The organism is Psychrobacter sp. A3 (genome assembly GCF_028823565.1).
GTDB lineage: Bacteria > Pseudomonadota > Gammaproteobacteria > Pseudomonadales > Moraxellaceae > Psychrobacter > Psychrobacter celer.
Window position 1 is genome coordinate 1 of the sequence record NZ_JAPEHS010000008.1, and the last position, 57124, is coordinate 57124.

Sequence of the window (57124 nt, forward strand, 5' to 3'; positions counted from 1 at the left end):
CTGCGCAATCTACGTTTAAAAATAGCATCCCAGTAGTGCTATGACATTTTTAGAGTGTATCGACTATATCTGTTTTATTTAGAATCGACTATAGCATAAATATTAAATACAAGGCATGGAGTCAAGGGCAGGTCACGATATGAATGGGCAGCAGTTATTTTCTCTCATCATGACACGGGTCAAACAAGTCATCGGACTATATGCTTTTGTGCTGATGCCGATGTGGGGGATGTTTTTTTTAAATGAAACGGTCTTCTTTGGCATCTGGAATGTGTTTGGTATTGTACCGCGCGCCTTAGATGTGGGTAGCATGATAGGGGTAGTCGCTTCATGGACAATGCACGGCAACTTTTCTCACTTATTGGGCAATACCATCACGTTGTTGCAGATTTTATTTTTGTTTGGCTTGTTTGAAAAAAACGCCTATCGTACGGTGATTAAGCTGGTGATTGCCTCAGGGTTGGTCACTTGGGTCATCGGTTCGCCGTCTTCTATTCATATCGGCGCATCGGGGCTATGCTTTGCCATGATTGGGTATATGATCGGCGGCGCGGTATTTGCCAGACGTTGGGGCTACCTGCTCGCTTGTATTGTCATGGGTACAGGCTATTGGTTGATTATCAAGCAAGGTTTGATGCCGCAGCAAGGCATTTCATTTGCCGCGCATTTCGGCGGCTTGTGCGCCGGTCTGCTATTGGGTGCCAACTCCAAACATACCTATCAGGTAGGCTCTATACGCTAAACATGCCAGAGGCGTTATGAATTACTATCTGTGCAAACACGGATAAATAAAGAATCCGTTTTGGTCAATGGGTGCCATGTGCTGGTTTGCTGCACATGCTTATCAAGCGATAGGATGCTGCCTGCTTTTGGCAATATATAATCTGCACGCGCAGGCGCCGCGCAATCGATGACTTGCGGGATTTTTTGTACGCTTCTACGTCTTTCAAACAAATAAAGAGTGACTAAGTGCATATCGGCATTGTCTACTTGGACACGGGCATTTTTGATATCTGCGGCGATAAAACGCAGTATTTGCGGCTTGACATAAGACCAAGGCCGAAACCAAGTGCGACTCTCTGCTGTTTTGACCACCTCTACGCCCGCGGGTAACTTGCTGACTTGCTGAGAATACCAGTTGTATTCTTGGTGAATTTGGAAGGTAAAAATGCCAATCGCTGCAAAGAGTGGCACCAGCCACTTTGGCGCGCGTTTGCCCGCCAGTTTACTAAGGTGAGTTATGATCAGTGCCAGTCCAGCCATACCAAACGCTGCGGCCATGGTGGCAATAAACTCAAAAAGCATAAAATCTTCCTTCTTAACGGGTTAGGGCAGTTTGCGTTTTATTTAGGCAAAAACAAATCTGGCAACCATCCAAGACTTATTCTGCACCTAAAGGGATAAAAAAATCACTCACAAGCAGCGCCTGCCTGTGAGTGACACTTTACGTATGATATCTATAATCATTCCAAGAAAAAAAAGTGACGTTCAACATTTATCCTTTTAGCGTGGTTTGATTATAGAGCCCACATGGCTCGTACGCCTAGTGGTCGATGGCACCGCCAGCGCCGCGCGGAGAGCGAACACTTTCAACCAGCTCTTGGATGTGCAGCGGTGGCGCTTTTGTCGAATAAGAAACGATAAAGGCGACTGCAAAGTTAATCAGCGCACCAATGGCCCCAAACGACAGCGGTGAGATACCAAACAACCAGTACTCTGCGGTATCGGGGAAGTTGGCAGTACCACTGATAAAGAACCAGCCTTTAAAGACAAAGATATATACCAAGGTCGTGATAAGGCCGGCGAGCATCCCGCAGATAGCACCTAAGTTATTAATACGCTTAGAGAAAATACCCATCATCAGTGCTGGGAACAAGGAGGCGCCAGCGATACCAAAGGCCAAGGCCACCACCTGTGCGGCAAACCCTGGCGGATTTAGGCCAAGCCACGTTGCCACCACAATCGCAATCGCCATAGAGATTCGAGCAACTTGTAGCTCTCCTTTATCAGTGATGTTTGGGTTGAGGTTTCGTTTGATTAAGTCGTGACTAATGGCAGACGAGATGGCCAGCAACAATCCTGCCGCAGTCGATAGCGCAGCTGCCAAACCACCAGCAGCGATAAGACCGATCACCCAAGGTGGCAGCTGAGCAATCTCTGGATTGGCCAAGACTAAGATATCGTTATTGACATCCAGCTCATTACCCGCCCAACCTGCTTCAGCAAAGCGTCCATCAAGCTCTTGGTCGTGAGCGGCTTGCGCCTTGGCGACTTCTGCTGTAGCAGCGGTGACATCGCCACCTTCTGCTTCAGCGGTGTTAAGGGTTACTTGAGCGGCACCAAGTCCACTGTCGTTGTACATCTGGATACGACCATCATTGTTTAGATCGTTATACTTGATAAGCCCTGTGTCTTCCCATGTTGCCATCCAGTCTGGACGTTGATCATACTCTAAAGATGCTTCTGCAACCCCTTGTGGATAGACCGTATCAATGAGGTTTAGACGAGCCATCGCACCTACCGCTGGAGCAGTAAAGTACAATAGCGAGATGAATACTAGTGTCCAACCCGCTGTCCAGCGCGCATCAGCGACTTTTGGTACGGTAAAGAAGCGAATGATAACGTGTGGTAGGCCTGCTGTACCAATCATAAGTGATAGCGTAAACAGTACCATGTTAAGCTTGTTTGGCACATCAGCAGTATAAGCAGCAAAACCAAGATCAGTGACTACTTGATCAAGCTTGGTCAAAATAGGCACGCCGGACTCAGCATGCGTAGAAAACAGACCCAAACCTGGAATAGGGTTGCCGGTCAGCTCAAGCGAGATAAAGACAGCCGGAATGGTATAGGCAATCATCAAGACGATGTACTGAGCGACCTGTGTATAGGTAATGCCTTTCATACCGCCTAGTACTGCGTAGAAAAACACCACTACCGCGGCAATGAGAAGACCTGTGTCATTCTCCACTTCCAAAAAGCGAGAGAAAGCAACACCTGCACCAGTCATCTGTCCGATAACATAGGTGGTCGATGCCACAATCAGACAAACCACCGCAATCATCGCTGCTGTCTTGGAATAAAAGCGATCGGATATAAAGTCTGGAACCGTAAACTTACCGAATTTACGTAAGTATGGGGCAAGCAACATAGCGAGTAGTACATAACCGCCTGTCCAGCCCATCAAATAAGTTGAAGCACCATAACCACCAGCAGCAATCAAACCTGCCATGGAGATAAAGGACGCCGCACTCATCCAGTCAGCAGCGGTAGCCATACCGTTTACAACTGGATGTACGCCGCCGCCTGCCACATAGAATTCACTGGTGGTCCCAGCACGTGCCCAAATCGCAATGCCGAAATACAGCGCAAAGGATAGACCCACAAAAACAATGTTAATCACATATTGACTCATGATCTATTCCTCATCTACGCCATATTGTTTGTCCAACTTATTCATACGCCAAGCGTAGAAAAAAATTAAGACGATAAAAACCCCGATAGAACCTTGCTGGGCAAACCAAAAGCCCAAATCAGTGCCACCGATTTTTATACCTGCCAAAAGTGGACGTAAGAGAATAGCAAAGCCATAAGAGCATAATGCCCAAATGATAAGGCTGCCTAAAATGAGACGGACATTGGCACGCCAATAGCCGGATGGATCGTTGTGGTTTTCCATAGGACAACTCCTTTTGTCTTACCTAAAATATCATGATTGATCTCAGTCTCGTCAGTCTGATAAAGACATCTGACAAGCACGCACTGACGATCAGATAACGCGAGTGCTGATTTAGCATGATGACTATTTGCCAAGATCGCTGTATTTAAGAGCGCTATAACAAACAATATTTGAGGAAGAAAGGAGGGGGCAGACCATCCACTGTCTTTGATTACCGTCTCGTCTTCCTGACAAGCGTCTTAAAGTTTTTAGTATGCCAAACAATCATGACAATAAGTGAATATTCAATAAGTCACAATGCCTATAAAATTTAGTCTATCACTTTCAAGTCTGCGTCACTGCAAACAAATAGTCATAAACCAAAAATCCTGCATAACCATTAGTAATAAAGACCTGATAGGTGGATGACAGTATGTAAAAACCATCACCGCTGACTTACTTTATGCAGTAAATTGGTTACTTTTATCATTCTATAGGATAGGAGAAGCCTGTAGTATTTATTTTAAAAATAAATATAGTGAACCGATAAGTAAACGTGATGGTTGTGGCGCACCGAATCTCTATAAAATGCACAGCAGATTTGACGACTGAGCATGGTATGCTGGTTTTAATGGCGTTTATTTGATATAAAACGCAAAAAATAAGCAAGTTTTAAAAAATATTCACGAGGAGTTGATATGAGTGAAGGGGTAGTAGGGTGGTTTAACAGCCTCGTAAATTATGGTGTCAGTATTATCTGGGGGAATAATGATTGGTTGATTGCCAATAACCCTTGGTATGGTCTGCTGATGTTTGTACTGATTGGCGCAGGTCTGTATTTTACTGTCGTGACACGTTTTATTCAGTTTCGCCACTTTGGTCATATGTGGAAGCTACTGCGCGTCTCCAACCAAGGACGCAAAAATGGCGGTATCAGCTCATTTGAAGCATTGATGACGTCGCTGGCGGCGCGTGTGGGTACGGGTAACTTGGCAGGGGTTGCGATTGCGATTTATCTCGGTGGCCCAGGTGCCGTGTTTTGGATGTGGATGACCGCGCTGGTTGGTATGTCGACCAGCTTTATCGAGTCGACGCTCGCCCAAGCATACAAAGTCCCTCACAACGACAATGTTTACCGCGGTGGACCGGCCTACTATATCGAAAAAGGCTTGGGTAAACGCTGGCTTGCGATATTTTTCTCACTGTGTCTGCTCGTGGCCTTTGGTCTTGCTTTCAATGGCGTACAGTCCAACACCATCGCGCAAGCGACCAACGAAGCCTTTGGCGTGCCAACATGGATGACAGGCCTTATATTGGTGGCACTGGTTGCGCCTGTGGTGTTTGGAGGGTTGCGCTCGGTGGCTCGTATCGCGGGCAAAATCGTCCCTATCATGGCGATTTTGTATATTTTATTGGCACTGTTTATTATCATCACCAACCTTAGCCAATTCCCAGCTGCCATCGCCTTGATCGTAAAATCAGCTTTCGGATTTGAGCAAGCAGCGGGCGGGGTCATCGGTTATGGTATCGCTCAGGCGATGATCAACGGTATCAAACGCGGATTGTTTTCTAACGAAGCAGGCATGGGGTCGGCGCCCAATGCGGCAGCCACGGCAAAAAGTCATCCTGACCATCCCGCGGTGCAAGGGTTTATGCAAATGCTCGGCGTGTTTATGGATACGCTGGTGATCTGTACCGCAACGGCTGCTATCATCATTTTGTCAGGTGTGGTCGACCCCAATGTCGAGCAAGAAGGTATTCAGCTGACGCAGCTGGCGTTGTCGCAGTACGTGGGTGATTTGGGTATTATCTTTGTCGCCATTGCCATTTTCTTCTTTTCTTTTACTTCCATCATTGCCAACTACAGCTATGGCGAGTCGAACCTTGAGTTTATCTCAGGCGCCAAAAACGCCAAAGTAATGATCATGATATTTCGCTTTATGGTATTGGGAATGGTGTTTATCGGTGCCATCGCCAGCTTGCCTGCGATTTGGAACTTTGCGGATTTATCTATGGGTATGATGGCACTCGTCAACTTGGTGGCTATTTTGCTTTTGTCTCCTGTGGCGCTACGCATACTGCGTGACTACGAGCGTCAAATCAAAGAAGGCAAATCAGGTGCACAAATCAAATTTGACCCTGATGATTTTGTCAAATTAAAAGACGAAGCCAACCGTGACGCTTGGACAGATTAAGATGGGTTGTCGCGTCATTTAATTGAGACATTGAATGTATAAAAAACCCTGAGCAGAGGACTGCTCAAGGCTCTCCAACATCATTACATGTTTGGATAGTTGGGGCCACCGCCACCTTCTGGCGTGACCCAAGTGATGTTTTGTGATGGATCTTTGATATCACAAGTCTTACAGTGTACGCAGTTTTGCGCGTTGATGACGAATTTTGCGCCTTCGGCATCCTTGACCACTTCATAGACGCCCGCTGGGCAGTACAAACGTGCAGGCTCGGCATAGAGGGGCAGGTTAATCGACACTGGCACCGTTGGGTCAGTGAGCTTAAGATGTGTTGGCTGATCTTCTGCATGGTTGGTATTAGAGATAAATACTGATGACAGCTTATCAAATACCAGCTTACCATCTGGTTTTAGGTAGGTCGGCTGATAGGCATGGTTGGCACGCTCTAGCTGAGCATAGTCAGGGATGCTGTCATGCAGGGTCAGTGGCATTTTACCTTTTAATAGATTGTGCTCGATAAAGGTAAAGGCGCCGCCCATAAACAGACCCATGCGATGTATCGCAGGGGAGAAGTTGCGTGACTCATAGTTGTCTTGATATAGCCACGACTCTTTATACATAGTGGTATAAGCCACCACTTCGTCGTGCTGGCGGTCGGCTTGCAGCGCCTCAAAAATCGCCTCAGCCGCGAGCATGCCTGATTTCATCGAGGTGTGCGTGCCTTTGATTTTGGCTGGGTTTAAGAAACCAGCATCGTCACCGACCAACACGCCGCCTGGGAAGGTGAATTTTGGTAGAGAGTTTAGGCCACCTTTGGTCAGGGCACGGGCACCGTAGGAAATACGCTTGCCGCCTTCTAATACATTTTTGATAACAGGGTGCGTCTTTAAGCGCTGCATTTCATCAAATGGCGACATATATGGATTGTGATAAGACAAATCTGCCACCAGACCAAAGCTGACTTGGTTGTTTTCGTCGAAATACAACCACCAGCCACCCGTCGAGCCAGTTTCGGTCAATGGCCAGCCAAGACCGTGCATGACCACGCCTTGCTCATGTTTTTCAGGTGCCACTTCCCACAGCTCTTTTAGACCGATACCATAATGTTGAGGATCAGCGTCTTTATCGAGACTAAAGCGGCTGATTAAACGTTTGCCCAAGTGACCGCGGCTACCTTCAGCAAAGATGGTGTATTTGGCCAGTAGCTCATAGCCTGGCTCAAAGCTTGGCTTGGCCTCACCGTCAGCCGCCACACCCATATCGCCTGTCAAAATACCACGTACTGAGCCGTCATCATTATATAAGATATCGGCGGCAGGGAAACCTGGGAACATCATCACTTCTAGCTCTTCTGCCTGTACGGCAAGCCAGCGTACCACATTGCCTAGCGAGACGATATAGTTGCCATCGTTGTGCATCGGTGCTGGAATTAAGGGGTCAGGTACTTTGGTCGAGCGCGTGGCTGAATTGAGATAATAAAAACGATCTTCGGTCGCAGGTACGTTGAGCGGGGCACCTTTTTCTTTCCAGTCAGGGATGAGCTCATTGAGCGCGCGTGGCTCGATAACTGCGCCAGATAAGGTATGAGCGCCAAACTCAGAGCCTTTTTCGACCACACAAACCATAAACTCATCATTGCCCGCCTCAATGGCAAGCTGACGCAGACGGATAGCCGCAGACAAACCTGCAGGACCGCCGCCGACGATGATGACATCAAACTCCATAGACTCGCGTTCTATCTCAGGCTCTGCAGCCACGCTTTGTGCTTGCACGTCTTGCTCGACCGTATCTGTCGCTACAGTATCGCCATCAACGACTGGCTTTTGATTGTCTTGCTCTTGCATACCTACTCCTAAACTTATGGTGGCTTATCTCAGGGCATCATTAGCTTAACAATTAAATAATAGACTTGTGGCGCTAACGTCACTCGACATATGGCTGCCCGATAAAAACTGTCTGCGCCGTATCAATAACAATGAGCTGGGCTCTTTGCGACAAACCATTTATGCAAAGATATCAACACCTTAAAAAACGCCTCATTGATACAGCGATACAGCACCCACTTAACCATGTAAATAAAAACACGTAAATGAAAAATCGTTACTCATTATAAAAGAAAAGTCCTACAAACACGATACGCATTTGTGAGTATCGATGTTAAGGTAAAATTAAAATAATGAGCTAATTATGATGATTGATTGACGACAAAGATTCATCATACCTGAAACTAAAATTTATAGTCATCATAGATTTGCCAAACTTTGCATACTAGATAGGAAATCATAAGATGGATAGCCATAACAAGCAAGCCAATAAACACCAAAACGATACGCCACAAGCCCCAAACGACGTGCCATCAGACCTAAATAGTATGGACGCATTGAGCCAGTATCTAAAGACCACTGCTGGGGCGCGCGAGGGGCGAGCCATACCGCCCCTAGAGCGCTGGCATCCTGAGCAAGTGACGGATATGGATTTGGTGATCAAGGCAAATGGCGAGTGGTGGCACGAAGGCGGGAAAATGACCAGAGAGTCATTGGTGAGTCTGTTTGCCACGATTTTGTGGAAAGAAGAAAATCAACGCCTGTACAAAAAATTCGTATTCAAGTTGAAGATGCGCCGTTATTAATCAACGATGTGGGTATCGTTGAGGAAGCAGGCCTGCGCTGGTTGGAGTTTACCACGACCACAGGCGATGTCGTTCGCCTAGATGACGAGCACAAAATCGTCTTAAAGGCGTATAATCCTAATGTACCAGACAAGCATGCCGAGAGTCAGCCTCAGGCCAGCAGCGCTCAAGCCAATAATGCACAAAACGCCAAAGACCATCAGCGACAAGCAGCCGAGCAGCAAATACGTCCGTATATGCCTGTCAGACAGGGCTTGATGGCGCTGATCGGCCGCAATACGTTTTATCATTTGGCTGAGATTGGTGAGCTGACAGAGCAAAACGGCGAGACGATATTAACCTTACAAAGTGGTGGGCAATGCTATCAGTTATCGATGCCTTAAGATATCAATGTCTTAACGTACCAATCAAATTAGCAATAACTTAAGCTATCAAGGCCTTAAGCGATTGCTAATTTGTAGCATAAATAATAAATAGCAAAGCGTGACAAGATGTGTGTAGCAGCTTGATTGACTACCGACAAGTCACGCAATCAGTAGTATAAAGATACCGATATGACCAAAAAAACGACAGTACAGCCATGAAGGGTATGAGCAAAAATGACGCGCTAAACGTGGATAGGGCACATCCTGAGGCTGTGCTAGCCAAACACATGAAGACAGCGGCTATCTGGCAGGCTGCTGCTCATGAGGTGGCAGCTGAGGCAACGACTTATCATGCTGACCCAAACGCACCGATAGGCTTATTTGACTCGGGGGTAGGCGGTCTGTCTGTGTATCTGCATCTGGCCGAGCAGCTGCCTGCTGAGCGCTATGTCTATTATGCCGATACGCTACATGTCCCTTATGGTAATCGCGACAGCACCGATATTGAGAGGCTGACATTAAGAGCGATCGAGTGGCTGTATCAGCAAGGCTGCAAACTTATCGTTATCGCTTGCAACAGTGCTTCTGCCTATGCGCTAGAGACGGCTAGGCGTTGTTATCCGCAGCTGCCTATTGTGGGATTGGTGCCAGCATTAAAACCGGCGGTACTGGCCAGCAATACCCATCGCGTGGCGGTGCTGGCGACCAAGGCGACCTTAAATGGTGCGTTACTAAACAAGGTTATCGATGCGTTTGCCCTGCCCAATAATGTAGAAGTGACTAAGTACTTTGACCCTCTACTAGTGCCATGGGTGGAGGCGGGCATGCCAGAGGAGGACGAGACCGCGCGGCGTTTACGTCAGCAGCTCACGGTCTTTGCGCAAGCTGGTATCGATCAGTTGGTCCTTGGGTGCACGCATTATCCGTTTTTTAAGGGTTTTTTGTTGGAGGAAATTGCGCGCCAGCAGTTATCGATACAGGTATTGGACTCAGGACAGGCGATTGCAGAGCGGGTCAAGCAGCTGCTACTGAGCAATCAGCTATTGGCAAGTGCTAATATTAAAGGCAATGATGATGGCGAGAATGACAACAACGCTCACCGAGCGATAGCGACAAACAATCAAATATCGCCTATTGTTCGACTGCCGTTGACTTTTTATGCCAGCAAATATGACGAAACGTTGGGCGCTTTGATAAAACAATTGGTCGGACAAGAGACCGTTTTGCAATACGCTTCTAAATAAGTGCTATCATGGAGTTTCTGATCAGCGGTTTGAGTGTCAGGCGCGCCTATATGACGATGAAACTGCTATAGTCGAAATAAAATAATTCCATTTCTATAAGTTTATGCTAGTCTGTGCAAAACAAGATATTTGTGCTTTATTTTATCTGCTCGTTACTTATGTCATGACTGAAGCTTAGAGGTGATTGTGCCAAACCGTCGCTATCATATCCACGTCATATGCGCTGATAATGATCAATTGCTGGTATTGGATAACCTAGCGATATTTTTTCAGGCGCGCGCTTTTTTGACTTATGATGTGTCAAGCCAACTGTCAAAGGCATCGTTATATGGGCGCCAATGCATCGACTCCTGCGACTATGCGTTGATGGTAATCGGTGATAGCTATGGCACCGCACAAAAAACCGGCGTCAGCCAAATGCATTTAAGCTATCTAAATGCCAAAGCCAAGCTCAAGCCTTTACTGGTCTTAATCAAAAACCAGCCGCCAGACAGCGCCATCAGCCGCCAGTTACAAGAATTTATCAACGCAGTGACCAAGCAAGACAATCGCATATACTACTATGACAATGCTGATGAAATCGAAAGCCTGCTGGTACAAGCCTATCACACCATCATTGCTGCACATAAAGTCACGGGCGGCTGGATAAAGGCCAGTGACGAGGTCATTGAGTTTAGCAAACAAGCCACTATGCAAAAACCCGCTGAGCGGCTGTCCGCCAAAAAAGCCATTAACCAAAACAGCCTGACCCAACATAATCTTGCCTACCCTCATGAGCAGCCCAAAGCCAGCTTTGCAGAAGATAATGTCAGTAACCCCATCGTTTTGACAGAGTCCTTTAATATCTCTTATAGTGCGCAAGCTTATGCAGGGGGTAACCTGACAGATGTGACACGGCCGATGACGTTGACATGGCAAGAGGTACTGAGCGCCTTATCAAAAATTCCCTCGACGTTCTCTAGCTATGGTTTACAAACCGCCATCAACCGACTGATAGCATCAAAAGCTGAAGCAGACGTCAAGCAAGACATGCCAAATGTCCACGCGGTTGCGCGCTGTCAGATATCACAAGACGACTTAAACGTCTTGCAGCGTCAGCTGGTCAGTGCCAATTGGATACAGTTGACCACCTATGGCACACGGGTATCGCAGGAGCTATGGAAGCTGACTTTTTATGCAAAAAACTTGTTAAAAAACACCTCGTCTCAGTCTTAATCTGCCTTTTTTAAATTTTCTCTTCTTTGGTAGCTTGTTTTTCTCAGTAGTCCTCCAGCAGTAGCTGTCTCGAGCAGATATACCGCAAGCATTTGCGCGCGCGACTACGTTTTGTAATACAAAGCATACGTGGCAGAGGTTGTGAATCTGAGCAGGACTGGTGATAATAAGAATCATGAGTCAGCGCACGTTCAGTCGATAGCCAAAGGCCATGAACGAAATGACGAACATGACTAAAGAACAAAATCACTAAAACGATAACACATCATACAATAGCGCTGAGATACATATCATTGACGATCACTGAATAATTAAGGAGAGTAGACATGAGCAACTCTAAATATGATGAGCGCAACCATGAAATCGACGGCTTAGAAAAAGCCATGCATGATGCTGATCAGTTTCGCACCCTAGAAGAGCAAGTTGCCGACATGAAGCGCCGCGGCATCGACCCTAGCCAAGCCTACAAAGACTTGGATAGAAAAGAAGAAGATGCGGATTGGGGTGACGAGACGTGGAAAGAAAATGGCAAATGGGAGCCAAAAACCCCTGCCGACCTAGACGACAAGGCACGGGAAAACTGGGATGGCGACAATGGTAAGCCCAATCCGCCGCCTATCGTATAACACCGCGTCACTATGATAAAACGATCAAAACGTAGGTTTGTCAAAAAGCCAAGGCTAAAGACTTATCTGTTAGTATCGTCCTAAAGGTCTCGTCTTAAAATACATAGAAAGGCCACGCTAGCTATAGCGTGGCCTTTTTGCTATCAGAGGGAGAGCGATAAAACCTAGCGGTTATGAGCCTTCATCAATACGTACCAGCTTGATAGTACCGTCGCTGCCGATCACGCGGCGATAGCGCGGGTTGCTAGACGTAGAGGGCTGCGGCGACTGAGAGTAAGCGCTTGGCGCGGTGGTCTGCTGCTGGATCAATTGCCCCATACTATCGGCGGGTGCTGGGTTTAGGGGTTGGCTATTGGTGGGCTGAGAGTATGAGTGACCATACGAGCGCGGGCTTGGGGCCGCACTGCCAACGATAGCACGATAAAATTTTTGCCCTGCACGGCCATCAGCTGGGAAGATACCGTGACTGGTCTGGTATTGCTGAATCGCCGTACGAGTGTTGTCACCGATGATGCCGTCGACGCCGCCAATATCATAGCCAGCATCGAGCAGTGCTTGCTGGATGTCTTTGGCTTGTTGGCGACTGATACCTGGGTCATCTGTGGGCCACGCAGTGATAAAATCTGTCTTGCTGCTGTCTTCGCGCGTGATCAGATCTGACAAGTGCGCGATGGCCAATGCGTAGTTTTCTGACGCGTTATACGAGTAAAAGGTGTCAAAGTTTTTACCAACCAAAAACGCCGGCCCTTCTATACCAGCTGGTAATAGCAGTCCTGCACTACTCAAATCATAGGGCAGCGGGCTACCATTTGCCAATGTCAGACCTTGGCTGCGCCAGTGACTCATGGATTTTTTGTTTTTACGGTTGGACGCCGCCCAGTAGCCATCAGGGAGTTTGACTTCATAACCCCACGGCTCCCCTGTACGATAGCCACGGTTGTCCAGAAAGTTGGCGGTAGAGGCTAGTGCATCAGGGACGCTATTGACGAGGTCGCGGCGACCATCGCCATCAAAGTCGACGGCCAGCTCCAAAAAGGTGCTCGGCATAAACTGCGTTTGCCCAAAGGCGCCAGCCCACGAGCCTGTCATGTCGTTTGGTGCGATATCACCGCGTTGGACGATTTTGAGCGCGTTGGCAAACTCCCCCTGAAAGTAGCTTTGGCGACGATCAAAGCAGGAGAGAGTCGCTAAGGATTCAAATAGCGGTTTTTTACCTAGTGTCTGACCAAAGTTGGACTCCACGCCCCAGACGCCAAGGACGTGCTCGGCCTTTACGCCATAGCGCGATTCGATTTGGCGCAGTGTATCACGCCATTGGTGCTTGGCACGAATACCATCTTCGACGCGCTCTTTGTCCACCAGCGCCGATAGATAATCCCAGACATCTTTTTGAAATTCGGGCTGATAGTTAAGCGACTGAATAACGCTAGGGTCAGGCTGAGCTGGGCGATAGTTGTTGAAGGTAAAGCTGTCTACGCCGCGAAACTTACTAGAGCCTTTTAGCCTATCTAGACACTGCTGAAACTCGCTATTGGACAAGTCTGGCGCTGGTGGTTTGGCCGCTTGGGCAGTGCTGGCAAGGCTCATACCGATAGCCGCAGCCAGCATGGATAGGGTCGAAAGAGGAGTCAAACGCATGAAAATATCCTATAAACGTCAAAATTATTATGAGAAATGGTGATGGGACGTGATGATAAGTAATGGTTATAAATAAGAGCGATCAATAAAACAGCATAAAGTGCAAAATCGTCATATTTACTTAGAGTAACCAATCTGCATAATAAAGAAAAGCGGTCGCAGCACCCTGTTACTATAAATTGACGTAGGCGTGAGGTTGCAAGCGGTTTGTATATAGCAAGCTATATAGTCGACTCTAAATAAAAGAGTCATGCGTTTATTGGTCAGTTTGCTATAACATTTTTATAGCAAACTGACTATAGGTGAGTTACTTGCCGAATGATGCACCCGTGATGGCGCGTCAGTTAATTGACCATATATTCGCTAAACTCTTTACGCAGTTTGGCAAGTTTGGGTGGGATGGCAAAGTTGCAGTAGGCTTGGCCTGGGTTTTTGTTAAAAAAGTCTTGGTGCGACTCTTCAGCCTTATAGAACGTCATAGCAGGATGGACTTCTGTGACGACGTTGACGCCCATATCGCGCAGTTTATTGATGGTGCGATCGACGGTTGGTTTTTGCTCATCGTCTGTATAGAACACCACGCTACGATATTGACTGCCGATATCATTGCCTTGACGATCTTTGGTTGTGGGGTCGTGAGTGGCAAAAAACACATCAAGTATCACCTCCAGAGGGACAACAGTGTCATCAAAATCGACTTTGATAACCTCTACATGACCTGTGGTGCCGCTACAGACGGCCTCATAGTTGGCCGATACTGCGTCGCCGCCCATATAGCCTGAGGTCACGGACGCTACCCCTTTTACGGACAAAAAGACCGATTCGGTGCACCAAAAGCAGCCACCGCCTAAGATAATGGTTTGCATAATTTTTCCTATTATTATAAAGAGATGATCAGGTTATATAATCACTTCATTCTAAAAGTGACATAGCGCTACTGGTGTATATGTTGGTCGCAGACGGTCATTTTTCAACTTTCAACGATCTGCTTAAAGACTCTATCAACTCAATGACACGGTTGGTTTAACGACTGTTTCAATCATCAATTGATTGTCCTTAGCGTGACCTATCTAGCTTAACAGGGCATCTGATGGCGATAAGTAACAAACAGTAATGTTATAATGGGCTTTTGCTATTATCGAAATGAGTCGCCCCATGAGCCAATCCAATCCTGACACTATCAAGCATGACACTTTGTTTACTACACCTCTCGATAAAGCGGCGCGCTTTTCTTTTGATGAGCAGGTGGTGGCGTGTTTTCCAGATATGATTCGCCGTAGTGTACCAGGTTATGGTCAAGTGCTGGCGATGTTGCCTATCTTTGCTCGGCGTCATTGCAAGTACCGTCAGCAAGGTGATGATGGCCGCCGTGTCAGCCGTGTGTATGATTTGGGCTGCTCACTTGGTGCAGCTAGCATGGCGCTGGCTGGGGAATTTGCGCCGCAGGATTTACAGATTAAAGCGATAGATATCTCGCCTGCGATGACCACAAAAGCGGCAACTGTGCTCAATGATAACTATCCTGAGCACGATATCGAAGTCGTCACCGCCGATATCCGCGATGTGACACTTGAGCCATGCGATATGGTGATTTTAAACTTAACGCTACAGTTTTTGCCAACCGCCGATAGAGTGGCGGTGTTAGAGAATATCTATAATGCACTGAGTGAGGGCGGTATATTGGTGTTGACTGAAAAAACCCATGCGTTTGATGAGCAGTATGATGCGTGGCTGGTTGAGCGCTATTATGACTTTAAGCGCGCTAATGGCTATACCGAGATGGAAATCAGCGGCAAGCGTAATGCGCTAGAAAACGTCCTTATCACCGATACCTTAGACGGGCACCATCAGCGTTTGGATGAGGTGGGTTTTGCGCGGCATCTGACGTGGTTTCAGTTTTTGAACTTTGTCTCGATTGTGGCGTTTAAATAGCCTTTCTTTGAGGACGCAATTTTTAACCTTACTTTTTGATCCACATGGTAATTCGCTTTTATGCTTAATGACACTATCTTGCGCGCCGAACGCGAGCTGTATTTGACCTTGCTAACACTTGCGCAGCAGCAGCCGACGGTTTATGAGTGGCTGACCCAGTTGCCAACATGGCTGGGTGCCATCAAAGACAAAGCCAACTATGCGCACGCGCCAGCTTATCAGGCGTCGGTGGCGCGTTTGCCAGAATTGGTCGTCGATGCTGTTCATCTAGACACTGATGTATTGACCATTGAGGCAAATCTGAGTGACTCGCAGCGCAAGCAAACAACGGCGCTGTTAAAGCAGCTGATGCCGTGGCGCAAAGGGCCGTTTCAGATCGGTGGTCAAATCGGCGATGATGCGTCAGGTATCAAGATCGATACCGAGTGGCACAGTGACTGGAAATGGCAGCGAGTTGCGCCGCATTTGGGTACCTTAAAAGGACGGCGCGTGCTCGATGTCGGCGGCGGCTCTGGGTATCATGGCTGGCGTATGGCAGGGGCTGGCGCGGAGACGGTCATTATCATCGATCCCTCTTGCTTGTTTTATCATCAGTTTATGGCGATTCGGCATTTTGTCGGCGCGGCTGATAGTTATAAAACGCATTATATCCCCGTCCCACTCGAAGCCTTACCTGAGCATAGTCAGCTATTTGATACAGTGTTTAGTATGGGGGTGCTCTATCATCGTCAGTCACCCTTTGAGCATTTGCAACAGCTAAAGGGGCAGCTGGTCAAAGGCGGCGAGCTGGTGCTTGAGACGTTGGTAATCAAAGGCGATGCCAATACTGTACTGGTGCCGCATGACCGCTATGCGCAGATGAATAATGTGTACTTTTTACCCTCTGTTGCAGCGTTAATCGGCTGGCTTGAAAAAGCAGGGTTTACAGACGTGCGCTGCGTCGATGTGGCCACGACTTCGACCAATGAGCAGCGCCAAACCGAATGGATGACGTATCACTCTTTAGCAGATTTTTTAGATACTAATGACCGAACAAAAACTGTAGAAGGCTATCCTGCCCCGATGCGCGCGACCATTATTGCCAAAAAATAGCACAGTAAAACAGTGCAGTGTTTGGTCGCTGTTTAGCCGCTTCGAACCCATTTGGATGACTGTCGGTTGAATTAAGGACCCTAGAGCATAGGTTAGATCAACCATCTCTCAAAGGCGACCTCTAGTAAGAGCTTGAGTAAAAAGCCCACAAACCCAGCACCCAGTGCCAAAAAGATCCAAAACGTCCCAGCGCGTCCAGCCTCAGATTTTTTAGAGATGTCCCACATAATAAAAAATAAAAAGGCGATAAATATTGGTAGTAAGACGTACAACCCCCAGCTGGTGATGGTACTAGCAGCAATAGCAAACATAAGATAGTCCTATAAAGTGGTAACGCGTTGTTTGATTGTCTTTATTATTTTATCGTCTGGATAATGGCAGGCGACTCGGCTGCAATGGGGCGTATTGCCTCACTACAGCAAGACAGCAAGACAAACCGTCATTATAGCGTGGAATGTACTGGGTATAAACTACCGCAAAGCCTTGGACAACAGTAACGCTACAATCATCATGTGGGCGTTTTGCCACGCTTAGCGTGGCGCGCGCCGTCTTTATCAGATAGCCAATACTGAGGGGCAAATTGGGCTTAAAGTGTTGTATTTTGACACTAATTTTATCGTAAATAGTGCAATACAGCACAAAGATTGTTATATTTATAGGTTACTTGTTTTTTAGTACTAATGTCTCTTTTGCATAGCCTGTCGCTATTATAATAATCCCATATCGACTGCTCGCATTCGTCATGTTTCATACCGTTTTTGTTGTTTATTTAACTGAGTTTATACCCTATGTCACAAGCCCAAATCGATACCTTAACCGCATTATTTGACCAAGCTGTTCAAACCTTACAGGCGCAAGACATCTTGCCTGCCGATTGGAAAAACAATAGCCAGATTACCCGTACCAAGGATTTGAGCCATGGTGATTTTGCCAGTAACATCGCGCTGACGGCAGCCAAAGCAGCCAAGAGCAATCCGCGTATGCTGGCTGAAAAAATCGTCGCCGCGTTGCCTGATAATCAAGACATTCGCCAAGTCGAAATCGCCGGCCCTGGTTTTATCAATGTGTTTTTGAACAGCGATGCCAAGTTTGCAGTATTAGCAGATATCTTTGAGCTACAAGACCGCTTTGGTCTAAGCGAGCAATTTGCCGGGCAAAAAATCCAAGTCGAGTTTGTCTCTGCCAACCCAACCTCAAGCTTGCATGTCGGTCACGGCCGCGGCGCAGCGTTCGGTATGAGCGTCGCCAATTTGCTAGAGGCGGTGGGGTATGATGTCACGCGTGAATACTACGTCAATGATGCCGGTCGCCAAATGGATATTTTGGCAACCAGCACCTACTTGCGTTATTTGCAGATCAACGGCGAGCAGGTGACCTTTCCGGTCAATGGCTATCAAGGTGAGTATGTCCGAGATATCGCACAGACTCTAAAGGTGCAGCATGGTGACAGCTACGTTCATCCTTTCGCTGACGTCGCCAAAGACGTACCAGCAGATGCTATCTTTGATACCAATGCCGATGGCGAAAAAACACTGGTATCAGGCGACAAAGAAGCCCATATCGATGGCCTGATTGCCAATAGTAAATCCTTGCTAGGCGAGGGTTATGAGCTGTTTTTAGACGCTGCGCTGAGCAGTATCTTGGCGGATATCAAAGATGATTTAAATGACTTTGGGGTGCGTTATGAGTGCTGGTTTAGCGAGCGCTCAATCGATAGCGAGATCGAGCCTGTCTTACAGATACTAGACGACAAAGGCTATCTGTATGAAAAAGGTGGCAATATTTGGTTTAAATCGACCGATTTTGGTGACGAAAAAGACCGCGTGGTACGCCGCGCTAATGGGCAAACGACGTACTTTGCCTCTGATATTGCTTATCACAAAAACAAGTTTGACCGCGGCTTTGATAAAGTCATCAACGTCTGGGGCGCAGACCACCATGGTTATGTCCCGCGGGTAAAAGCGGCGCTGACTGCGCTTGGCATCGATGAGGCGCGCCTCGATGTGGTATTGGTACAGTTTGTGGCCTTATGGCGCGGTAGTGAAAAAGTACAAATGTCGTCACGCTCAGGCAAGTTTGTCACCTTGCGCGAGCTGCGCTCTGAGGTGGGTAACGATGCGGCGCGCTTTTATTATGTGGCGCGTAAGCCTGAAGTGCATGTGGACTTTGATCTGGAGCTGGCCAAGTCGCAAAGTAAAGACAACCAAGTCTATTACATTCAGTACGCGCATGCGCGTGTCTGCCGCGTGTTAGAGAAGCTTGAAAACAGTGGCTTTGTGGTAGATGATGCCATCGGTCAAGCGCAGCAAACGAGGCTAAGCGCTCCTAATGAAGATGAGCTGATCAAGCTGCTAGCAGGCTATCCTGCGACCTTGGCGCGCGCGGCAACCGGCTACGAGCCGCACGTCTTGACCAATTATCTAAAAGAGCTGGCCGCACTGTTTCATGGCTGGTACGACAGCAACCGCATCTTGCCGGTGAGCTTGACATCAGGTGAGACACCGAGCACTGATGAGATGGCATTGATGCAGGCGCGTCTACGGTTGTCAAAAGCGGTGCGTCAAGTATTGTCCAACGGACTTAATTTATTAGGGTTGTCTGCCCCGTCTAGCATGTAGTATAAAGAGACGGCCGATAAGCGTAATTTAATGATAGTTAGATTCAGTAGGGAGAACCAGATCCATGCTAGCCAAAAAACCTAAAGGCGCGACCGAAAAGCGCAAAACCAGTAGTGTGTCAGGCTTATTATGGATGTTCGTCGGGGCGATACTGACCTTGATGATTGGGGTGTTTATCTACCTCTCGCCATTGTTTGATTTTAGTCCAGCAGATAGTGCCGCCGGCGATGACCCAGACCGTCAGGTACAGCCGCGTGTCGATACCGACACGGATAATGCTGATTATGAGTTTTATGACATATTGCCCAGTCAAGAAATGGCGACGATTCCTGATGAAGACATTGCCGAGGTGGGCAACGGCGCAATAGGCGATATCAATGCCTTTGAGCCGGATGTGGTCGTCACTCAGCCGCAGGATAGTAGCGCCAGCCGTGATGATGAGTCAGGCAATTTTGGTATCGCGGATGGCACAGTGACAGCGCCTAATCAAGGCAATGGCGCGGCCACTGGCGAAAACAGTGATGAGATTGTCATTGTCGAAGAAGACGCCACTTACGATGGCCCTGCGCCTACTAGCAATAGTAATGGCGCTAACCGTAGCAATAACTCAGGTGCCGGAACCGCTAGCGTACAGGCCGCCAAACCGGCAGCCACCTACATTTTGCAGATCAATAGCTTTGGTGATGCTGATGAAGCAGATCGTCGCCGCGCCCAAGTACTGATGGCAGGTGTCGATGCAAGAGTGGTAAAAAACACCACAGGTAATGGCTTGCCCATCTATCAGGTCATCTCACGGCCGATGAATAATCGTCAAGCGGTGACCACCGCCCAGCAGCGCCTACAAAATAACGGCATCGACTCTATCATCGTCGAGCAGCGCCGCTAGCATCGGCAGCTTAGGAGGATGATTCGTTTATAAACAAAGGCGTCGCTTACTGGTTACGAGCGACGCCTTTTTTATCGTTTATTTTAGGGCGTGTTTTCAATTCACTCGATAGTTATCTAAATGGGCTAAAAATGGCTAAATTTTGCCAACCATCGTCAAATAGCGGGTTTATATCCCGATATGAACGGCGCTATTTTCCTTATTTGACCACAATTTATCTCCAAAACTTACAAAGAGCATGGCTATGACTGTATCGCACGCAGTAGCACCCCACGGTGTCATTAAGGCTTTTTTTCAAAAGTATTTTATTGATGCTTTTACTGGCATGGCGTTGGGCTTGTTTGTTACCTTGATAGCTGGTCTTATTATCTCGCAAATCGGTGGTTGGTTAAATTTGCCAGCACTGGTGGCTGTCGGCAAGCTGGCTTCAGTCATGATGGGGGCGGGTATCGGCGTGGGTATTGCGTACTATCTAAAAGCACCGACGCTGGTGATGCTCAGTTGCTTGGTCGTTGGTATGCTCGGTGCCCACTCCGAGGCGCTAATGGCAGGGACGCTATTTACCACTCAGGTAGGCGCACCTGCGACTTTTGTCGCCATACCAGGCAATCCGATTGGCGCGTATTTGGCATCGGTATTTGCGTATCGTGCTGGTACGTGGGTCGCAGGTAAAACCAAACTTGATATTTTGTTGGTACCATTGGTGGTATGTAGTACGGCGTTGCTGGTTTGTGCCCTACTTAATCCGCCCATCGTCGCTGCCGTCAGCGCTATTGGACAAGGTATCCAAGCAGCTACTGAGCTGCAGCCGTTATTGATGGGGGTGGTGATAGCTGTGGTGGTGGGGATTTTGCTGACACTTCCCACCTCCAGCGCTGCCATCTGTATCGCTATCGGGCTTGGCGGGCTGGCAGGCGGTGCGGCAGTGGTGGGCTGTGCGGCGCACATGATCGGCTTTGCGGTAGCGAGCTTTAAGGACAACGGCATGAGCGGGGTGATCTCTCAGGGGCTTGGCACCAGTATGCTACAGATTCCCAATGTACTAAAAAAACCATTGGTGCTATTGCCTGCGGTCATCGCAAGCGCCATTGTCGGCCCTATTGCGACCGTCGGCTTTGGGCTGGCATGTACCACAACTGGCGCTGGCATGGGGACGGCGGGGTTGGTCGGGGTATTTGGCGTTATCGAGGCCTCGCAAGGACTGATGAGCACCGCACAGCTATGGACGGCGATTGTGTTATTGATGTTTGTGCTGCCAGCCGTGATTGCCGGTGTTGTCGCTTATGTGATGCGGCGTATGGGCTGGCTGGTAGAAGGCGATATGAAGCTACCTTAAGTATTACTATGATGGTTATGCATACCGCAAAAAAGCCCAGTTTATTTTTTTATGGGTTTCTTATGGGTTTCTTATATGCCTTTTGTGCGCTTGGGCATATATATTTATGCATACAGACGAGCCGACACAAAAAAGCGCCTGAGCACTGCTGCCAGACGCTTTTTTTAGGATTACTGTCAAGATAGCCTGCCATTTGTCCTGCTATCTTTGGTCATGCTCAGATTAAGCAATTTTAGGCGTTTTGCCTTCATTGATGACCGACTCATCGACCATCACGGTTTTGGCGTTTTTCATCGATGGTAGCTCATACATGGTTTCTAGCAAGGCGTTTTCTACGATAGAGCGCAGACCACGCGCGCCTGTTTTGCGCTCCATGGCTTTTTTGGCGATGGCATCGAGGGCTTCTTTGGTAAACTCAATCTCAGCGCCTTCCATATCAAATAAATACTTGTACTGTTTGACCAGCGCGTTTTTTGGCTCGGTCAAGATTTGCACCAGTGCTTCTTCATCCAGCTCTTCGAGCGCGGCCAATACCGGCAGACGACCGATCAGCTCAGGAATCAAACCAAACTTAATCAAATCCTCAGGCTCGACTTGCTGAAGCAAATCTGAGCTACGGCGGCTGTCGTCTTTTGAGCTGACATCCGCATTGAAACCGATACCGCCCTTTTCGGTACGCTGCTGAATCACTTGGTCGAGGCCAGCGAATGCACCACCAACGATGATGAGGATGTTGCTGGTATCGACTTGGATCAGCTCTTGCTGTGGATGCTTACGGCCACCATGAGGAGGGATAGCAGCAACTGTACCTTCGATTAGCTTGAGCAGCGCTTGCTGTACACCTTCGCCCGATACATCGCGCGTGATAGACGGGTTGTCGCCTTTTTTGCTGATTTTATCAATCTCATCGATATAAATGATACCTTGCTCAGCTTTGCTCACATCATAGTCAGCCGCTTGCAGTAATTTTTGCACGATGTTTTCGACGTCTTCACCGACGTAGCCTGCTTCGGTCAAGGTGGTGGCGTCGGCCATCGCAAAAGGCACGTCGAGCAGGCGCGCTAAGGTTTGCGCGAGCAGTGTCTTACCAGAGCCGGTCGGGCCAATCAGCAAGATATTGCTTTTTGCCAATTCAACCATGGCATCATCAGCGCCAATCTTGGCTGTTTTGTTGTCATTGGCCAAAGTCTGGCTGACTTTTAGACGTTTATAATGGTTATAAACCGCCACTGCCAAGGCTTTTTTGGCCGCGTCCTGCCCGATGACATACTGATCAAGCTTGGCGCGTATCTCTTTTGGCGTTGGTAGTTTTTTATTGACCCACGAGGTGTCAATATCGCTATCGTCGCTCTGCTCGGCACTGTCTGCGATTAAGTCGGTACATAGCTCAATGCACTCATTACAGATATTGGCGTCGTCAGAGGCAATGAGCTGTTGTACGTCACTTTTGGCTTTGCCACAAAATGAGCACTGTGGGGTGTTATCTTCTGCCATAAAAGGCGCTCCTAAAATTTAAAGCTTATAAGTATTCTGAGTATGTCCATCAATGCCCAAACAGCAAGTGCTCAAGCATAAAATGTAACAAAATGGCTGCGGATATCGCGATGATGGCGCGGCGCCCAAAGCCTACAACGAAGTCGGACGACGCTCTAGTACTTCATCGACCAGACCGTACTCTTTGGCTTCTTGCGCATCTAGCCAAAAGTCACGTTCGACGTCTTTTTCGATTTTCTCAAGTGGCTGGCCGGTACGCTCAGCCAAAATGCGGTTTAGGCGATCACGGATTTTGAGGATTTCACGAGCATTAATCTCGATATCGGTCGCTTGACCTTGCGCGCCGCCTGATGGCTGGTGAATCATCACGCGTGCATTGGCAAGTGAGTAGCGCTTGCCTTTTTGGCCTGCTGCCAATAGGAATGAACCCATGCTATACGCGCCGCCCATACAGATGGTCGATACCTCAGGCTGGATAAAGTTCATGGTATCAAAAATTGCCAAACCGGCACTGACTGAGCCGCCTGGTGAGTTGATGTATAAATGAATGTCTTTGTCTGGGTTTTCTGCTTCCAAAAATAGCAACTGAGCAACGATAAGATTGGCCATGTGGTCTTCGACTTGACCGGTCAAAAAGATCACACGCTCACGCAGCAAGCGCGAGAAAATATCAAACGAGCGCTCACCACGTGAAGACTGCTCGACCACCATGGGTACTAAGGCAGACTGCGGAGCGCTTTGGATGTTTTGTACGTCGTTGTGCGCACTCATCAACATATCAAAATGCGGGTTGGCGGTGATGCGATCATAATCTGTCATAAAGATGTCCTATGTATAAGTCCATAAAATAAAGGGTTTGAGGGTAGCGAGTGGTCAAGCTTTGCTGACGGCTTATCATTGTAAATAAGGCCGTTTATACCTAGTACGAGCCAGATGCCATAAAACCATCTAGGTGTCGCTAAAAAATAATTGAGCTAATGGTAACTTTTTTATTGAGGCAATAGTAACTTTTTAATGTGAAAATTGATAAATGACTGTCTATTAATAAGGCGTCTGCAACCATTTATCAAGGGGTTGATCATAAACGATGATGAAAAATACTCGATAAAAAGTCAGTCAATGTGGGCGTATGTGCCAGTACTTTATCCATCAATAACTATCTACCAAGAAAAATGCCCTAACACAATGGTTAGGGCATTTTTGTATTACCTTGGTCGTCGTTACCAATGATCACCCGTGCTTAGCGATGATCGTAATGGTCTGGCTGGAAGACTAAGCAAGATTACATTGCTTGCTGCTGCTGAGCGGCGAGCAGGTCTTGGTAGCTGACTTCTTTGTCAGTTACTTTACCTTGGCTGATCAAATAGTCGACCACTTGGTCTTCTAGTACCACAGACTCGATGTTGGCGCGTTGCTGCTTGTCATTGGTGTAGTACTCGATTACTTCCGCTGGATCTTCGTAGTTTTCTGCCGCTTCTTTGATGAAGTTTTCGACACGCTCTTGATCCACTTCTAGGCCTTTGGTGTCGATGAGGCGAGCGACGATGATGCCAAGACGGGCAGCACGTAGTGCTTGCTCTTCAAACAGCTCATTTGGCAGCATGTCTTTGTCAAAGCTGTCAGCGCTAGCGCCGAACTGCTGAGAAAAACGCTGCATCATCATGTTGCGCTGACGCTCGATTTCTTGCTCTAGCATGGCGTTTGGTACGTCAAACTCGTTCTTTTCTAGCAATGCATCAAAAGTCGCTTGCTTGACTTGGCTACGCGCAGCGTTTTTGATTTCACGTTCCATGTTTTTGCGTACGTCTTCTTTTAGCTTCTCAACGCCGCCTTCGGTCACGCCAAATAGCTCTAGGAACTCGTCGTCGATTTCAGGTAGCTTAGGTTTTTCGACCAGTTTGACGTTGATTTTGAACTGAGCTTCTTTACCCGCTAAGTTTTCGGCTTGATAATCTTCTGGGAAAGTCACATCGATGGTCTTTTCTTCGCCAGCTTTCATGCCTTTGATACCGTCTTCAAAGCCTGGAATCATCTGACCGCTACCGATGACTAGTTTGAAGTCTTCAGCGCTACCGCCTTCAAACTTCTCGCCGTCGATTGAACCTTCAAAGTCGAAAGTGACCTGAGTATCTTTGGTCGCTTTACCTTTTTTCTCAACATACTCTTGACGCTGCTTTCGCAGGTTTTCGATCATGGTGTCGACGTCTTCGTCACTGACGGTTGCAGTGTGACGCTCAACTTCGATTTCATCGATACCTTGTACGTCGATTTCTGGGAAGATCTCAACAGTGGCTTGATACACCAAAAAGTCGTCTTCTAGTTTAACGTCGTCGATGTTTGGCATACCAACGGCGCGGATGTCTTCAGCTTTGATCGCTTCAAAGACCGTATCACGGATCACATCGTTGATCACTTCTTGCTGGATGCCCGCACCGTACTGTGAGCGGATGTGCGACATTGGCACTTTGCCTTTACGGAAACCGTCGATTTTGGCGGTTTTCGCCACTTGGCTGATGCGGCCTTCTACTTTGTTTTGGATTTTTTCCACGGGGACTTTAACCGTCAGCTGAGTCTCTTTATTAGATAGCTTGTTGGTTGTGACTTGCAAATCTGTAGCCATGTTAATTACACCTTTAGGGTTAAATAATAATGATAGACAATCGCACCTCAAAATACGGGCGTGTGCTGCTGATTGCCGTTGGAATAAATAGGGGATAGTGATAGCGCGCAGTCGCTCAGTTGGCCTTTAAGCAATCGCCTCAGACGTCCCTATAACCTAACTGCGCCACGGCTATAAGGCCAAGCGCTGTCAGGCAGCGTTTGAGTACACGCTATCAAATATCAATAATAAACCGTTTATGCCGCGCATAATAACGCTTTTTGCTGAATTATACAGGCAAATAACGGCCTTCAACAAAATTTTAAAAGTAGAACAGTATAATCTATCTGTTTATTAAAGTAAAAATTATCTGTTTGCCTATAAAGCGTTCTTTATTTACCTTATGTTTGATGACATGCATCATTAGCGCTAACGCTGTTTTAGAGCGCGTCAACTGTCATAGCGGTAGCTGCGCCAATAACTGCCTAATCGCTTGGCCGCGATGACTGATTTGGTTTTTATGAGCACTATCCAAACTTGCCGCCGTTGCCTCTAATTGGGGTAACCAAAATAGTGGATCATAGCCAAAACCACCATCGCCATGTGGCGCGTCTAATATCTCGCCTTGCCATAAGCCTTGAGCGATAATCGGCAGCGGGTCATCAGCGTGACGGACCAGCGCCAGCACACAAACAAACATGCCTTTGATAGGCGTATCTGGCGAGGCGGCGCGAATAGGCTGCAAATCAGCGATGAGCTTGGCGTTGTTTTTAGCATCATTGCCATGCTCGCCTGCGTAGCGCGCCGAATAGATACCAGGCGCGTTGCCCAATACGGGCACGCATAACCCTGAGTCATCGGCAATCGCCGGCAACCCGCTGCTACGGCTGGCATGCCGCGCCTTGATGATGGCGTTTTCTACAAAGCTGAGCCCATCCTCGATGGCATCATCGATATCAAGCTGCCCTTGCGGGACGATCGTCACATCCAAATCTGCCGCCGCAAATAGACGTTTAAACTCAGCAAGCTTGCCTTTGTTATTACTGGCGAGTACCCACTGGCTGGCAGCGGTTGCCTCATTTGGCAATGGTACGGGGTGACCAGATAGTTGGCCTGTGGTAGTGCTCATAAAATCATTCCATCAAGTCGAGGGACAAAAAAGACGTTACCAGTAAATGCGGTAAGCTAAATAGAGTAAACATGCATAATGGCTCGCATCCGCCCATTTATTATACCGGTTAAGCTCAAACAACCAGATAGCGTGGCTCGATAAATAACCAATTGCTATACAGGTTGTATCGTCCATAACATTTAGTAACTGATATTACCGCGTACTGTTGCTATAATAGGTGCCAAGATTCAGTGAATGATATCTTATAGCTTGTGAATATTAAGTTAATAAACGCTCGCGAAGTCAAACACTTGGCTTTCGGGCAAAAAATAACACTAATGTTACTTTTGGATTCATGACAATACGTGATATTGTGAGTAAAAATATCATGTATAAACGACAAAAGTATTAAGCGATAAAATTCATCTCAAACAATAAACTCAGCCAATTTAGCTCGGTATGTTGCTTGCCTCTGTGGGGCAGGTGAGATAAGAGCGGCAAATAAGCAAGGATAAAATAAATATGTCAAACATTACTCTACCAGATCTACCTTATGCAAAAGACGCGCTAGAGCCACATATCAGTGCCGAAACGCTAGAATACCATCATGACAAGCACCATGCAGCTTACGTAAATAAATTAAAAGATATGCTACCAGGTTCTGGTCTTGAAGATAAGACACTACCTGAGATCATCGAAGCTACGGCAAAAGATGACAGCAAGCAAACCATGTTTAATCAAGCCGCGCAAGTATGGAACCACACGTTTTACTGGAACTGCATGACCCCAGAAAACGGCGGCGGCGAGCCAACAGGTGATCTAAAAGGTAAAATCGAAGAAGATTTTGGTAGCTATGACAAGTTCCGCGAAGAGTTTAAAAACGCAGCGACGTCACAGTTTGGTTCAGGTTGGGCATGGCTTGTGACTGACAAGGTAGGTGGCAAACTCTCTATCATGAAAACGAGTGATGCAGACAACCCTTTAGCACACGACAAAATCGCGGTATTGACTTGTGATGTGTGGGAGCACGCTTACTATATCGATTATCGTAACCGTCGTCCTGACTATGTCGATACGTTCCTAGACAAGCTCGTGAACTGGGACTACGCAAACGCAAAATACAAAGGTCAAGATGCTGGTGTTGAAGGTAAATAAGCTACCTAGCTTTTGATTTGTAAATAAAAAGAGGACGCTGAGAGGCGTCCTTTTTTTGGCTAGTCTTTTATGTTCTGCTACTGTTAATACAGCTTCACTTTACAATGACTATTTATATCTTTTACTTAGAGTTGTCAGCTATTAACTTTCTTATTTCATGGATTGATAATGTCTTGTCTTTCTTTCTATGAACGATACAGTGGCAGTTTGCGCATAGAGGAACTAAGTCGGTTTCAGGGTCTATCTCTTTAGGTGTTTCAAATTCTGAAACCGGAACTATATGATGAATATGAATAAAGCCTGCTGCATATTCTCCATAAAACTCACCAAAGTTAAATCCGCAAGCAGTACAAGAGTCACCGTGGATAGCAATTGCTTGTTTTCTATATTTAGGATTTCTTTCGTATGTAGTTACATAGCGCTTTGATGCTTTACCTTCACTGAAAGATTCAAGCGAATCCTGGTAATTTTCTGCATTCTTATCTGAGATATAAGCCGTTTTTTGCTCTGAAACCTTATTAACCATGCCTTTAGAGATAATCAGCTGATAAGTACCCTCATCGATAGCTCTTACCCCATCGCGCCAATAATTGGATTTTCTCGAATCAGGGATTGTTTCCAAGTATTTTGAATCATATTTTGCTAAAACAGCTTCTTTAAAGGGTATGAAATCAGTAATAGTGGCAAAAAAATCATTTTTACTACTTTCTTTGTCGGGGTAGGTTTTACCGATTTTAGCGATAGCAAAATAGTGTGGCGCGTCAGATAACCTTTTACTAGAAAATTTTTTGTTCTTCAATGTTCCTTTGTAATAAATGACTTTCGTACCTGGTTTGAGGTGCTTTTGGTATCTTTTTGGGAAATGATAAAGAACACCAGTTTCATCGGCCCAAGCGGATTCATCATTTTCAGTTATTATTGTATACACGCTATGTCCTTATATTTCAAAATTAGCAATAGTCTGAGTTCTATGAAAATAGGTTGGTTTTTAATTAGGTCCATAAACTCTGTTAGACCACCTCAAACCCAAATCCACCCAACGCCTCACGCAGCATAGCAATATTATAGTACGCGTGCGCTTTCACGGTATTTTGAAAAAAGATATATAGCACATCAAAATGCTGGCGCTGATTGGCAATCGCTTGCGCCCAATTCTGCATCTCCGCCTCGCTATAGCGATAGTCATGACGATCAGCCGCACTCATCGCATCCCACCAGTTCAGATTGTTGCCATGCATGCGCAGATATCCCGTACGCTCGGTAAATATCAATCGTGATGGTGGTAGCCCGCCAACTTTAGGATAGTCAACGCTGCACCAAATGAGACCTTGTTCGCGAAAGCTATCGACCACTTGCGGCGTGTGCCATGCGTTATGACGAAACTCGATGGCAAGCGGATAGTCCTTAAACCAGCTGACAAGTTCTGCCAAGTACAGACGATGCTGGCGAGTACGGTCAAAGCCGTGCGGGAACTGGAGCAGTAGAGGAGCTAGAGCATTTGCTTCGATCAGCGGCGTCAGGGCATTGAGAAAAGATTGTGCGTGCTCCGCTGTGCCCTTACGCGCATGAGTAAAGTCTTGGTGCAGCTTGACGGCAAACTTCAACTCGCTATCGGCTTGCTCATAAGCTTTATTAATCATACCGGTAAAGGCTTTTTGGCCGATAGGCGCATAAAAGGTACTATTAATCTCGACCGCGCCATATTGCTTAGCGTACTCACGTAAGAAGTCAGTCTTTTTGGTACCCTTGGGATATAGCGTACAGACCCGCCGGTGCCAAGGTAGATACGCGGTGTCGGGGTGCCTTCCATGTTGACCACCTTTTATCGTTTTTAATGTTTATTGCTCAGCTTATTTTTTACGTGACCATAGCCATTCGATGAGTGCCAATAAGGCGTTGGTGTCCTTACTGCCGCTCAACTCACGCAAGATGGCGGCGCGTCCGTCATTAAACAGCGACTGCGCATAGCTGGTCGCCTGCTCAACCCCCATCAGTTTGACATAAGTGGATTTATCCAGTTTTTCATCGCTGCCAGCAGGTTTACCAAGGGTGTCGGTGCTGGTGGTGACATCCAAGATATCGTCTTGGACTTGAAAAGCCAGACCAAGATGCTGGGCGCATTCTTGTAGCGCCATGCGCGTTTGCGCGGTCGCGCCAGCACAAATCCCGCCCATCAGCATCGCCGCTTCGATGAGCGCGCCGGTTTTATCACGGTGGACGGCTTCTAATTGGCTTTGGGTAATATCGGGGTTGGCTTCGGCATTGAGATCCAGCGTTTGCCCTGAGACCATACGGCGAGCACGCGGCGCAAAAACCGCGAGCAGCTGACTGGCAATCGCGGCATCAAATGGCGTAAAAGTCGGCAGCTCTGCGGTCAGTACCTCAAAGGCGAGGGTCTGGAGCACGTCCCCTGCCAGTAGGGCGGTTGCCTCGGTAAAGACGATATGCGCGGTTGGCTGCCCACGGCGCAGCGCGTCATCGTCCATACAGGGCAAGTCATCATGTACCAATGAATAGGTATGCAATAGCTCGACGGCCAATGCCGCTCGGCGCGCCATATCATAATCGGAGTCGTTTTCTAACAGGCTTTCTAATAGAGGGGTTGCCGTGTTGCCTTGCGTCATGGTCTCAGAGATATCTGGGCTGATAGGCTGCGCCTCGCTTTGCCAGCGGTCATCATTCACGCTGGCAAAGGCGCTAGCGACCAGTAGCGGACGCACCAGCTTACCTTGCCCCGTCATCACATATTGGCAGGCATCCAGCAGCGGGCTTGGCAGCTTGGCATACGCAAATAACACCTCGATATCTTTGGCAATCTGGGTGCGCACAATCTGATGAAACTGCTTGGTTTTATTATTGATATGGTGATCAGCATTATCATGATCATGCGCGCCGTCATTTATACGCAAAAAAGACATAAAGCCAGAAGTAGGAGAGACAGTCATAATCCAACCATTTATAAGAGAGACAAGAAAAATAGCGATAGTGTAGCATGATAGCAGGCCCTGCTTATGAAGCGCGTAATATCCGCGCCAAATTTTTGGCAGTTTTTTGTCAAAAAGTACGCTACAAAACACACTAAAAAACACAAGAGACAATGTCATATGTAATGCAGTACGCCCTGCAGCCAACCCTCGTTACGTATTGCCCGTTTTATTTAGTGATTGAATGTGTTGTGATGAGGCGGCTGTCCACTGAGTATACAACTGGTCACTTAAAGCACGTTAGCCACTAGGTAAAGGCGAGTTTCGACTTAAGAGTGACTTGTGAGTATGGTATTAGCTTGTGACAGTGAGGGGCATAATCCCCTACACTAATTGCCGTGGAAATGGGCTGATAAAGGCAGTCGCCGGCGTGAGTGAGCTGGACTGCCCAAACCGTCATCGCTGCATCTACATGCGATGCCGCTCCCCAATCAGCACCGACAGCCGTAGTAGATACCTGTAATATATAAACAAAGCGCCAAACGATGTTGTACAAGCGACGTAAAAATAAGTACATTACTATGAGCGCTGGATAATAAAGATATCTTCACTGTGCGCCCGCTAGTGGTTTGTCGTCAAGACGATGTTTGTCTTGAAGGCGGCGCACAGTGCTATTACCCATTTTACTAACAGTAACTGGCTATTGATTGTAATCCAAAACGTAGCTTTCGTTATATAGCAAGGAGTTTCAAATGGTATACCAAGGAAATCGCATCACGGTGACAATGCTAGAAGATGGCATCGCCAACATGCAATACAACGCCGAAAATGAGAGCGTGAACAAGTTTGATGCCGAGACCAACAAACAGTTTGGTGAAGCGGTGAGCGCACTAGAAAAAGCCGACGATGTCAAAGGCCTTATTGTCACTTCAAGCAAAGGCGTGTTTATCGCGGGCGCTGACATCACAGAGTTTGTTGGCTCATTTAAAAACCCAGAAAACGAGATCAAAGACTGGGTGGTGAGTATCAATGAGACCTTTAACCGTTTTGAAGATCTGCCATTTCCAAAAGTAGCGGCTATCAATGGCGCAGCGCTAGGCGGTGGTTGTGAGATGACCTTGGTATGTGAATATCGCGTCATGAGCGACAAAGCCATCATCGGTCTACCAGAAACTCAATTAGGTATCTTCCCGGGCTTCGGCGGTACGGTACGTAGTACGCGTGTCATCGGTATCGACAATGCGCTTGAGCTAATCGCTACAGGTAAACCAAAAAAACCACTAGAGGCGCTAAATCTTGGTCTGGTAGATGCGACCGTCCCTGCTGATGATCTGCAAGACGCTGCGATTGACCTAGTCAAAAAATGTATCTCAGGTGAGCTTGACTGGCAAGCCAAGCGTGAAGAGAAGCTAAATCCTGTAAAGCTCAACCAGCTTGAGCAAGCAATGGCGTTCAATAGCGCCAAAGGCATGATCTTCTCAAAAGCCAATCCTAAGCAGTATCCAGCGCCAGCGCTCGCTATCGAAGCGATTGAAAAGCACGTCAATTTGCCACGTGATAAAGCGATCGAAGTCGAAGCGGCAGGTTTTGCCAAAGCGGCAAAAACCCCGCAAGCTGAGAGCTTGGTCGGTTTGTTCTTAAACGATCAGTTGGTCAAAAAACTGGCCAAAAAACACAGCAAAAAAGCGCATGAAATCAATGAAGCCGCGGTATTAGGTGCAGGCATCATGGGCGGTGGTATCGCGTATCAAGCCGCTAGTAAAGGCTTGCCGATCATTATGAAAGATATCAAATCTGAGCAATTGGATTTGGGTATGGGCGAGGCCAGTAAGCTACTAGGTAAAATGGTCGAGCGCAAAAAGATGACCCCAGCGAAAATGGGCGAAACGCTAAGCCGTATCCGTCCTACCTTGAACTATGGCGACTTTAGCGAGACTGATATCGTTATTGAAGCAGTAGTAGAAAATCCAAAAGTGAAGCACGCGGTACTCAAAGAAGTCGAAGGCTTAGTCAAAGAAGACGCGATTTTGGCTTCGAATACTTCAACGATCTCCATTACGCATTTAGCAGAAGTGCTTGAGCGTCCAGAGAACTTCGTTGGTATGCATTTCTTTAACCCAGTACACCGTATGCCACTGGTAGAGGTGATCCGCGGTGAGAAATCGTCTGAAGAAGCCATCGCGACCACTGTGGCATTGGCCTCCAAGATGGGCAAGGTGCCAGTGGTGGTCAACGACTGCCCAGGTTTCTTGGTAAACCGTGTCCTCTTCCCATACTTTGGCGCGTTTGACTTGCTGCTCAAAGAAGGTGCTGATTTCGTCCATGTCGATAAAGTCATGGAAAAATTCGGCTGGCCGATGGGTCCTGCTTACCTAATCGACGTCGTCGGTCTAGACACAGGTGTGCACGGCGCAGAAGTGATGGCAGAAGGATTCCCTGACCGCATGAAGCCTGATTATAAAGGGGCGATCGAGAATCTATATGAAAACGAGCGCCTAGGTCAGAAAAATGGCGTTGGTTTCTATAAGTACGAAACCGACAAGCGCGGTAAGCCAAAGAAAGTCGCTGACGATGCCACTTATGAGCTACTTAAAACCACGACAGATAGCGACAAAAAAGAGTTTGATGATCAAACCATCATCGACCGCACCATGCTGGCTTTCTGTAATGAGACCGTACGCTGCCTAGAAGACAACATCGTCAGCACGCCAAGTGAGGCGGATATGGCGATGATTATGGGCGTCGGTTTCCCGCCATTCCGCGGTGGTCCTTGTCGTTATATCGACCAAATGGGTCTCGATAACTACTTGGCACTATGCGAAAAATACGCGCACCTTGGCAAAGCCTATGAAGCGCCGCAAAAGATTCGCGATATGGCAGCCGCTGGCGAGACTTTTTACGCCACAGCGTAACGAGCATACCGTATTAGGATAAGTGGGGTGCGTTTGCTGACATCGTTATCGGTGATAAAAAAATAGCAGACGCACCGTTTTGGTCGGTTTTATCAGGTCTGGCCTGCCGCGATAATATCCAGCGCGAAAACATCTAGATAGTTATCGTACTGATGTACGGATCGCGTGATAGATGGTTATAGAGCCCGATTGAATCGACAACACTGACAATAAAAATTGAAAAGGAAGATAGTATGACAACTTTAAGTCCAAAAGATGTGGTCATCGTAGATGGCGTACGCTCGGCGATGGGAAGATCTAAAAACGGTATGTTCCGCCATGTACGTGCTGATAATATGTCAGCTGAACTGGTACGTGCTTTGGTAGAGCGCAACGATTTTGACACCAACGATGTCGAAGACATCATCTGGGGTTGTGTCAACCAAACCCTAGAGCAAGGCATGAACATCGGTCGCAATATCGGTCTATTGGCAGGTATTCCAAAAACCGCTGGTGGTCAAACGGTCAACCGTCTGTGCGGCTCTTCTATGCAAGCACTTCACACCGCTGCTGCACAAATCATGACCAATCAAGGTGATGTGTTTATCATCGGCGGCGTTGAACACATGGGTCACGTTGGTATGATGCATGGCATCGATCTAAACCCTGCCGCCTCCAAGCATTATGCCAAAGCGTCAAACATGATGGGTTTGACCGCTGAAATGCTGGGCCGTATGAACAACATCACGCGTGAGGAACAAGATGCGTTTGGTCTTGAGTCACATCGCCGTGCATGGGCTGCGACCACTGAAGGCCGCTTTGATAATGAAATCATCGGCATCGAAGGTCATGATGCAGATGGTCGTCTGCAGCTATGTACCGTCGATGAAGTGATTCGCCCTGATGCGACCATGGAGCAAATGCAAAAACTGCGCCCAGCCTTTGACCCTAAAGGCGGTACAGTGACTGCCGCGACGTCATCTGCACTCTCTGACGGTGCGTCAGCGATGCTGGTCATGAGCGCGCAAAAAGCCAAAGATCTTGGTCTAAAGCCTCGCGCTCGTATTCGTAGCATGGCTGTCGCTGGTTGTGATGCGGCTATCATGGGCTACGGTCCGGTACCTGCGACCAACAAAGCCTTAAAGCGCGCTGGCATGAGCATCGATGACATGCAGACCATCGAGCTAAATGAAGCCTTTGCCGCCCAAGGTCTATCTGTACTCAAAGCCTTGAACCTGACGGACAAGCAAGACATCGTCAACATCAATGGTGGCGCGATTGCACTGGGTCATCCACTAGGTTGTTCTGGTGCTCGTATCACGGTTACCTTGCTAAACGCTATGGAGCAGTCTGACACCGAGCTTGGCCTTGCAACCATGTGTATCGGCCTTGGCCAAGGTATCGCCACTGTGATTGAGCGTGTTTAATATTTGGATTGGTAGATAATTTTTAACACTTGTCGACCAAATATGTTATAAAAAACCCCTAGCTATGATGGCTAGGGGTTTTTTGTGAATATAATGAGAGGGTTAATGGCGCACGTCGCAAAGTGTGTGCAAGTAATGATGAGTGTTCAATAAAGCGTATCTCCATTGACGCATTTAGAAAACTGTGACTAAATAAGAGTGACCAAGACACTATTAATATCAATTTATAATATTTATTTAATGCTCATTTAATATTCGTTCTAAAATATTTTTAGTTGCAACTGTCAGCCGTACAAGGAGTGTACTATGTCTACCATGATTACCGACCGCACTTACCGAATCGCTCGCGAAAACACCCAAGCGATGCTGATCGATGTCCAAGAGCGCCTTACCCCGCATATCTATGATCATGAAAATATCGTCAAAAAAATCGTGACACTGATTAAGGGGTTGCAGGCGCTTGATATCCCTATCATGCTCAACGAGCAGTATAAAAAAGGCCTTGGCGATACCTTGCCTGAGATTCGTGAGGTGCTTGCAGATAACAATGCCAAAAGCTTTGAAAAAGTGACCTTTAGTGCGTGTGATAACGATGAGTCATGGCACCATTTGGCGCAGCAAAACCGCAGTATTGTGTTGCTGTTTGGGGCAGAGGCGCATGTATGCGTCATGCAAACGGCGCTTGATTTGTTAGACAACGGTATGCAGCCGGTCATCATCGGAGACGCTGTCGGTTCGAGATTTCCGTATGATAAAAAACAAGCCATTCGCCGTATTCGCCGTGCAGGTGGAGTGATTAGCACGGTTGAGTCTATCTTGTTTGAGCTGTGCCGCAGTAGTCAAGATCCGGCGTTTAAAACCATTAGCAATTTGATCAAATAACCTTTTGTTCAAAATGCTTTGTTTGTGCTGCCGCAAGTGTGTGGGTCAGATATAAAAATAGCGCTTGATGACTATAGTCAATTTGATATAAAAACGATACCGTGAGATGAAACGTTGTTTTTCGTAGCCTCTGTCGGAGTAGGCACAGTACGCAAGAAAAACAACGTTTCATTGAGCGACTTGATAGTCATGTATCCGATTTATTTGAACTCGACTACATCAGCGCTATTTTTACGTCTAGGGTCGGGTTTTGTACTAAAATGAGCGCTACATTTGCTGATTGCTTAAGAGAGAGACATGCCATCCAACCATTCAATCCACCCGACAACTTTAAATGACAATGCCTTTGCTGATCATATCGATATTGATGATGTGACGCATTTTTTATTAGAATTAGATGCGCTAAAGCGCGTCAATCGGCGCAGCTATGTCACCCAGACCACTCGCCGCGAAAACTCAGCTGAGCACTCTTGGCATTTGGCGATGGCGTGTTGGTCGATTTCTGAGCTGTTTGCGCTAGACGTCAATCACGAGCAGCTGCTCAAGATGGCACTGGTTCATGATTTGGGTGAGATTGATGCTGGTGATACGTTTTTATACGACAATACGCGTCATACGGCGCATATCGAGGAGCGTCAAGGCATGGCGCGCTTGCAAGCGGAGCGTGGCAATGGCATTGCTAACTTAGCAGCGGTCTGGGAAGCGCAGGAGACAGGCGATAGCAAAGAAGCGCAGCTGCTACGGGTGGTGGATCGCTTATTGCCGTTTTTGCTCAACATCAATACCAATGGACAAACGTGGATTGAGCTGGGGGTGACGCGCTCGCAGGTGGCTGGCGCGCATGCTTTTATCAAAGACAGTTTTCCGCCTATTCATGATTGGCTGTCACAGCGTATCGACTATGCGACCAAGCAAGGCTGGCTAATCGATGCGTGACCAATAAAATCGCTAGCTTGGTACGGCTAACGCTGGCCGCGGCACCTATCGGCAGCGGCGCAAAACTGGCACACGCTGCCAAAAAACAAATCGGCGTGCTGCGACCCTTCGATGCTACCCAAGATCATCCCAGTAGCACTGTGCTTATTTTAGAGTGATCAACTATGGTCACATAGATAGCCATTAAAAAACAGACAGATTATCTAGCGTTAGCCATACCCAATAGCTGTCCCATTTTTACCACACTATTGGCTTGCAGGCTGTCTTGCCAAGCTGCTTCTGCGCCTTTTGGCAACACTACTATTGCTGTTGAACCTAAATAAAAGCGACCAAGCTCATCGCCTTTTTTAAGCTTCATGTCGTGCTCGGCTTCTTGAATGTCGTCGGTACGGCTGATTTTGCCAGTGGCGACTGTCTCGATACCAGCGACGATCATCGCACCGACCATCACGACCGCAGCTTTGCCGTAGGCGGTATCAAACAGGCACACCAAACGCTCATTGCGCGCAAACAAGTCAGGTATGTTGGCAGCCGTGGTGTTGTTGACAGAAAACAGCGTGCCCGGTACATAGCGGGTTTTGGTCAAGGTACCAGCAAATGGCATATGCACGCGGTGATAATTGCTGGGTGCCAGATAGACTGTGGCAAAACTGCCATCGGCAAAATAATGCCCATCTTCGCTATCGGCCAGCAGTTGGCCGATATCATAGTAGCGCCCTTTGGCTTGCAAAAGCTTATGATCATCAATCTGACCGAGCTGCGAGATGATGCCGTCAGCTGGGCTGACAATCCCCTGCGGCGTGGCATCGATAGGGCGCGCGTCTGCTTTTAACTCACGAGTAAAAAAGTCATTAAAGCTCTCATAAGCACCTAAGTTTTGGCGCTCATACTCATCCAAGCTGATATGATAGGCTTTTGCAAAGCTACGAATAAAGGTGCGCTTGACATAGGGGTGGCGACTGGCAGCCAAACGGCCAGCGACTTTACTGAGCTTTTGTTGCGGGACAAGCTGCTGCAAGGTGGTGAATACATTCATAATATGGCGACCAAAATAAAGGTGAGAGAGTAATAAATAGGCAAATAAATGATGATATTTTATCATGGACGGCCTAAGTTTGTATGAGCATAATTGGTAAGGGAGCATAAATGAAAGCATTGATACAGCGAGTACATGGTGCGAGCGTCAGCGTCGATGGGGATTGTGTCGGGCGTATCGAGCGCGGCGTGCTGGCATATATTGGTTTGGGGCCTGAAGACGACCTGCAAACGGCCAAGCGAATGATTGATAAAATCCTTGGCTACCGTATTTTTGAAAACGACGATGACCCTACCAAATATGGCAAACTGGACAAAAATGTCCAACAAGTCGCTGGCGGGCTGCTGCTGATATCACAGTTCACCCTGATGGCGAAGACTGACAAAGGCCGGCGTCCTGATTTTGGCGGTGCCATGCCATCAGAGGCAGCGCGCGTACTGTTTGCTCAGCTAATCGACTATGCCAACAGTCAGCACTCTCAGGTAGCGGCGGGTCAGTTTGGCGCAGACATGCAGGTTGCGAGTATCAATGATGGGCCACTGAATTTTATATTAGACGTGAGCTAAAGCATCAAATGTGAATCATGATGGTGAGTGCCGTCTGTTTAAGGGAAGTGGCTTGGTCTATAGCAGCCGCTTAAATGACAAATGTCATCAAACTGTCACAATTACCGCGTTTAATAGGCAAGCAGTGGCGAGTGATTATCGCTCTTTTTTATACGTCTGTTTTGTCCCTTATCACTGAGAATACCCTATGTATAATGAGCAAATTTTGATTGTTGAAGACGAACCTGCAATCCGCGAGATGGTCGTAATGACGCTAGAGATGGCTGGTTTTGATAGCTTGCAGGCAACGGACGTATCAGAGGCGCACCAACAAGTGGTCGACCATCGGCCAGCGCTGATTTTGCTAGATTGGATGCTGCCTGGGGACAAAAGCGGCATTGATTTTTGTCGTATGCTCAAAAGTGATGAGCTACTCGCTGAGATACCCGTCATCATGCTGACAGCCAAAAGCGAAGAGGACAGCAAGGTGCACGGTCTGGATGCGGGTGCAGATGATTATATGACCAAGCCTTTTTCGACGCGCGAGCTGATCTCAAGGATCAAAGCGGTGTTGCGCCGTAGCAATGCTTTGAGCGCCGACAAGACTATTGAGATAGGCAAGTTAAGCCTCGACCCCAAAAGCCAGCGAGTCATGGCGTCTGGGCAAATCATCGATGTCGGACCGACCGAATATCGGTTGTTGGCGTTTTTTATGAGCCATCCTGAGCGTGCCTATACGCGCACTCAGCTGCTTGATCAAGTGTGGGGCGGCAATGTCTATATCGAAGACAGAACCATCGATGTGCATATCAAACGCCTACGCAAACTGCTGCGCCCTCATGACTGCGATAAGCTGATACAAACGGTGCGCGGTACTGGTTATCGCTTCTCAAGCGTTGTTGAGGCCAAATGATCGGCGCTCATACTCTCAAAATAGCCACCGCAATTCTGTTGCCAGTCCAGCTATAATCACCATAATTATCAGTAAGTGATTATCAGTAAGGGCCACTTAGCAGATAGAGATAATCATCATAATGATAACGAGATAACAAGTAGGGCAAAAAAATAGGTCACGAAAAATGGATGAGTAACATAATGTCAAAGCAATGTATCGAACAAGATATCTCAGAGCCGATAGCGCTACAAAACACCACCGATCAATTAAAAAAAATAAGAAGTGCGCTGCGGGCGCTGCGCGATGCGGTGATTTTACTCAATGACAGTGATGGTCTGGAGTGGTGGAATCAGGCCGCTGAAGATTTACTATTATTGCAGGCAGCAGATAAAGGCCGATGTATTTTTGACTTTATTGACGCATCTGAGTTTCGTCAGTACTATCAAGCGCCGACGCTGGCTGACGAAGGCGTACATATAAAGTCATGGCGCGCGCCTGAGCGCTATTTAAAGTGTGAGCTGACCCCATTTGCCGACGAAAAGCTATTGATCATCTACGATGTGACGCGTCTGCATCATCTAGAAGAGATGCGCCGCGACTTTGTGGCCAACGTTTCGCATGAGCTGCGTACGCCGCTGACCGTGATGATGGGGTATTTAGAGAATTTTTCGGATCAGCCAGACATGCCGCCGCACTGGAAGCGCGGCTTTGAGCTGATGACCCAGCAGACAGCGCGCATGAATAGAATCGTCAATGATTTATTGCTGCTATCGCGTATCGAAATCGAAGAGACTCATGAGCTGCATTATATCGATATGATCAAGCTACTGACTCATATCTATGATGATGCACAGGCCTACAATCAAGAGTACGGTCATAGCATCCATCTACAGATAGATACCTATGATGGGCTGTACGGCTCAGAGATATATCTGACCAGTGCCTTATCCAATCTGGTGATCAATGCGATTAAATACACGCCAAAAGGTGGCGAAATCACCGTCAGCTGGACCAAAACAGCAGAGGGTTGCCGTTTCGCCGTCGAGGACAATGGCATCGGTATTGCGCCGCAGCACATCGCCCGCCTGACAGAGCGTTTTTATCGTATCGACAAGGGTCGTAGCCGTGCCACAGGTGGCACAGGCTTAGGGCTGGCTATCGTCAAACACGTCTTATACCAGCATGGAACCAACCTACAAATCAAGTCGGTAGAAGGCGGCGGCTCGACATTTAGTGCGGTGTTTCCGCCAAATTACGTGCGCTCTGCTGCCATTAGCTGAGGTTTGATGGCTATTAATATAATATTTGATGGCTATTAGCCAATGTCAGATGGATACGCAAGCAATCGTCGTGCTTATCATGACAGGCTACCGGGCAGGCTCGGATTTTTGTAAAAGCGGGTAGGGGTTGACCGCATTGCCTTGGATATAAATCCCATAATGTACGTGCGGCGGTGTGCCCTTGGCGTTGCCGCTATCGCCGACATAGCCGATGATATCACCCGCATCGACCCAGTCATTGGGGGCGATATCGGCATACTCCTCTAAGTGCGCATAGTAGTGGCCAGCGCCGCCAGGACCGACGATTACCACCACACGCCCGCCTAGGGTGTTTTCGCCAACCTTACTGACGATGCCTGCTGTCGTCGCTTGTATCGGTGTGCCTCGCGCGGCAAATATATCGATCCCTTCGTGTGTGCGGCCTTGACTGCGCGCTGCGCCCCACGTGTCGCTTAGGTTTTGCTGAGGCAGTGGCGAGGGCAGGCTGTTTTCTGTTGGCAGATCTTGCTGCAATAAGCTGAGCTGTTGCCATTTGGCGATGACAAAGGATTGGGTTTGCTGGCTGATGCTGGGCCATAATCTGTCTAATACAAACAGCAACATCAACAATACTGCTGCTCTAATCAGCAGCTTGAGCAGGCGGCGAAAAAACCTAGGCCGTGGTGGTGGATTGGGTCTTGGTGGTGGCTTGTTGCCATCGGCGATCATAGCGATCCTTTGTCAGTATGGTCATAGATATTATAAGAGATCTGCGCTAGCAGGTTTGTATCGCATTGTTATATCTGCTTGTTATCTTTGGCTTTTAGCCCCATAAACAACAAGGCAGTCTATGGGATACCGTGCGTTGTTTGCGCTGGATAAAACAGACTGTTATCGATTATGGATACCCAACGTGCTACAGCGAGCTTTATGACTGATTGCCTCAATATGCCAAGTCTGACTGATACTGCTTTGGTTATCGATACCGAAACCGATCAAGGCCGTGACCCAAGACCGATTCAGGTTGCTACCATCAACGTAGCGACGGGGTTTGAGTGGATGAAGTACTTTAATAGTGGCCGTGCCATCTCACCGGTGGTCATCAAAGTACACGGTATCACCGACGATGATGTGGCGGGTCTTGAGCGTTTTGATCTACAAGCGTTTGATTTGCCCACCTACCTCATCGGCCATAATGTGCGCTTTGACTGGCGCGTGATAGGCCGTCCGACTACCAAGCTGATCTGTACGGTGCGTCTCGCCCGTGTGGCCTTCCCAGAGTGGCGCTACTACGGTCAGTCTAAATGTATCGAGCAATTGCTGGGTAAGTCTGCAGCGAGTGAGCTGACCTGCGCCGCCCATGATGCGCTGGGTGACGCCCGTATGTGTTATTTGCTGTATCAAGCATGCTGCACGCGTCTACAAATCGCGCCGACAGACTTTGCCGCGGCTCATGCCATCGCCAATCAAGCCAATCCTGCCAGTAGGATGCCATTTGGCAAATATAAAGGCCGACTTATCACCGAAGTGCCCATTGGCTATATCAAGTGGATGCTAGGTAATATCCATAATTTGCAGCCGTCGCTGTACTCTGCTCTACGTCAACGTGTCAACGCAGAAGATGCGCAAAAAGATTGACGCCTTAAAAAGCCATGCTCTAACGCTGCTGCTCCAACCAGTCCACCGCCATTTGCCATAGTGCTGGGGCTTTTGCATGGGTGCGGCGACTAAAATAGCGCATATGACCGATATGACTTAAACCAAAATCTTGCGGGGTATAAAAACGCTTTTTGGCAGGCATCTTGGTAAACACACGTATCATGTCGTCTATATTGTCGCTGTTGGCGATATCATCGTCGCTAAACCCTAGCCACAAAGCGGGCATGCTAAGCTCATCGTAAAAATGAGTATGTATGCTGTGACCAAAGGCGGTTTTGATATAGCCTGCGCCATTGCACCACTCGCGCCACTGCCGAGCAACGCCGCGTGGTAATGGCTCGCCCATACCGATTTTATCCGCTGGTGTATAGCCTAATACCAAGTTACTAAGTGGAATAAAAGCATCCATAAAACCCATGGCCTTGAGCTTATAGGGCATGTCCATGTTTTTGATTTGCCCTGACGAGCAGGCGACATTGAATACAGACTGTACGGTCTGATAGTTTGGCATCAAGCCAATCAGCTGACCGCCGGCACTGTGACCGATGATGTGATATGTGGTATCAGCAAACTCATCTTGCAGGGCATCAAGCACGGCTGGCAGGTCATGACGCCCCCAACTGATCAATGAGGCGTCACATTTGGGCAGCTCAGTGCTTAACGACTCGCCGATACCTTCGTTGTCAAAGGTCAATACACCAAAACCGCACGTGGCCAAATAAGTGGCAAAGTGGTGATAAAACTGACGTTTAATACCAGTGGCAGGCGCTATCATGACTGCCGCTTTTGTTGTATGTTGCGGGCGATATACTGTCGCGGCTAGCGGCTGATTGCGTTCAGTCATGATACTCACGGCATCGGTTTTTATGACATGGCTGTCTGTTGGTAGGGAGTTTTTTGGTTCTTCCATGAGTTGGCCTTATGGTCTGATCTATAGTGTGGGGGCTGGTGTTTTATGGTTGTGGCGGCTACAAGGTTTGGGTAGCTCTGCTGGCTCTAACGGCGTGATGGTCAGTCCGTTATGAGACTCTGATGCGCGGCTTTGATGATATCAAGCTAATGTAACAGCACCGCTTATGTTAAGATAAATGAGGGTAGCTGAGGCGGGCAATGATGACTTGTAAGTTCTATACGCTATGACTGGAGCGGCGCTTTGTCACATTTTTATCGTCATCAGTCAACTGAGCACTCACCTAAAAACAATAATATAAAAATTAAGGAAGCACTATGCAAATGAAAATCAATAACGACACTTATGAAGTCATCACTAGTCAAGATATCACCAATATCGAAAAAGCCGTCGATAAATCCTCACTGACCATGCCGCTGGTTGCGGTGTATTGCGGCTCGCGCCTAGGTAATCATGAGGTGTATGAGCAAGCCGCTCGCGAGCTGGGACTTGCGCTGGCAAAAAACGGCATGGGTCTGGTCTATGGCGGTGCTAGCATCGGGCTGATGGGGGCGGTGGCGGATGAGGTCGTCAACGGCGGCGCTCAAGCGGTCGGTGTGATTCCAACCTTTATGCTCAAACACGAAATCGCTCACAATCAGTTGACGCGCCTACATTTGACCGACACCATGCATACGCGCAAAACCGTCATGGCAGAGTATGCCGATGCTTTTATCACCTTACCAGGTGGGCTTGGCACGCTCGAGGAGATCATGGAGATTGCCACGTGGCGTCAGCTTTATCAGCACGAAAAACCCATGATTATTCTGAATATCAATGGGTTTTATGACCGGATGATAGAGCACTTGGCCTATACCGCTGAGCAAGGGTTTATGAAGCAAGAAGATTTGGCGCGTCTGGTGGTGTGTAATACGATCGGTGAAGCGATTGAGATGCTAAAGACAGTGGTCACCATCGACGATGCTGTCGATACCGAAAAAATGGCGGGCAGCGAAAGCTAAAATGTGCAAAGTCTTACAGACTGCCAAACTCAGAGATTAAAGCTCTCAGAGAGCAAGACGCTCAGAGGCCAAAAAGCGCAGACCATCTAATAGCGGTGGTCTGCGCTTTTTTTATTGAATTATTGAGTAGGAATTTTGCCTCGTCTGCGCTGTGAGCGGGATATAGTTAGCTGAATGTAAAACTGTTATGGATTTAAACGCTCTACTGGTATAAATTTTACTTGCGTGCTGCGTTCCCAGAGGCTGCGCAACCTACGTTTAAAAATAGCATCCCAGTAGCGCTATGACATTTTTAGAGTGTGTCGACTATAGAAGCAAAAATAAGCCAAGATAAGCGATGCCTCATAAGCTAGACAGTATGGCCTCACGGATACCATGGTTTACTCCCGCCATGGCTACTGGAAAACCGCGCTGCTCAGCCAGATCGCGAGCCACACTATCGATGGTCAAGCTATCGTTGTGCGTCAGATATGGCCATTTATGAGCATAGCGGTAACGGTTTGCGGGCGTATCTGTTGTCATCAAACCCAGCTCAGCCAGCTCATTGACGATTTGATCCGCTGCAATTAAGGTCGAGGAGGCTTTGACGTTTTCTGCACGGGCATAGCGGATATCGGCGTACAAGCTGACGTCAGCGACGCGCAAAGTATCGTCTTCTCCAGGAATTTGCTGCCCACCATACAGGGCATTGCCAACGCTACGAGCACTATGAAAGGTCGGTACAAACTGCGCCACATACTCGATGGCTTGTTGGCTACGCGCTTGTAGCGGCGCTTTGTCCCAGCCATCCTCGATGTAGTGTACGTACTGCTGCGGTAGCTTGGGCTGGGCGCTGTCAGTATTCGACGCCACCAACCCATCATCAAACAAAGTAATGGCATGACTCATGCCATGAATCTGAAAATAACCATCAGGATAAGGCGTCAGCTGCGCCATCCCCTCAGGGGTGCCGCGATTGCCATAGACGATGATCTCGGGTATCTGACCACCAGCTTCGCCCCAGTGGGTGATATAGGAGGACTTAAATTCGACCATACGGGTGACGGCGACACCGACCATATCATCGATGATGCCCGTACGAAATCCGCACGCATTGATTAGGTAGTCGACCTCGATAGCGTCTTCTTGCACCGCCTCTGTCGAGCTGCTTTCTGATTGGTAGTCGATGCGCCATTTGGTCACATGGTGATCGGCGTTTGTACAGTTTTCACAATCGACAGGCATGACCTGTGTCACCGTCGTATCGGTAAACACATGAGCGTGCTCATACTCTGCCAATGCCAGCTGTGCTGACGCGGCGAGGCGAAAGATATTCCAGCCGTACTCTTGGACGACGATAAGCGGGAACTTGACTTTGTTTAAATCCAGATACTTGGCAACTGGTATCATCCACTCATCGACGGTGCGAGGAATGGCGACTTGCTCACACTCGGCCAGCGCCAGCAACTGCTCATGGTTATAGAGCTGATAGTAGTCCTCAGGCTCGCCCAAGACTTTATTGTTTGGGTCCTGCGCGATCAGCTCGCGATAGGCGTCTGTCAAAATCTCAAGGCGTGGTAACAAATCCTCAGGCAAGCCCTCATCGCGTGTCGGGACGGCAAACACGGTGGGGCGCACATCGATGGTATAAGGGTATAAGCGCAAAATATCGATACACTGCTTGAGTAAGGCGACGCAGTCTTCGTCAGGGATTTCGCGATACAAGTTGCCGCCGGCATGCAAGTGGCACATTGGGGGGCCGTCGATGAGAGACTGTTTTTTTTCAAACACATACGTCTCAAGCCCCAATGCAGCCAGGCGAATAGCAATCGTCGCGCCGGCCGTGCCGCCGCCTAAGATACCCACGCGCTTTGCCGGTCGCGGCATGTCCGCCGTCTTCGCCGATGCTTCATCAGTGGCTGTATTGGCTGGTATGCCGCTATGGCTAGAGTTGGTGTTGTGATAAACGGATTGCGTCATTGTCGTTGTCATATCCTTAATAGCCTGAGCCGCGCTTAGGCTGCACTTATTAATTATAGGGTCGGTCGCTTTTGATATGCGTGCGCCTATCGCCAACTTCAACATTTTATCGTCATTGTTAGTCAATGCTGATCATTCGTATAAAGCTGTTTTAATATAGGGGATATTTTACGAAAGTTGAGGCGAGCATAAGATGACAAATACGTAAGTACATGCATGAGTTTTGTCAGTAGAGCCGAGAGCAAGACAACCCAGAGCCTGTATAAAGCGATAAGGCGCCGTGGTATAAAAGGTAGGCAGTCTGGTGGTTTTAGAATAAAAATTAGCCCAAACGATAAAGGGTGACTGCTGCAAGTAGCGTTGACTTTTGTAAAATAATCCGGCTTTTGTAACAGTACACATTAAGACAAATGCCGCGTTTTAGCCTGCGCCATATAGTGAACAAACCTTAAAACAGCGACAGCGCTACCGGTACTCACTTTTTTTATTTGACAGCAATGTGTCTTACTTTTTTTATCCACATTTTTAAAATAAAGATATGCCCTAGTCAAGAACAGCCATGATGGTGGCTGCTTTTTGTGTTGGCTTATGACGGTTAGGGTGATGGTGATTAAGATGATGGTCGTATAAAAGACGGACGTGACAAGGGCGCTCTATATATCTGCGAGCGCTTCAGCTGGTGCGGTTTTTACCGCAGGCACGGTGGTGGCAGGTTTTCTATATAAGGGGAAAAAGTCTGAATGTGACTCATCTGGGGTCAGTCTACGCGCGGCTACCAGCTTGGCATACTTGTCTGGGTTGATGATGAGCCTATAGGTCTTAAACAGCAACTCTTGTGAGCTAAAGCCTTTTTTGTACTCGTATAAAGAATCCAGCGCCCCGCCCACACCGCCGCCTAAGTGGAGAATTTGATAGTTATTTTCTCTACCCCAACTGCGGGCGGTATGAGTAATTAGCTTGGAGGGCTGCAGATGAGAGTAGGCACAGCACGTGCCGCCGAGGTGAAACTGCATGATACCAGACTCTCGGCAGAGGGTATAAATAGCAGACGCAATCGGCGTATCGTCTTGATAGGCGGTGATGAGTAGTATCCGGTCTTGTAGGTTTTCTAGCAGATTAAAAAAGTAATCGTCATCAAAAAAATAGTATTGATCGGCCTGCACATGCGCCATGGTTTCTTTATAAATGGCAGAAAACACCAGCGCACTGGCTTTGGTCAACCGCTCAATTTTGGTCACGACATTATGCTTGATGGCTTTTTTGATGCCTCGGCGATGACGGTTTTGCGTCTCGCTCCAGTGTGCGGCCTCAGACTGACTCAGATCAGACATCAGTGTAAGGCCATGAGTCAAAGCCTTACCAACCGTCGGTATCCAGTCTTTATTGATAATAGGGTGCAGGCGCATAAATAACGACACGCAGCCTTTAGTAAAAAGCCGCTCCTTCACTGCTTGCAGCATATAATCTGCCTCCGCATCACTAAGCGACTTGTCCATCAGTGGGCCACCATAGCCGTAAGTGGTGGTTGCATCCCAGTATGCTGAGTCTATTTTGCGGATGATAATGGGCAAAAAAAGTTGTTTGTTTTTATAGGTGGCCATCAGTCCCATCGGCGTGCCTTTATCGACTATCGCCGAAGCCGCTACCCAGCCTGATAAATGATATATATCAAAATGACAGTGTTTTATCTTTTTGTCCCATTGTTGATCGATATTAAGAAAATCTATCTGTACGGTATCCATCCTTCTGCTCCCTCAGAGGTTTGTTGATATATTCATAAATACGTATGTACGAATATATCAACAAACTAAGGGGTAAACAAGAAGAGAAAGACTTTTATGTAATATATTGAATATAAAAGTATGAGCACAGGTTTTTAATTTAGCAGGGAGCGGCGTAGAAGTGCCAGCACGGCTCTAGTGTGAGTAAAAGATGCCGCGCAAAGTTGGGACACGCTCTTGCATCAAATGCCAAAAACCGTTAAAATCGCGGTTTGATTTTCCCGCTGGGGAAAGGCTAAGTGAACAGAGGCGTGGTGTTGGGTGCTGGAATAAGCCAGTGATGCAGTTGCCACTCTTAGACATGTCCTTAGTGCCTCAGTTACGTATGCCAGCATGTGTTTGATTGCTCATCAAGCCGCCTGATACATACATCGGACATAGAGAGATTATTATGCGTAAAGATATTCATCCTAACTACCAAGAAGTTTTGTTTCACGACACCAACGCTGATGTGTTTTTCTTGACTCGCTCAACGGTCAGCACAAAAGCCACTCGTGAGTACGAAGGTAAAGAATACCCATACTTCCCACTTGATATCTCAAGTGCATCGCACCCATTCTATACAGGCGAGCAGCGTAAAACCTCTACTGAAGGCCGTGTTGCTAGCTTTAACAAACGCTTTGGTGCATTCAGTGGCCGTAGCAAAAAAGCGGCTGACTCTGCTGAGTAATATGCGCTTATCGCGTCATGTCATATGGCGCAGTATAAAAAAACCGCTGAATAATCAGCGGTTTTTTTATGTCAAATCAGCCAGCATCTGTTAGCGCTCAAGGAGCTGTGCGATTAGCGCCGCCAACTGCTGCGCCCACAAGCCATAAGTCAAGCTGCTGGGGTGAAAGCCATCACTGGCAAACATCGCCGCGCTATCAATGGGGCTACTGCCGCTGTGCATTTCGGCCATCATCGCAAAGTCAGCGGCCATGTAGTGTACACCGCCCTGAGCCTGACACACGTTTTGTAATACTTTGTCGAGTGCCATGGCTTTGGCACCGATAAAGGCGTTGAGCGGCGCAGGTAGTGCTGGCATTTGCGCCATCGGTGGTAGGCTTGAGAAGACTATCTTGCGCGCGCCAAATTTGCGCTGAGCAATGGTGATGATCTGCTCGAGTTGCTGTTGCCACTGGTCGGGGGAGACGTTCGCTGTGGTGTCATTGACCCCGACGCTCAAAACCATGATATCAACAGGCTCGCTGGGCGCAGACAGCACATACAATCGCCGCAAAATATCAAAGCTGGTGTGCCCCGTCGTCGCCTGCAACGACCAGACAATATCAGCAAACTGGCTATGAATAATTGGCTGTTGCTGCAGCATGGGGATTAGCTTGCCTGCCAGCGCTTCTTGCTGTGTCAACGTCCCGACCCCTGCTGCTGCGGAGTCGCCGACGATCATCAACTGTAGCGTAGGCTTCGATGCTTGGGCGAGCGTCTTAGTCGCTGATACTAGAGTGACCCGGCCGCATCTATCACCGGTAGGCTCAGGGAGGCGTACCGTATCACGTTTGACCTTGATACCTTGATACAAATAAATTGGCGCAAGCAGCATATCTTTTTTGGATAAGTTTAGAGAAGCTACCATCCTGCACGCTCCCGAATGATGGTCAGGCTGTCGTCGATCAACAGCTTACCGTCGACATACACATCGCGTAGTAGGTTGTCAGCAGTCGATAAGTCGTCGAGTTTGATGGTTTTTGGTTGGCCTTGGGTCTGATTGATCAACGCCAAGCGGCCTTTTTTTGAGCGTTTTGAGCGGCTCGTCACAGGGTCCTTATAGATATCCTTCCAAACGCCATCGATACAAATGGCGCTGGCTTTCATCGCCCAGCTCATGGTGTCGCGGTTGACTTGCTGCAATAATCCGCCGCCCATTCCAAAGGTGATGTTATCCGCGCTAAACCCAGCCTTTAGCACCACATCGATGATGCTGTCCAAAGTGTTTGGGCTGATACCATCACCTTGGATGATACGCACATAATCTGGCAATACCTTATAGCCTTTACGATTGATGGTGGTGCCAAACTTCACAGCCAAGCGCTCTAAAGCTTCGCGTACCACTTTGGCAGGCTCGCCGCTGTCTGGTCTGATGACCAGCGTGCCGCCCATGTTTTGGACCTCGTCTTTGAGGCAGCCGCCCCAGATATTATCTATGGCGTTCCATAAATCATAACTGTCAGAGACCACAGAAACGCTTTTGCCCGCGCCGCCAAACTGCGTGAGCATATTGGCAAAGGCGGCTGTCTCGCCGTCGCGACCCCAAGCGGTCATGGTACTGTGCTCGGCGGCCGGAATCGAAAACGCTGGCATGTCTTTATCCATCCGATACCAACGGCTGGCGGCGACCAGCGCCGTCATCGAGTCGGTCCCTGCAAAGTTTACTAAATGTGCCAAACTGCCTAAAGCGACTGATTCTTGGCTAGAGGCACCGCGCGCGCCAAAATCATGCAGCCGAAACGTAAGCGAGTCGCTATTGTCGGCAGACTTTTCTAGGGCCTGACGAATGATGCCTTTACAGTAATGCGAGACGCTAGCGACGGTGGAGGGGTACCAAATAGCGCGTAGCAGTGCGGTCTCGATATAGCTTGGTAGCCAATAAAACTCAGGATCGGTATTGATGACTTGGCAGACGACGTTTGAGACAGGGACGATGCTGCCTTCAGGGACGGCCTCGATACGTAGTGGCAGGTAGCCACCGTGTTTATCGACCAGACGCTCCCAGCCTGCACGGTTAAACGTCAAGCCATGCGCTTGAATGACCATTTCGGCTTCATCGATATCTTGATGGGTGATAGGGGTGCTGAGGTACTCTTTGATAAAAGCTTGTAGACCAAAAAACACCACGTCGTAGTCGCCTTTACGCGCCTCAATGTAGCTTGACAGATACTCACTACCGCTTGGGTATTGCACCCAATGTGAGGTCTTGTAGCTGTCGCTATTTAAGATTAAGTTGCTCAGATTGCCAGTGTACATCACAGAACTCCTCTGCGTTGAGATGCCGCGGCTGCCTTGTTATATGACAGCTGCGGCGGTGAGCCGTTACCGTCTATCGGTGCCGGCATAAAAACGTTACTTAGCCTGCTTTTAACACAATAATCATAAAGACTCAGCGCGCTGTTTGCCTATTATAGCCCTACCATTTTGGTAATGATCGCATAGTGGTCTTCAAACATCATGGTGGCGTCCAGCTCAGCCAGCGGTAGCCAAAAAGCATTGGACGCATCGTCGCCGCCTTTGACTTTGGGCAAGCCTTTTGGGTCGTTTTTTAGCTGAAAATAAAACGCTTGGGTAATCGTACGACCGCGCGCGGAGCGGTACGGATCGTCAAAGGTATGCTGACTATGGCAAGAGCCGCGTAATACTGGCTCAGGGACTTTGAGCCGTGTCTCCTCGCGTAGCTCACGGATACAGGCATCAAACAAGGTCTCTTTTGGGTTCACAAACCCACCGGGCAACGCCCAAAGCCCACGTCCTGGCATACTGCGGCGTTCTACCAATAAGATATGGCCTGATTGTACAATCAGCGCATCAGCAGTCATAAAGGTGGGCGGATAGGGCGCAGCCTGCCATTGTCTTTTATATTTATCGATAAAATCGGCTTCTTCGTGCAGCTGTTGATAGTCTTCAGTTTTTTTGAAATCATCGAGCACTTGACGGGTGGACTCAGGCGTACGCTCAGGTGTTGGCGTTGCCCCCATCAGATAGCTGTCGCGGATAGGCGTGGCTGATAGGTTGTGATAATTGGGAACGGAGACAGAATCCCAGTTGGGAAACAATGATAGATAATACGATGAGCTGTCTTTTGAGTGGCCTATCAGGCCGATATCACTTTGCAAATCACCTGTGACAGATTTGACACCGGCTTGTACGTATTGAAGCCAGCGCGTGTCATTATATAGTGCATCATCTAACCCCACGCAGTGGATGCGCGCGGCATCAGCAGATGAGTACGCGTCCTTAATCATCGCGGCACGCTCAGCGACGCTAAAAGGATTGCGTAGGCTGCGTGGTAGGTTGGCTGAGCCAATCAGCATAATCACTTCATCAGCGCGTTGTAGCGCCTCGTCGACGACCGCTTTATGCCCTCGATGAAAAGGCTGAAAACGTCCGATAAAGACCAGATAACGATAGTGTCTGCGCTTATCTGTTTGCTGCTCTACTGAATCACCCATATGTGCCACTGTCCTGCCATTGATATGTCATTAATAAAAATAAAGGCTAAAAACCATGCTGCCAATATGACACAGCAGCAGTGCCACTGACAAGTGCAAAGATGTTTTATACCGTGTATGGGTTTGCTGATTTACCAAAAAAGGAGCGAGCAGACGCTAACACCTTTACGGTGGTGATCATCTGGCGGCATATAGTGAGTTCCGTATAAAAGCGATACAGTGGGACTGGGATAAATTTTACGCAGCCTCTGTCGGCGCAGGCACAGCACGCAAGGAAAATTTATACCAGTTCCACGTTGACATATGATGTATCTGTTTTATTTAGAATCGACTATAACGATCAAGTCATCTGGCGTGCTGTTCGATCCAAGCGGCGACCGTTGGCCAAATCTCTGTCGCTGCATGACGGCTAATCATAATGCGGCTATGGGTATAATCGTCTAAATCACCACGGCTGCGCGCATACTCTCGAAAGATATTGGTAGCGTTATTATTAGTAGAGGTGGAGGCAGAAGAAGGGCTGCTATTAGTAGCGCGGTTAAAGGCATCAAAAAACCGCCGACAGCCAGCGGTTGGGGAGATAAAGTTATCACCCTTGGCACTGATGGCATAGATAGGCATCGTAACCATCGGCATGTGCTGTCGATAATCAAAAGGGGCATTGTCGGCAAACTGTTTGCGGCTGCTATTAAAGTTTTGTTGCAAATTCCAATCAAACCACTGGTTCATGGTGTGATAGCTTTCGTTGATCGGCCCCAGTTTGAGCTTTTTGGCAGGGATATAACCGACCGCTTTTGTCACAAGCTTGGCGGCAAGTATCTTGGCGTAGCTGATAGGGCTGGCGGCCGCCCCAAACGCTTGACAGGCAAACATAGTGGCGCTGTTGATTTTATCGATATAATCTGGATATTGAATCAAAAACATCGTTAGGCCCACGCCGCCGCCGCTATGGGTGACGCAGTGCAGATTATTGAGTTGTAATTCATCAAAAAAGTAGCGAAAAGTCGCCTCATAATCATAGGTTGCGACGGTCTCAAAATCAAACGCTTCTTTAGGCGCTGGGCTGTCGCCATGGCCGCGCCACTCCATGATGTAGCACTGATGGCCCAGACCGGCCAGATACTCGGCGATTTTTAGACAGGTTTGTTTGTCTGAAAAGGTGCCATGGGTCAAAAATATATTTTGTGCCTTGACGCTTGTGTCAGGGGCGCAAGGTGCGCCAGCCGTTGCGTCTGCATGTTGTTTGATACTGTTTGCTACCCGCCAAACGGCTATTTGCTCGCCGTCCTTGGTCGTCACTAGATGCCGCGTCCGTGTCATCATAAAGCGCTCTTTTACCCTCAGTTTTTATCACAATATCCCTATAACTGCCGCTTAGTTATACCATAATTGATGAGTCTTTGATGGCCGTTTTGTGACCAACCTAGCCAAATGAGTATATGAATGAAGCAAATTGAGCGATAAATAATAAAGGTGTCAGAAATAAGGCGCTAGGAATTAGAGCATTAGAGTTCAAAGCGTCAAGCGTTGATAAACAACCTCGGAGGTGCTGCTTGATAAATATGAGAGTCGTCTTTATATAAAGGAGAGCATATCAACGATCAGACACAGGGCAAGGCTGTCTGCAAGCGATGTTAATTCACAGTGGGGCAGTCGGAATTGTCGCCTGAATACGCTATAATAATGAGTATAAGTGCCACAAAGCCTTGGTCGGCGTGAGCAACCCGTGACAGACACGCCCATCAGATGATAAATCGGTACAGTTGGTACCCCCTTATCGTTACACACTCTACATTCACGACACAGTAGCCACGACAGGTATCGCGTTTGTGTCATAACACATAGGAAACATTATGAGTGAACACAATCAAGCTGCTAATCAGTTGGATCAGTCAGCAGACTATGAGTCAGCGCTAGATACTGAGCAAGCGGACGTAAAAAGTAACATCACTATCACAAAGTCGGCGCAAGGTTATTTGGCCGATTTGTTGGCCAAGCAAGACATCGACGGTATCGGTGTCCGTATTTTTGTTGAGCATCCAGGTACGCCGCGCGCCGAGTGCTGCATGGCGTACAATCAGCCAGGCGAAGAAGACGGCGCGGATTTGGTGCTCACGTATGACGATTTTTCGGCGTTTATCGAGGCGGCTTCAGTGCCGTACTTAGAAGATGCGGTGATTGATTATAATAAAGACCGTTTTGGTGGGCAGCTCACCTTCCGTGCGCCAAACTCAAAAGTACCAAAGGTCGGTGCTGATGCCAGTGTCGAAGAGCGTATCAACTATATCTTGCAATCAGAGATTAACCCAGGCTTGGCCGCGCACGGCGGTATGGTGGACTTGCTAGAGCTGATCGACGAAGAAGGCGTTGGTCTGACAGCCGTGCTAAAGTTCGGTGGTGGCTGTCAGGGCTGCTCAGCGGTGGATATGACCTTACGCCAAGGTGTCGAAGTCCAGCTTAAGCAGCAGATTCCTGAGCTGACGCAAGTGGTTGACGAAACCGACCATAGCCGTACTGAAAATGCGTATTATAAATAATCGGCGCGGCAAAGTCGCTCAAACCATTCAGCTTAGACAACGCTACTTAAATCTTAAACAAAGCTACTTAGATCAAATAGTATGGTCGCTTATGAGTTTTTGTCATTAAGAGATGAATGATTTGCTATTCTTTTCATAAAGAAGTTGAGTTATGATTAACTCAGCTTTTTTTATGCCTATCGTTTTTGTAGATGGCGTTTAGCGACAGCGGCGTAAAGATAACGATTTGACATTTTTTTATCATGATATCCTTATTGAATCATAAATACCTAAATAGGAGCACAGTATGAGTGACGGACAACCAGACCAGCAAAACCAAAATACACCGCGTCTTGAAACCTTGGCCATCCATGCCGGATACCAAGTTGAGCCAACGACCAAAGCGGTCGCCGTACCCATTTATCACACCAGCTCATACGCGTTTGACAACACCCAGCACGGTGCTGACTTGTTTGATCTCAAGGTCGCAGGCAATATCTATACCCGTATCATGAACCCAACCAATGCGGTACTAGAAGAGCGGGTGGCTGCATTAGAAGGCGGTATCGGAGCGCTGGCGGTGGCATCAGGCATGGCGGCCATCACGTATGCCATTCAGACGATTTGTGAAGCGGGTGATAATATCGTTGCGGTATCGACGCTATATGGCGGTACTTATAATTTGTTTGCCCATGCGCTACCGCGTCAAGGCATTGAAGTACGTTTTTTTGACCACAAAGAGCCAGAAGCAATTCGCGATCTTATCGATGATAAGACCAAAATGGTGTTTGCTGAGAGTATCGGCAATCCGCTGGGCAATATCGTAGATATCCAAGCGCTAAGTGATATCGCTCACGAGTATGGCGTGCCTGTGGTAATAGATAGTACGGTGGCGACGCCTGCGCTCTGCCGCCCGTTTGAGTTTGGCGCGGATATTGTCATTCACTCATTGACCAAGTACATGAGCGGTACGGGCACCTCGATCGGCGGCGCGATTGTCGATAGTGGTACGTTCCCTTGGGGCGACTATCCTGAGCGTTTCCCGCTGCTCAATACCCCAGATGAGAGCTATCACGGTGTCAACTTTGTCAAAGACGTCGGCGCTGCGGCGTTTATCGCTCGTGCCCGTGTGGCTCCGCTACGCAATACTGGGGCGGCAATCAGCCCATTAAATGCCTTTGGTATTTTGCAAGGTATGGAGACGCTCAGCCTACGTATGGAGCGCCATGTACAAAATGCCCAGGCCGTCGCTGAGTATCTGCGCGACCATGACAAAGTCGCTTGGGTTAAGTATGCAGGTCTATCGGACCACCCTGAGCATGAGCTGGCCAAAAAATACATGAAAGGCACGCCTTCTGCTATTTTAACCTTTGGGGTAAAAGGTGGGCTGGAGGCTGGCGCCCGCTTTATCGATGCGCTGCAGATGATCACGCGCTTGGTCAATATCGGTGATGCCAAATCGTTGGCGTGTCACCCAGCGACCACCACCCATCGCCAGCTCAATGAGCAAGAGCTTGCCAACGCTGGGGTCAGTGCTGACATGGTGCGTCTCTCTATCGGTATCGAGCATATCGACGACATCAAAGCCGATCTGGCACAAGCATTGGCTGCGGCTTAATATTGTCATACTGGTCATATCCGTACGCTATTTATACGTCACAAAAAAGCCCATATCGATAAGATACGGGCTTTTATTTGGCACGAAATATCGCTTAGACTAGGGCGTGTCCCTATTTTAAAAATGGTGATAAAAATGAGATAAATCGCAGGCAAACAAGGAAAATAGCGCAGGTAATATCAAGATATTGGCCAGCTATTTGACACCGTTTGCCAAAGATTTAGCCATTTTTAGCCCATTTAGTCATAAAAGCTTGAATTAGGGACACGCCCTACATGCTTATTAAGCGGATAATACGCGCTGCGCAATCTCTTTATAGTCTTGGGAGGCAAGGCGCGGGCCAAATTGCTGAATGACTTGGGCGGCGACAGCGCTTGCCAGACGACCACACTCAGGCAGGCTATAGTGTTGCGATAGCGCATACAAAAAAGCGCCCGCGTAGTTATCACCTGCGCCATTGGTGTCGATGACATTGGCCACCGCTGGCGTGGCGACTTCATAAATCTCCAACTCTGAGTGGTCATCTGACTTATGAGCGATGATTGCGCCATTCGCGCCATCGGTGACGACTGCGGTCTGGCAATGCTCAAGGAGCGCGCGGGCGGCGGCTTTGATTTGTTTTTTGTCAGTAAATAGCTTGGCCTCTTCGCTATTACAGAATATCACTGCAACTTTATTGCCGAGCATATTGAGTAGGCCGTCTTTGGCAAACTTCACCACCGCAGGGTCGGCGAAGCTCACCGCGATTTTGGCGTTATGAAGACCTGCTTGCTGGCGCAGTTTAGTCATCGCAGGTTGGATGCTCTCAGTCATCGCCAGATAGCCTTCTAGATACAGCCAGTCGGTTTGTGTCAGCGCGTCAAAATCGACGTTTTCTGCTGTGATGTCGCTTGAGGTTCCAAGATAGGTTTGCATGGTACGCTCGCCATCTTCGG

Annotated in this window: 48 protein-coding genes and 1 pseudogene; 25 read left to right on the forward strand and 24 right to left on the reverse strand. The window is 48.1% G+C overall.

Annotated elements, in window-relative coordinates:
- The first annotated feature begins 139 nt into the window (after positions 1 to 139).
- On the forward strand, positions 140 to 742 hold the full coding sequence (locus NK638_RS02475; RefSeq protein WP_105244244.1) for a rhomboid family intramembrane serine protease: 603 nt from the start codon (positions 140 to 142) through the stop codon (positions 740 to 742).
- Between the two features lie 14 nt (positions 743 to 756).
- On the opposite strand, the gene NK638_RS02480 is transcribed toward NK638_RS02475, so the two are convergent.
- The 3 genes from NK638_RS02480 to NK638_RS02490 all read right to left on the reverse strand — a co-directional run bounded on the left by NK638_RS02480 (position 757) and on the right by NK638_RS02490 (position 3676).
- Positions 757 to 1305 carry a hypothetical protein gene (locus NK638_RS02480; protein ID WP_274631803.1) on the reverse strand — a complete coding sequence of 183 codons (549 nt, stop codon included), beginning with the start codon at positions 1303 to 1305 and terminating at the stop codon, positions 757 to 759.
- Between the two features lie 238 nt (positions 1306 to 1543).
- A complete protein-coding gene (locus tag NK638_RS02485) occupies positions 1544 to 3412 on the reverse strand; it encodes a sodium:solute symporter family protein (protein ID WP_274631804.1) in 1869 nt (622 codons plus the stop codon).
- 3 nt (positions 3413 to 3415) lie between these two features.
- Positions 3416 to 3676, reverse strand: a complete 261-nt coding sequence (locus tag NK638_RS02490; protein WP_100748990.1) for a DUF4212 domain-containing protein — start codon at positions 3674 to 3676, stop codon at positions 3416 to 3418.
- Positions 3677 to 4353: 677 nt separating this feature from the next.
- On the opposite strand from NK638_RS02490, the gene NK638_RS02495 reads away from it, so the two are divergent.
- A complete protein-coding gene (locus NK638_RS02495; protein WP_274631805.1) occupies positions 4354 to 5850 on the forward strand; it encodes an alanine/glycine:cation symporter family protein in 1497 nt (498 codons plus the stop codon).
- An 83-nt stretch (positions 5851 to 5933) separates the two neighbouring features.
- On the opposite strand, the gene NK638_RS02500 is transcribed toward NK638_RS02495, so the two are convergent.
- Positions 5934 to 7571: an electron transfer flavoprotein-ubiquinone oxidoreductase gene (locus NK638_RS02500; protein WP_274631839.1), complete on the reverse strand. Its 1638-nt coding sequence runs from the start codon at positions 7569 to 7571 to the stop codon at positions 5934 to 5936.
- A gap of 647 nt (positions 7572 to 8218) precedes the next feature.
- Here NK638_RS02500 and NK638_RS02505 point away from each other — a divergent pair.
- From NK638_RS02505 to NK638_RS02520, 4 genes and pseudogenes are all read left to right on the forward strand, one after another.
- Positions 8219 to 8859 (forward strand): annotated as a pseudogene (locus NK638_RS02505) (DUF1285 domain-containing protein).
- A 206-nt stretch (positions 8860 to 9065) separates the two neighbouring features.
- A complete protein-coding gene (murI, locus tag NK638_RS02510) occupies positions 9066 to 10085 on the forward strand; it encodes a glutamate racemase (RefSeq protein ID WP_274631806.1) in 1020 nt (339 codons plus the stop codon).
- Between the two features lie 186 nt (positions 10086 to 10271).
- Positions 10272 to 11300, forward strand: coding sequence for a DUF4062 domain-containing protein (locus tag NK638_RS02515; protein WP_274631807.1), 1029 nt, complete (start codon positions 10272 to 10274; stop codon positions 11298 to 11300).
- A 326-nt stretch (positions 11301 to 11626) separates the two neighbouring features.
- A complete protein-coding gene (locus NK638_RS02520) occupies positions 11627 to 11926 on the forward strand; it encodes a hypothetical protein (protein ID WP_075102515.1) in 300 nt (99 codons plus the stop codon).
- A gap of 171 nt (positions 11927 to 12097) precedes the next feature.
- Here NK638_RS02520 and NK638_RS02525 read toward each other — a convergent pair whose 3' ends face one another.
- Both NK638_RS02525 and msrA read right to left on the reverse strand, forming a co-directional pair.
- The gene (locus NK638_RS02525) at positions 12098 to 13513 is read right to left on the reverse strand and encodes a lytic murein transglycosylase (protein ID WP_446739799.1); all 1416 of its coding nucleotides are present in this window, start codon (positions 13511 to 13513) and stop codon (positions 12098 to 12100) included.
- A gap of 395 nt (positions 13514 to 13908) precedes the next feature.
- The gene (gene msrA, locus NK638_RS02530; protein WP_274631809.1) at positions 13909 to 14430 is read right to left on the reverse strand and encodes a peptide-methionine (S)-S-oxide reductase MsrA; all 522 of its coding nucleotides are present in this window, start codon (positions 14428 to 14430) and stop codon (positions 13909 to 13911) included.
- A gap of 277 nt (positions 14431 to 14707) precedes the next feature.
- Between msrA and cmoA the strand changes: the two genes are divergently transcribed.
- Entirely contained in the window at positions 14708 to 15496 is a 789-nt protein-coding gene (gene cmoA, locus NK638_RS02535; protein ID WP_274631810.1) for a carboxy-S-adenosyl-L-methionine synthase CmoA, read from the forward strand.
- Positions 15497 to 15556: 60 nt separating this feature from the next.
- Complete coding sequence (gene cmoB / locus NK638_RS02540; RefSeq protein WP_274631811.1) at positions 15557 to 16588, forward strand: tRNA 5-methoxyuridine(34)/uridine 5-oxyacetic acid(34) synthase CmoB; 1032 nt, start codon at positions 15557 to 15559, stop codon at positions 16586 to 16588.
- Positions 16589 to 16680: 92 nt separating this feature from the next.
- On the opposite strand, the gene NK638_RS02545 is transcribed toward cmoB, so the two are convergent.
- Entirely contained in the window at positions 16681 to 16899 is a 219-nt protein-coding gene (locus tag NK638_RS02545; RefSeq protein WP_075102521.1) for a DUF2788 domain-containing protein, read from the reverse strand.
- Between the two features lie 477 nt (positions 16900 to 17376).
- Here NK638_RS02545 and argS point away from each other — a divergent pair, with 477 nt between their 5' ends.
- The 3 genes from argS (at position 17377) to NK638_RS02560 (ending at position 21428) form a co-directional block, all read left to right on the forward strand.
- Positions 17377 to 19206, forward strand: coding sequence for an arginine--tRNA ligase (gene argS, locus NK638_RS02550; protein ID WP_274631812.1), 1830 nt, complete (start codon positions 17377 to 17379; stop codon positions 19204 to 19206).
- Between the two features lie 64 nt (positions 19207 to 19270).
- Positions 19271 to 20092 carry an SPOR domain-containing protein gene (locus tag NK638_RS02555; RefSeq protein WP_274631813.1) on the forward strand — a complete coding sequence of 274 codons (822 nt, stop codon included), beginning with the start codon at positions 19271 to 19273 and terminating at the stop codon, positions 20090 to 20092.
- A 244-nt stretch (positions 20093 to 20336) separates the two neighbouring features.
- Entirely contained in the window at positions 20337 to 21428 is a 1092-nt protein-coding gene (locus tag NK638_RS02560) for a PTS transporter subunit IIC (protein ID WP_274631814.1), read from the forward strand.
- 222 nt (positions 21429 to 21650) lie between these two features.
- Here the strand turns inward: NK638_RS02560 and clpX are convergent, their stop codons facing one another.
- The 4 genes from clpX to rdgB all read right to left on the reverse strand — a co-directional run bounded on the left by clpX (position 21651) and on the right by rdgB (position 26650).
- On the reverse strand, positions 21651 to 22922 hold the full coding sequence (gene clpX, locus NK638_RS02565) for an ATP-dependent protease ATP-binding subunit ClpX (RefSeq protein WP_198336427.1): 1272 nt from the start codon (positions 22920 to 22922) through the stop codon (positions 21651 to 21653).
- 132 nt (positions 22923 to 23054) lie between these two features.
- Positions 23055 to 23693: an ATP-dependent Clp endopeptidase proteolytic subunit ClpP gene (clpP, locus tag NK638_RS02570; protein ID WP_172953052.1), complete on the reverse strand. Its 639-nt coding sequence runs from the start codon at positions 23691 to 23693 to the stop codon at positions 23055 to 23057.
- A 511-nt stretch (positions 23694 to 24204) separates the two neighbouring features.
- A complete protein-coding gene (gene tig / locus NK638_RS02575; protein ID WP_274631815.1) occupies positions 24205 to 25542 on the reverse strand; it encodes a trigger factor in 1338 nt (445 codons plus the stop codon).
- Positions 25543 to 25978: 436 nt separating this feature from the next.
- A complete protein-coding gene (gene rdgB / locus NK638_RS02580) occupies positions 25979 to 26650 on the reverse strand; it encodes an RdgB/HAM1 family non-canonical purine NTP pyrophosphatase (RefSeq protein WP_274631816.1) in 672 nt (223 codons plus the stop codon).
- 504 nt (positions 26651 to 27154) lie between these two features.
- Between rdgB and NK638_RS02585 the strand changes: the two genes are divergently transcribed.
- A complete protein-coding gene (locus tag NK638_RS02585; protein ID WP_274631817.1) occupies positions 27155 to 27787 on the forward strand; it encodes a superoxide dismutase in 633 nt (210 codons plus the stop codon).
- 121 nt (positions 27788 to 27908) lie between these two features.
- On the opposite strand, the gene NK638_RS02590 is transcribed toward NK638_RS02585, so the two are convergent.
- The 3 genes from NK638_RS02590 to NK638_RS02600 all read right to left on the reverse strand — a co-directional run bounded on the left by NK638_RS02590 (position 27909) and on the right by NK638_RS02600 (position 30732).
- Entirely contained in the window at positions 27909 to 28715 is an 807-nt protein-coding gene (locus NK638_RS02590; protein ID WP_274631818.1) for an HNH endonuclease, read from the reverse strand.
- Positions 28716 to 28797: 82 nt separating this feature from the next.
- Entirely contained in the window at positions 28798 to 29613 is an 816-nt protein-coding gene (locus NK638_RS02595) for a DUF72 domain-containing protein (RefSeq protein ID WP_274631840.1), read from the reverse strand.
- A gap of 24 nt (positions 29614 to 29637) precedes the next feature.
- Entirely contained in the window at positions 29638 to 30732 is a 1095-nt protein-coding gene (locus NK638_RS02600) for a polyprenyl synthetase family protein (protein WP_274631819.1), read from the reverse strand.
- 731 nt (positions 30733 to 31463) lie between these two features.
- On the opposite strand from NK638_RS02600, the gene fadB reads away from it, so the two are divergent.
- The 5 genes from fadB to NK638_RS02625 all read left to right on the forward strand — a co-directional run bounded on the left by fadB (position 31464) and on the right by NK638_RS02625 (position 37005).
- Positions 31464 to 33623, forward strand: coding sequence for a fatty acid oxidation complex subunit alpha FadB (fadB, locus tag NK638_RS02605; protein WP_274631820.1), 2160 nt, complete (start codon positions 31464 to 31466; stop codon positions 33621 to 33623).
- A gap of 233 nt (positions 33624 to 33856) precedes the next feature.
- The gene (gene fadA, locus NK638_RS02610) at positions 33857 to 35029 is read left to right on the forward strand and encodes an acetyl-CoA C-acyltransferase FadA (protein WP_274631821.1); all 1173 of its coding nucleotides are present in this window, start codon (positions 33857 to 33859) and stop codon (positions 35027 to 35029) included.
- A 306-nt stretch (positions 35030 to 35335) separates the two neighbouring features.
- Entirely contained in the window at positions 35336 to 35911 is a 576-nt protein-coding gene (locus tag NK638_RS02615) for an isochorismatase family protein (protein WP_274631822.1), read from the forward strand.
- Positions 35912 to 36208: 297 nt separating this feature from the next.
- Positions 36209 to 36847 carry an HD domain-containing protein gene (locus tag NK638_RS02620; protein ID WP_274631823.1) on the forward strand — a complete coding sequence of 213 codons (639 nt, stop codon included), beginning with the start codon at positions 36209 to 36211 and terminating at the stop codon, positions 36845 to 36847.
- A complete protein-coding gene (locus NK638_RS02625) occupies positions 36844 to 37005 on the forward strand; it encodes a hypothetical protein (protein ID WP_274631824.1) in 162 nt (53 codons plus the stop codon). Before NK638_RS02620 ends, NK638_RS02625 begins: the two co-directional genes overlap by 4 nt.
- Before the next feature lie 41 nt (positions 37006 to 37046).
- Here NK638_RS02625 and asd read toward each other — a convergent pair whose 3' ends face one another.
- Positions 37047 to 37883, reverse strand: a complete 837-nt coding sequence (asd, locus tag NK638_RS02630; protein ID WP_274631825.1) for an archaetidylserine decarboxylase — start codon at positions 37881 to 37883, stop codon at positions 37047 to 37049.
- A gap of 110 nt (positions 37884 to 37993) precedes the next feature.
- Here asd and dtd point away from each other — a divergent pair, with 110 nt between their 5' ends.
- The 3 genes from dtd (at position 37994) to phoR (ending at position 40603) form a co-directional block, all read left to right on the forward strand.
- On the forward strand, positions 37994 to 38449 hold the full coding sequence (gene dtd, locus NK638_RS02635; RefSeq protein ID WP_274631826.1) for a D-aminoacyl-tRNA deacylase: 456 nt from the start codon (positions 37994 to 37996) through the stop codon (positions 38447 to 38449).
- Between the two features lie 187 nt (positions 38450 to 38636).
- The gene (phoB, locus tag NK638_RS02640; RefSeq protein WP_075102538.1) at positions 38637 to 39341 is read left to right on the forward strand and encodes a phosphate regulon transcriptional regulator PhoB; all 705 of its coding nucleotides are present in this window, start codon (positions 38637 to 38639) and stop codon (positions 39339 to 39341) included.
- A 182-nt stretch (positions 39342 to 39523) separates the two neighbouring features.
- Complete coding sequence (gene phoR / locus NK638_RS02645) at positions 39524 to 40603, forward strand: phosphate regulon sensor histidine kinase PhoR (RefSeq protein ID WP_274631827.1); 1080 nt, start codon at positions 39524 to 39526, stop codon at positions 40601 to 40603.
- Between the two features lie 87 nt (positions 40604 to 40690).
- Here phoR and NK638_RS02650 read toward each other — a convergent pair whose 3' ends face one another.
- Entirely contained in the window at positions 40691 to 41311 is a 621-nt protein-coding gene (locus NK638_RS02650; RefSeq protein WP_274631828.1) for a M23 family metallopeptidase, read from the reverse strand.
- Positions 41312 to 41482: 171 nt separating this feature from the next.
- Between NK638_RS02650 and NK638_RS02655 the strand changes: the two genes are divergently transcribed.
- Positions 41483 to 42220: a putative quorum-sensing-regulated virulence factor gene (locus NK638_RS02655; RefSeq protein WP_274631829.1), complete on the forward strand. Its 738-nt coding sequence runs from the start codon at positions 41483 to 41485 to the stop codon at positions 42218 to 42220.
- Positions 42221 to 42239: 19 nt separating this feature from the next.
- On the opposite strand, the gene NK638_RS02660 is transcribed toward NK638_RS02655, so the two are convergent.
- Positions 42240 to 43151 carry an alpha/beta hydrolase family protein gene (locus tag NK638_RS02660; RefSeq protein WP_274631830.1) on the reverse strand — a complete coding sequence of 304 codons (912 nt, stop codon included), beginning with the start codon at positions 43149 to 43151 and terminating at the stop codon, positions 42240 to 42242.
- A 317-nt stretch (positions 43152 to 43468) separates the two neighbouring features.
- Between NK638_RS02660 and NK638_RS02665 the strand changes: the two genes are divergently transcribed.
- Complete coding sequence (locus tag NK638_RS02665; protein ID WP_100749016.1) at positions 43469 to 44152, forward strand: LOG family protein; 684 nt, start codon at positions 43469 to 43471, stop codon at positions 44150 to 44152.
- 342 nt (positions 44153 to 44494) lie between these two features.
- Here NK638_RS02665 and NK638_RS02670 read toward each other — a convergent pair whose 3' ends face one another.
- Positions 44495 to 46018 carry an FAD-dependent oxidoreductase gene (locus NK638_RS02670; protein WP_446739800.1) on the reverse strand — a complete coding sequence of 508 codons (1524 nt, stop codon included), beginning with the start codon at positions 46016 to 46018 and terminating at the stop codon, positions 44495 to 44497.
- A gap of 746 nt (positions 46019 to 46764) precedes the next feature.
- Positions 46765 to 47853 carry a GNAT family N-acetyltransferase gene (locus NK638_RS02675; protein ID WP_274631832.1) on the reverse strand — a complete coding sequence of 363 codons (1089 nt, stop codon included), beginning with the start codon at positions 47851 to 47853 and terminating at the stop codon, positions 46765 to 46767.
- Positions 47854 to 48283: 430 nt separating this feature from the next.
- On the opposite strand from NK638_RS02675, the gene NK638_RS02680 reads away from it, so the two are divergent.
- The gene (locus tag NK638_RS02680; protein ID WP_201586495.1) at positions 48284 to 48562 is read left to right on the forward strand and encodes a type B 50S ribosomal protein L31; all 279 of its coding nucleotides are present in this window, start codon (positions 48284 to 48286) and stop codon (positions 48560 to 48562) included.
- 90 nt (positions 48563 to 48652) lie between these two features.
- Here NK638_RS02680 and NK638_RS02685 read toward each other — a convergent pair whose 3' ends face one another.
- The 4 genes from NK638_RS02685 to NK638_RS02700 all read right to left on the reverse strand — a co-directional run bounded on the left by NK638_RS02685 (position 48653) and on the right by NK638_RS02700 (position 53378).
- On the reverse strand, positions 48653 to 49468 hold the full coding sequence (locus tag NK638_RS02685) for an SGNH/GDSL hydrolase family protein (RefSeq protein ID WP_274631833.1): 816 nt from the start codon (positions 49466 to 49468) through the stop codon (positions 48653 to 48655).
- Entirely contained in the window at positions 49462 to 50856 is a 1395-nt protein-coding gene (locus NK638_RS02690) for a nicotinate phosphoribosyltransferase (protein ID WP_274631834.1), read from the reverse strand. The genes NK638_RS02685 and NK638_RS02690 overlap by 7 nt, the downstream gene beginning before the upstream one ends.
- A gap of 152 nt (positions 50857 to 51008) precedes the next feature.
- A complete protein-coding gene (locus NK638_RS02695; RefSeq protein WP_274631835.1) occupies positions 51009 to 52055 on the reverse strand; it encodes a bifunctional nicotinamide-nucleotide adenylyltransferase/Nudix hydroxylase in 1047 nt (348 codons plus the stop codon).
- 345 nt (positions 52056 to 52400) lie between these two features.
- Entirely contained in the window at positions 52401 to 53378 is a 978-nt protein-coding gene (locus NK638_RS02700) for an alpha/beta fold hydrolase (RefSeq protein WP_274631836.1), read from the reverse strand.
- Positions 53379 to 53908: 530 nt separating this feature from the next.
- On the opposite strand from NK638_RS02700, the gene nfuA reads away from it, so the two are divergent.
- Both nfuA and NK638_RS02710 read left to right on the forward strand, forming a co-directional pair.
- Positions 53909 to 54592, forward strand: coding sequence for a Fe-S biogenesis protein NfuA (nfuA, locus tag NK638_RS02705; protein WP_274631837.1), 684 nt, complete (start codon positions 53909 to 53911; stop codon positions 54590 to 54592).
- Positions 54593 to 54878: 286 nt separating this feature from the next.
- On the forward strand, positions 54879 to 56189 hold the full coding sequence (locus NK638_RS02710) for an O-acetylhomoserine aminocarboxypropyltransferase/cysteine synthase family protein (RefSeq protein WP_075102550.1): 1311 nt from the start codon (positions 54879 to 54881) through the stop codon (positions 56187 to 56189).
- 282 nt (positions 56190 to 56471) lie between these two features.
- Here NK638_RS02710 and NK638_RS02715 read toward each other — a convergent pair.
- A partial coding sequence (locus NK638_RS02715; RefSeq protein ID WP_274631838.1) for an adenosine kinase occupies positions 56472 to 57124 on the reverse strand: 653 nt, incomplete at its 5' end.

Bases quoted from the DNA above. Each gene is read 5' to 3' on its own strand.
- clpX (WP_198336427.1), bottom strand. From the start codon at position 22,922: ATGGCAGAAGATAACACCCCACAGTGCTCATTTTGTGGCAAAGCCAAA.
- clpP (WP_172953052.1), bottom strand. From the start codon at position 23,693: ATGAGTGCGCACAACGACGTACAAAACATCCAAAGCGCTCCGCAGTCT.
- NK638_RS02660 (WP_274631830.1), bottom strand. From the start codon at position 43,151: ATGGAAGAACCAAAAAACTCCCTACCAACAGACAGCCATGTCATAAAA.
- NK638_RS02485 (WP_274631804.1), bottom strand. From the start codon at position 3,412: ATGAGTCAATATGTGATTAACATTGTTTTTGTGGGTCTATCCTTTGCG.
- NK638_RS02620 (WP_274631823.1), top strand. From the start codon at position 36,209: ATGCCATCCAACCATTCAATCCACCCGACAACTTTAAATGACAATGCC.
- tig (WP_274631815.1), bottom strand. From the start codon at position 25,542: ATGGCTACAGATTTGCAAGTCACAACCAACAAGCTATCTAATAAAGAG.
- rdgB (WP_274631816.1), bottom strand. From the start codon at position 26,650: ATGAGCACTACCACAGGCCAACTATCTGGTCACCCCGTACCATTGCCA.
- nfuA (WP_274631837.1), top strand. From the start codon at position 53,909: ATGAGTGAACACAATCAAGCTGCTAATCAGTTGGATCAGTCAGCAGAC.
- NK638_RS02655 (WP_274631829.1), top strand. From the start codon at position 41,483: ATGGATACCCAACGTGCTACAGCGAGCTTTATGACTGATTGCCTCAAT.
- NK638_RS02600 (WP_274631819.1), bottom strand. From the start codon at position 30,732: ATGACTGTCTCTCCTACTTCTGGCTTTATGTCTTTTTTGCGTATAAAT.
- phoB (WP_075102538.1), top strand. From the start codon at position 38,637: ATGTATAATGAGCAAATTTTGATTGTTGAAGACGAACCTGCAATCCGC.
- argS (WP_274631812.1), top strand. From the start codon at position 17,377: ATGTCACAAGCCCAAATCGATACCTTAACCGCATTATTTGACCAAGCT.
- NK638_RS02480 (WP_274631803.1), bottom strand. From the start codon at position 1,305: ATGCTTTTTGAGTTTATTGCCACCATGGCCGCAGCGTTTGGTATGGCT.
- msrA (WP_274631809.1), bottom strand. From the start codon at position 14,430: ATGCAAACCATTATCTTAGGCGGTGGCTGCTTTTGGTGCACCGAATCG.
- fadA (WP_274631821.1), top strand. From the start codon at position 33,857: ATGACAACTTTAAGTCCAAAAGATGTGGTCATCGTAGATGGCGTACGC.
- NK638_RS02585 (WP_274631817.1), top strand. From the start codon at position 27,155: ATGTCAAACATTACTCTACCAGATCTACCTTATGCAAAAGACGCGCTA.
- NK638_RS02555 (WP_274631813.1), top strand. From the start codon at position 19,271: ATGCTAGCCAAAAAACCTAAAGGCGCGACCGAAAAGCGCAAAACCAGT.
- cmoA (WP_274631810.1), top strand. From the start codon at position 14,708: ATGAGTCGCCCCATGAGCCAATCCAATCCTGACACTATCAAGCATGAC.
- NK638_RS02710 (WP_075102550.1), top strand. From the start codon at position 54,879: ATGAGTGACGGACAACCAGACCAGCAAAACCAAAATACACCGCGTCTT.
- NK638_RS02560 (WP_274631814.1), top strand. From the start codon at position 20,337: ATGACTGTATCGCACGCAGTAGCACCCCACGGTGTCATTAAGGCTTTT.
- NK638_RS02475 (WP_105244244.1), top strand. From the start codon at position 140: ATGAATGGGCAGCAGTTATTTTCTCTCATCATGACACGGGTCAAACAA.
- NK638_RS02670 (WP_446739800.1), bottom strand. From the start codon at position 46,018: ATGCCGCGACCGGCAAAGCGCGTGGGTATCTTAGGCGGCGGCACGGCC.
- NK638_RS02615 (WP_274631822.1), top strand. From the start codon at position 35,336: ATGTCTACCATGATTACCGACCGCACTTACCGAATCGCTCGCGAAAAC.
- NK638_RS02665 (WP_100749016.1), top strand. From the start codon at position 43,469: ATGCAAATGAAAATCAATAACGACACTTATGAAGTCATCACTAGTCAA.
- murI (WP_274631806.1), top strand. From the start codon at position 9,066: ATGAGCAAAAATGACGCGCTAAACGTGGATAGGGCACATCCTGAGGCT.
- fadB (WP_274631820.1), top strand. From the start codon at position 31,464: ATGGTATACCAAGGAAATCGCATCACGGTGACAATGCTAGAAGATGGC.
- NK638_RS02685 (WP_274631833.1), bottom strand. From the start codon at position 49,468: ATGGTAGCTTCTCTAAACTTATCCAAAAAAGATATGCTGCTTGCGCCA.
- NK638_RS02490 (WP_100748990.1), bottom strand. From the start codon at position 3,676: ATGGAAAACCACAACGATCCATCCGGCTATTGGCGTGCCAATGTCCGT.
- NK638_RS02695 (WP_274631835.1), bottom strand. From the start codon at position 52,055: ATGGGTGATTCAGTAGAGCAGCAAACAGATAAGCGCAGACACTATCGT.
- dtd (WP_274631826.1), top strand. From the start codon at position 37,994: ATGAAAGCATTGATACAGCGAGTACATGGTGCGAGCGTCAGCGTCGAT.
- NK638_RS02650 (WP_274631828.1), bottom strand. From the start codon at position 41,311: ATGATCGCCGATGGCAACAAGCCACCACCAAGACCCAATCCACCACCA.
- phoR (WP_274631827.1), top strand. From the start codon at position 39,524: ATGTCAAAGCAATGTATCGAACAAGATATCTCAGAGCCGATAGCGCTA.
- NK638_RS02500 (WP_274631839.1), bottom strand. From the start codon at position 7,571: ATGGAGTTTGATGTCATCATCGTCGGCGGCGGTCCTGCAGGTTTGTCT.
- NK638_RS02690 (WP_274631834.1), bottom strand. From the start codon at position 50,856: ATGTACACTGGCAATCTGAGCAACTTAATCTTAAATAGCGACAGCTAC.
- asd (WP_274631825.1), bottom strand. From the start codon at position 37,883: ATGAATGTATTCACCACCTTGCAGCAGCTTGTCCCGCAACAAAAGCTC.
- NK638_RS02520 (WP_075102515.1), top strand. From the start codon at position 11,627: ATGAGCAACTCTAAATATGATGAGCGCAACCATGAAATCGACGGCTTA.
- NK638_RS02675 (WP_274631832.1), bottom strand. From the start codon at position 47,853: ATGGATACCGTACAGATAGATTTTCTTAATATCGATCAACAATGGGAC.
- cmoB (WP_274631811.1), top strand. From the start codon at position 15,557: ATGCTTAATGACACTATCTTGCGCGCCGAACGCGAGCTGTATTTGACC.
- NK638_RS02700 (WP_274631836.1), bottom strand. From the start codon at position 53,378: ATGATGACACGGACGCGGCATCTAGTGACGACCAAGGACGGCGAGCAA.
- NK638_RS02525 (WP_446739799.1), bottom strand. From the start codon at position 13,513: ATGAGCCTTGCCAGCACTGCCCAAGCGGCCAAACCACCAGCGCCAGAC.
- NK638_RS02680 (WP_201586495.1), top strand. From the start codon at position 48,284: ATGCGTAAAGATATTCATCCTAACTACCAAGAAGTTTTGTTTCACGAC.
- NK638_RS02495 (WP_274631805.1), top strand. From the start codon at position 4,354: ATGAGTGAAGGGGTAGTAGGGTGGTTTAACAGCCTCGTAAATTATGGT.
- NK638_RS02545 (WP_075102521.1), bottom strand. From the start codon at position 16,899: ATGTTTGCTATTGCTGCTAGTACCATCACCAGCTGGGGGTTGTACGTC.